The organism is Streptomyces sp. bgisy027, assembly GCF_057710365.1.
On the sequence record NZ_JBYIVZ010000031.1, the window covers coordinates 56545 to 113400 of the forward strand.

50 protein-coding genes (2 of these 50 cut by a window edge) are annotated in these 56856 nt (G+C 71.8%); 26 read left to right on the plus strand and 24 right to left on the minus strand.

Features of this window, described 5'->3' with window-relative positions; all coding sequences use genetic code 11:
* Positions 1 to 959, plus strand: the 3' portion of a protein-coding gene (locus tag AC3ETA_RS28890; RefSeq protein WP_432195826.1) for an exo-beta-N-acetylmuramidase NamZ family protein. The gene continues 271 nt to the left of window position 1, outside the view; only the last 959 of its 1230 coding nucleotides appear in the window; its start codon lies off the left edge, out of view; it ends in the stop codon at positions 957 to 959.
* Between the two features lie 100 nt (positions 960 to 1059).
* Complete coding sequence (locus AC3ETA_RS28895; protein WP_432195827.1) at positions 1060 to 2388, plus strand: serine-threonine protein kinase; 1329 nt, start codon at positions 1060 to 1062, stop codon at positions 2386 to 2388.
* Between the two features lie 22 nt (positions 2389 to 2410).
* Here AC3ETA_RS28895 and AC3ETA_RS28900 read toward each other — a convergent pair whose 3' ends face one another.
* Positions 2411 to 5206 (minus strand): penicillin acylase family protein, encoded by a 2796-nt coding sequence (locus AC3ETA_RS28900; RefSeq protein ID WP_432195828.1) that lies wholly within the window; start codon positions 5204 to 5206, stop codon positions 2411 to 2413.
* 231 nt (positions 5207 to 5437) lie between these two features.
* Between AC3ETA_RS28900 and AC3ETA_RS28905 the strand changes: the two genes are divergently transcribed.
* The 3 genes from AC3ETA_RS28905 (at position 5438) to AC3ETA_RS28915 (ending at position 8028) form a co-directional block, all read left to right on the plus strand.
* A complete protein-coding gene (locus AC3ETA_RS28905) occupies positions 5438 to 6043 on the plus strand; it encodes a hypothetical protein (protein WP_030951696.1) in 606 nt (201 codons plus the stop codon).
* A gap of 83 nt (positions 6044 to 6126) precedes the next feature.
* Entirely contained in the window at positions 6127 to 6846 is a 720-nt protein-coding gene (locus AC3ETA_RS28910; RefSeq protein ID WP_432195829.1) for a 3-keto-5-aminohexanoate cleavage protein, read from the plus strand.
* 114 nt (positions 6847 to 6960) lie between these two features.
* Positions 6961 to 8028: an RNA ligase (ATP) gene (locus AC3ETA_RS28915; RefSeq protein WP_432195830.1), complete on the plus strand. Its 1068-nt coding sequence runs from the start codon at positions 6961 to 6963 to the stop codon at positions 8026 to 8028.
* 111 nt (positions 8029 to 8139) lie between these two features.
* Here AC3ETA_RS28915 and soxR read toward each other — a convergent pair whose 3' ends face one another.
* Entirely contained in the window at positions 8140 to 8613 is a 474-nt protein-coding gene (gene soxR / locus AC3ETA_RS28920) for a redox-sensitive transcriptional activator SoxR (RefSeq protein ID WP_432195831.1), read from the minus strand.
* Between the two features lie 150 nt (positions 8614 to 8763).
* Between soxR and AC3ETA_RS28925 the strand changes: the two genes are divergently transcribed.
* Positions 8764 to 9225 (plus strand): MaoC family dehydratase, encoded by a 462-nt coding sequence (locus tag AC3ETA_RS28925; RefSeq protein ID WP_432195832.1) that lies wholly within the window; start codon positions 8764 to 8766, stop codon positions 9223 to 9225.
* Between the two features lie 34 nt (positions 9226 to 9259).
* Here AC3ETA_RS28925 and AC3ETA_RS28930 read toward each other — a convergent pair whose 3' ends face one another.
* From AC3ETA_RS28930 to AC3ETA_RS28940, 3 genes are all read right to left on the minus strand, one after another.
* Complete coding sequence (locus AC3ETA_RS28930; protein WP_432195833.1) at positions 9260 to 9883, minus strand: TetR/AcrR family transcriptional regulator; 624 nt, start codon at positions 9881 to 9883, stop codon at positions 9260 to 9262.
* Positions 9884 to 9974: 91 nt separating this feature from the next.
* The gene (locus AC3ETA_RS28935; RefSeq protein WP_030955107.1) at positions 9975 to 10220 is read right to left on the minus strand and encodes a YiaA/YiaB family inner membrane protein; all 246 of its coding nucleotides are present in this window, start codon (positions 10218 to 10220) and stop codon (positions 9975 to 9977) included.
* Positions 10221 to 10289: 69 nt separating this feature from the next.
* Complete coding sequence (locus AC3ETA_RS28940; RefSeq protein WP_432195834.1) at positions 10290 to 11441, minus strand: acyl-CoA dehydrogenase family protein; 1152 nt, start codon at positions 11439 to 11441, stop codon at positions 10290 to 10292.
* A gap of 87 nt (positions 11442 to 11528) precedes the next feature.
* On the opposite strand from AC3ETA_RS28940, the gene AC3ETA_RS28945 reads away from it, so the two are divergent.
* From AC3ETA_RS28945 to AC3ETA_RS28955, 3 genes are all read left to right on the plus strand, one after another.
* Positions 11529 to 12170, plus strand: coding sequence for a TetR/AcrR family transcriptional regulator (locus tag AC3ETA_RS28945; RefSeq protein ID WP_432195835.1), 642 nt, complete (start codon positions 11529 to 11531; stop codon positions 12168 to 12170).
* Between the two features lie 216 nt (positions 12171 to 12386).
* The gene (locus AC3ETA_RS28950) at positions 12387 to 13097 is read left to right on the plus strand and encodes an ArsR/SmtB family transcription factor (RefSeq protein WP_432195836.1); all 711 of its coding nucleotides are present in this window, start codon (positions 12387 to 12389) and stop codon (positions 13095 to 13097) included.
* 282 nt (positions 13098 to 13379) lie between these two features.
* Entirely contained in the window at positions 13380 to 14318 is a 939-nt protein-coding gene (locus tag AC3ETA_RS28955) for a DMT family transporter (protein ID WP_432195881.1), read from the plus strand.
* Here the strand turns inward: AC3ETA_RS28955 and AC3ETA_RS28960 are convergent.
* The 12 genes from AC3ETA_RS28960 to AC3ETA_RS29015 form a co-directional block, all read right to left on the minus strand.
* The gene (locus tag AC3ETA_RS28960; protein WP_432195837.1) at positions 14310 to 15632 is read right to left on the minus strand and encodes an MFS transporter; all 1323 of its coding nucleotides are present in this window, start codon (positions 15630 to 15632) and stop codon (positions 14310 to 14312) included. The genes AC3ETA_RS28955 and AC3ETA_RS28960 overlap by 9 nt on opposite strands.
* Positions 15633 to 15758: 126 nt before the next feature.
* Positions 15759 to 16838, minus strand: coding sequence for a Zn-dependent alcohol dehydrogenase (locus AC3ETA_RS28965; protein ID WP_432195838.1), 1080 nt, complete (start codon positions 16836 to 16838; stop codon positions 15759 to 15761).
* A gap of 11 nt (positions 16839 to 16849) precedes the next feature.
* On the minus strand, positions 16850 to 18238 hold the full coding sequence (locus AC3ETA_RS28970; protein ID WP_432195839.1) for an aldehyde dehydrogenase family protein: 1389 nt from the start codon (positions 18236 to 18238) through the stop codon (positions 16850 to 16852).
* A 117-nt stretch (positions 18239 to 18355) separates the two neighbouring features.
* Positions 18356 to 18808 (minus strand): DUF3574 domain-containing protein, encoded by a 453-nt coding sequence (locus AC3ETA_RS28975; protein ID WP_432195840.1) that lies wholly within the window; start codon positions 18806 to 18808, stop codon positions 18356 to 18358.
* A gap of 30 nt (positions 18809 to 18838) precedes the next feature.
* On the minus strand, positions 18839 to 20176 hold the full coding sequence (locus AC3ETA_RS28980; protein WP_432195841.1) for an ABC transporter ATP-binding protein: 1338 nt from the start codon (positions 20174 to 20176) through the stop codon (positions 18839 to 18841).
* Between the two features lie 240 nt (positions 20177 to 20416).
* Complete coding sequence (locus AC3ETA_RS28985) at positions 20417 to 21286, minus strand: class F sortase (RefSeq protein ID WP_432195842.1); 870 nt, start codon at positions 21284 to 21286, stop codon at positions 20417 to 20419.
* Positions 21276 to 21875, minus strand: a complete 600-nt coding sequence (locus AC3ETA_RS28990; RefSeq protein WP_432195843.1) for a hypothetical protein — start codon at positions 21873 to 21875, stop codon at positions 21276 to 21278. The genes AC3ETA_RS28985 and AC3ETA_RS28990 overlap by 11 nt, the downstream gene beginning before the upstream one ends.
* A gap of 97 nt (positions 21876 to 21972) precedes the next feature.
* The gene (locus tag AC3ETA_RS28995; RefSeq protein WP_432195844.1) at positions 21973 to 23211 is read right to left on the minus strand and encodes an MFS transporter; all 1239 of its coding nucleotides are present in this window, start codon (positions 23209 to 23211) and stop codon (positions 21973 to 21975) included.
* Positions 23212 to 23265: 54 nt separating this feature from the next.
* Complete coding sequence (locus AC3ETA_RS29000) at positions 23266 to 24675, minus strand: CitMHS family transporter (protein WP_432195845.1); 1410 nt, start codon at positions 24673 to 24675, stop codon at positions 23266 to 23268.
* A 132-nt stretch (positions 24676 to 24807) separates the two neighbouring features.
* Positions 24808 to 27060, minus strand: a complete 2253-nt coding sequence (locus tag AC3ETA_RS29005) for a molybdopterin oxidoreductase family protein (protein WP_432195846.1) — start codon at positions 27058 to 27060, stop codon at positions 24808 to 24810.
* A gap of 150 nt (positions 27061 to 27210) precedes the next feature.
* Positions 27211 to 27825 (minus strand): TetR/AcrR family transcriptional regulator, encoded by a 615-nt coding sequence (locus tag AC3ETA_RS29010; RefSeq protein WP_432195847.1) that lies wholly within the window; start codon positions 27823 to 27825, stop codon positions 27211 to 27213.
* Entirely contained in the window at positions 27822 to 28502 is a 681-nt protein-coding gene (locus AC3ETA_RS29015) for a hypothetical protein (protein WP_432195848.1), read from the minus strand. Before AC3ETA_RS29015 ends, AC3ETA_RS29010 begins: the two co-directional genes overlap by 4 nt.
* 161 nt (positions 28503 to 28663) lie before the next feature.
* Here AC3ETA_RS29015 and hmgA point away from each other — a divergent pair, with 161 nt between their 5' ends.
* The 3 genes from hmgA to AC3ETA_RS29030 are packed head-to-tail and all read left to right on the plus strand — an operon-like array spanning position 28664 to position 31962.
* On the plus strand, positions 28664 to 30016 hold the full coding sequence (hmgA, locus tag AC3ETA_RS29020) for a homogentisate 1,2-dioxygenase (RefSeq protein ID WP_432195849.1): 1353 nt from the start codon (positions 28664 to 28666) through the stop codon (positions 30014 to 30016).
* A gap of 27 nt (positions 30017 to 30043) precedes the next feature.
* Complete coding sequence (locus tag AC3ETA_RS29025) at positions 30044 to 30793, plus strand: GntR family transcriptional regulator (protein ID WP_432195850.1); 750 nt, start codon at positions 30044 to 30046, stop codon at positions 30791 to 30793.
* 26 nt (positions 30794 to 30819) lie between these two features.
* Complete coding sequence (locus tag AC3ETA_RS29030; protein WP_432195851.1) at positions 30820 to 31962, plus strand: type ISP restriction/modification enzyme; 1143 nt, start codon at positions 30820 to 30822, stop codon at positions 31960 to 31962.
* Positions 31963 to 32021: 59 nt separating this feature from the next.
* Here the strand turns inward: AC3ETA_RS29030 and AC3ETA_RS29035 are convergent, their stop codons facing one another.
* Positions 32022 to 32738: a TetR/AcrR family transcriptional regulator C-terminal domain-containing protein gene (locus tag AC3ETA_RS29035; protein ID WP_432195852.1), complete on the minus strand. Its 717-nt coding sequence runs from the start codon at positions 32736 to 32738 to the stop codon at positions 32022 to 32024.
* Between the two features lie 63 nt (positions 32739 to 32801).
* Here AC3ETA_RS29035 and AC3ETA_RS29040 point away from each other — a divergent pair, with 63 nt between their 5' ends.
* A complete protein-coding gene (locus AC3ETA_RS29040; protein ID WP_432195853.1) occupies positions 32802 to 33740 on the plus strand; it encodes an ATP-binding cassette domain-containing protein in 939 nt (312 codons plus the stop codon).
* Complete coding sequence (locus AC3ETA_RS29045; protein WP_432195854.1) at positions 33737 to 34519, plus strand: ABC transporter permease; 783 nt, start codon at positions 33737 to 33739, stop codon at positions 34517 to 34519. The genes AC3ETA_RS29040 and AC3ETA_RS29045 overlap by 4 nt, the downstream gene beginning before the upstream one ends.
* A 250-nt stretch (positions 34520 to 34769) precedes the next feature.
* On the opposite strand, the gene AC3ETA_RS29050 is transcribed toward AC3ETA_RS29045, so the two are convergent.
* The 3 genes from AC3ETA_RS29050 to AC3ETA_RS29060 all read right to left on the minus strand — a co-directional run bounded on the left by AC3ETA_RS29050 (position 34770) and on the right by AC3ETA_RS29060 (position 36523).
* A complete protein-coding gene (locus AC3ETA_RS29050) occupies positions 34770 to 35039 on the minus strand; it encodes a hypothetical protein (protein WP_030956439.1) in 270 nt (89 codons plus the stop codon).
* Between the two features lie 126 nt (positions 35040 to 35165).
* Positions 35166 to 35984: an anti-sigma factor gene (locus AC3ETA_RS29055; RefSeq protein WP_432195855.1), complete on the minus strand. Its 819-nt coding sequence runs from the start codon at positions 35982 to 35984 to the stop codon at positions 35166 to 35168.
* Positions 35981 to 36523 carry a sigma-70 family RNA polymerase sigma factor gene (locus AC3ETA_RS29060; RefSeq protein ID WP_093745449.1) on the minus strand — a complete coding sequence of 181 codons (543 nt, stop codon included), beginning with the start codon at positions 36521 to 36523 and terminating at the stop codon, positions 35981 to 35983. The genes AC3ETA_RS29055 and AC3ETA_RS29060 overlap by 4 nt, the downstream gene beginning before the upstream one ends.
* A gap of 210 nt (positions 36524 to 36733) precedes the next feature.
* On the opposite strand from AC3ETA_RS29060, the gene AC3ETA_RS29065 reads away from it, so the two are divergent.
* The 4 genes from AC3ETA_RS29065 (at position 36734) to AC3ETA_RS29080 (ending at position 43423) form a co-directional block, all read left to right on the plus strand.
* The gene (locus AC3ETA_RS29065; protein ID WP_432195856.1) at positions 36734 to 38269 is read left to right on the plus strand and encodes a DUF4331 domain-containing protein; all 1536 of its coding nucleotides are present in this window, start codon (positions 36734 to 36736) and stop codon (positions 38267 to 38269) included.
* A 199-nt stretch (positions 38270 to 38468) separates the two neighbouring features.
* Positions 38469 to 40040 (plus strand): tetratricopeptide repeat protein, encoded by a 1572-nt coding sequence (locus AC3ETA_RS29070; RefSeq protein WP_432195857.1) that lies wholly within the window; start codon positions 38469 to 38471, stop codon positions 40038 to 40040.
* Positions 40037 to 41743: a nickel transporter gene (locus AC3ETA_RS29075; protein ID WP_432195858.1), complete on the plus strand. Its 1707-nt coding sequence runs from the start codon at positions 40037 to 40039 to the stop codon at positions 41741 to 41743. The genes AC3ETA_RS29070 and AC3ETA_RS29075 overlap by 4 nt, the downstream gene beginning before the upstream one ends.
* Before the next feature lie 63 nt (positions 41744 to 41806).
* Positions 41807 to 43423: a serine/threonine-protein kinase gene (locus AC3ETA_RS29080; RefSeq protein ID WP_432195859.1), complete on the plus strand. Its 1617-nt coding sequence runs from the start codon at positions 41807 to 41809 to the stop codon at positions 43421 to 43423.
* A 22-nt stretch (positions 43424 to 43445) separates the two neighbouring features.
* Here AC3ETA_RS29080 and AC3ETA_RS29085 read toward each other — a convergent pair whose 3' ends face one another.
* Positions 43446 to 44255, minus strand: a complete 810-nt coding sequence (locus tag AC3ETA_RS29085) for an SGNH/GDSL hydrolase family protein (RefSeq protein ID WP_432195860.1) — start codon at positions 44253 to 44255, stop codon at positions 43446 to 43448.
* Positions 44256 to 44618: 363 nt separating this feature from the next.
* Between AC3ETA_RS29085 and AC3ETA_RS29090 the strand changes: the two genes are divergently transcribed.
* The 6 genes from AC3ETA_RS29090 to AC3ETA_RS29115 all read left to right on the plus strand — a co-directional run bounded on the left by AC3ETA_RS29090 (position 44619) and on the right by AC3ETA_RS29115 (position 53002).
* Complete coding sequence (locus AC3ETA_RS29090) at positions 44619 to 45056, plus strand: hypothetical protein (RefSeq protein ID WP_432195861.1); 438 nt, start codon at positions 44619 to 44621, stop codon at positions 45054 to 45056.
* Between the two features lies 1 nt (position 45057).
* A complete protein-coding gene (locus AC3ETA_RS29095; protein WP_432195862.1) occupies positions 45058 to 46155 on the plus strand; it encodes a GNAT family N-acetyltransferase in 1098 nt (365 codons plus the stop codon).
* Between the two features lie 371 nt (positions 46156 to 46526).
* Positions 46527 to 47372: a glycosyltransferase family 2 protein gene (locus AC3ETA_RS29100; RefSeq protein ID WP_432195863.1), complete on the plus strand. Its 846-nt coding sequence runs from the start codon at positions 46527 to 46529 to the stop codon at positions 47370 to 47372.
* Positions 47369 to 48388: a glycosyltransferase family 2 protein gene (locus AC3ETA_RS29105; protein WP_432195864.1), complete on the plus strand. Its 1020-nt coding sequence runs from the start codon at positions 47369 to 47371 to the stop codon at positions 48386 to 48388. Before AC3ETA_RS29100 ends, AC3ETA_RS29105 begins: the two co-directional genes overlap by 4 nt.
* Entirely contained in the window at positions 48385 to 49185 is an 801-nt protein-coding gene (locus AC3ETA_RS29110; protein ID WP_432195865.1) for a polysaccharide deacetylase family protein, read from the plus strand. Before AC3ETA_RS29105 ends, AC3ETA_RS29110 begins: the two co-directional genes overlap by 4 nt.
* Positions 49178 to 53002 (plus strand): lipopolysaccharide biosynthesis protein, encoded by a 3825-nt coding sequence (locus AC3ETA_RS29115; protein ID WP_432195866.1) that lies wholly within the window; start codon positions 49178 to 49180, stop codon positions 53000 to 53002. The genes AC3ETA_RS29110 and AC3ETA_RS29115 overlap by 8 nt, the downstream gene beginning before the upstream one ends.
* 22 nt (positions 53003 to 53024) lie before the next feature.
* Here AC3ETA_RS29115 and AC3ETA_RS29120 read toward each other — a convergent pair whose 3' ends face one another.
* Entirely contained in the window at positions 53025 to 54437 is a 1413-nt protein-coding gene (locus AC3ETA_RS29120) for a GH39 family glycosyl hydrolase (protein ID WP_432195867.1), read from the minus strand.
* A gap of 306 nt (positions 54438 to 54743) precedes the next feature.
* Here AC3ETA_RS29120 and AC3ETA_RS29125 point away from each other — a divergent pair, with 306 nt between their 5' ends.
* On the plus strand, positions 54744 to 55838 hold the full coding sequence (locus tag AC3ETA_RS29125; protein WP_176577706.1) for a DUF5925 domain-containing protein: 1095 nt from the start codon (positions 54744 to 54746) through the stop codon (positions 55836 to 55838).
* Between the two features lie 15 nt (positions 55839 to 55853).
* Entirely contained in the window at positions 55854 to 56627 is a 774-nt protein-coding gene (locus tag AC3ETA_RS29130) for a DUF72 domain-containing protein (protein ID WP_432195868.1), read from the plus strand.
* Between the two features lie 8 nt (positions 56628 to 56635).
* Here AC3ETA_RS29130 and AC3ETA_RS29135 read toward each other — a convergent pair whose 3' ends face one another.
* Positions 56636 to 56856, minus strand: the 3' portion of a protein-coding gene (locus AC3ETA_RS29135; protein ID WP_432195869.1) for a GntR family transcriptional regulator. The gene runs 148 nt beyond the window's last position; the window shows 221 of its 369 coding nt (coding positions 149-369); its start codon lies beyond the right edge, outside the window; its stop codon occupies positions 56636 to 56638.

Here is a 56856-nt window from a genome sequence, read left to right on the forward strand (position 1 = left end):
GCACCGCCCAGGCCGGCGGCTCGGAGGGCCGCTACGACGACCCGGCGACCGGCCTGCCCGTCTACGACACGTACCTCAAGAGCGGTCAGCCGCTCGCCGACATCTTCACCGCCTCCGGCGTCGACACGGTCGTCTTCGACATCCAGGACGCCGGCGCCCGCTTCTACACCTACATCTGGACCCTCTTCGACTGCATGGAGGCGGCCGCGCTCGCCGGCAAGCGCTTCGCCGTGCTGGACCGGCCGAACCCCGTGACCGGCCGCGCCGCGCAGGGCCCGGTCCTGCACATGGAGTTCTCCACCTTCGTCGGCCGCAGGCCCGTCTCGCAGGCGCACGGCATGACGGTCGCCGAGCTGGCGCGACTGTTCAACGGGGAGTTCCTGACCACCCCGGTCCCCCTGGAGACCGTACGGATGTCGGGCTGGAAGCGGTCCTCGTTCTACGACGCCTGGGGTCTGCCCTGGGTGCCGCCGAGCCCGAACATGCCCACACCGGACACGGCGCTCGTGTACGCGGGCACCTGTCTCTTCGAGGGCACGAACCTCTCCGAGGGCCGCGGCACCACCCGCCCCTTCGAACTGCTCGGCGCGGAGGGCATCGACCGGCGCTGGGCCGAGGCGGCGGAGGCACTCGGGCTGCCCGGTGTGCACTTCAGGGAGGCGTACTTCGCGCCGACGTTCTCGAAGTTCCAGGGCAGGACCGTCGGCGGCGTGCAGATCCACATCCACGACCGCGCCGCCTACGACCCCGTCCGCACCGGAATCGCCCTGCTGGTGACCGCCAAGAAGGTGTGGAGCGGGTTCGCCTGGCGCCCGGACAACTGGATCGACAAGCTCACCGGCAACACCCGGGTGCGCACGCTGATCGACGCGGGAGCGAGCGCCGACGAGGTGGTCGCGGACTGGCAGCAGGAGCTGTCGGCGTTCCGCAGGACCCGTCGGGAGTACCTGCTGTACTGATGAGCGACCCACGGATGGGATGCCGACGTATGGCCATTCCCGCCCGCCGGCAGGACGATGCGCCCGTATCGCACTGTCACGGGGGGCGAGGGGGCCTGTCATGGCGAAACCGGCAGTGGGCGTGAGTCCTTACTGGGAGCTGACCTTCGACGCGGACGGGGACCCGGACGCGGGGCGGCGGGACCGGCTGCTGGCCGGGGTGGCGCAGCACGACGTCCGCGACCTGATCGTCTTCGCGCACGGCTGGAACAGCGACCGCTCCGGCGCGACCCGCCTCTACGACGGCTTCTTCGCGCCGATCCCGGGACTCGTGCCCGAGGCGAGGGTCGGGTACGTCGGGGTGGTCTGGCCGTCGATGCGCTTCTCGGACGAGCCGATCCCGGACTTCCCGCGGGCCGTGGCCGCCGAGATGCCGCGCCGGCCTGCGCTCGACAAGGACACCCGGCACGCGCTGCTGGAGACGTTCCCGGGGCGGGCGACCGTGATCGACCAGATCGCGCGGCTGCTGGACCAGCAGCCGCGCGAGGAGGCCGAGTTGGCGGAGTTCGGGCGGCTCGTGCGGCTGCTGGTGGACGTCGTGCCGCCGGGGCCGCAGGCGCTGTTCGCGGCGGACACGCTGTGCGAGGGGGTGCCGCAGGACTCGCCGGACCTCTTCGCGGACTCCACGGCGGCCGTGTGCGAGGACTTCGCGCGGGCGCTGGCGCATCTGGAGGCCCCGGACGCGGCGCCGGACGGCGTGGCGTCCTTCTCGTTGCCGAACCCGTGGGAGGGCGCGCACGAGCTGCTGCGGCAGGCGACGTACTACGCGATGAAGCGGCGCGCGGGGACTGTCGGTGAGCGCGGGCTCGGCCGGGTCGTCGGGCAGCTCGCCGCCCGCTCGCCCGGGTTGCGGGTGCATCTCGTCGGGCACAGCTTCGGCGCGCGGCTGGTGTCGTTCGCGCTGCGCGGGCTGCCGAAGGGCGTGCGGTCGGTGAAGTCGGTGACGCTGCTCCAAGGCGCCTTCTCGCACTACGCGTTCGCGTCCCGGCTGCCGCACGACGCCCGGGCCGGCGGGGTCCTTGAGGGTCAGCACAACCGGATCGACGGGCCGCTGGTGTGCTGCCACTCACGGCACGACTCGGCGCTGTCCACGATGTACCCGCTGGCCTCCCGGATGGCCGGGGACGCGCGCGGGATCGCAGCGCCGGACGTCGGCCGGATGCTGGGGGCCAAGTGGGGTGCGATGGGGCACGACGGGGTCCAGGCGGTGCCGGGGACGAGGTCGTACGACCTGGCCGGCGCGCTGCGGGCGAAGCTGCCGGCGTCGGGATGCGTGAACGTCGACGCGGCGGCGGTGGTCCGGCGGGGCGGGCCGCCCGCCGGCGCGCACAGCGACATCGTGCACCGCGAGCTGGCGCAGCTGGTGCTGGCGGCGGGGCGCATCCGCTGACCCCGCCGCCGGCCGCCCACGGTCACCTGTGTGACGTGAACTCCACGACCTGCTGATACGTGGGCCGGTTCTGCCAGCTGATCCTGCCGTGCTTGATGCCGCCCAGGGTGCGCTGGACGATCGAGTCGGCGCACCACTGGTCGCCCGCCGAGCACTGGTCGTCGCCCGGGTAGACCTGGGCGGCGGTGCGGCCCGCGGCCGTTCTCAGGGTGCTGATCAGCAGGTCCCGGCAGGCGGTGAGGCTGCCGCCGCCGCAGTACTTCCGGTCGAGCGGGCCCTGTACGGGCTCACCGAGGACGGCCCGGATGTCCTTGTCGACGTAGCTCCACCAGCCGTACTGGAAGGAGCTGCCGGCGTGCGAGCCGGTCGGGCCGTGCCCGGCCGACGGGGACTCGTCGACGGGCAGGTTGGCGGTCATCGCCGTGTACAGCTCGCTGCCGAGGCCCGGTTCGAACTCGGCCTTCACCAGCAGCGGCCACCAGGCGTCCAGGATGCGGATCGCGTCGGCGTCGGCGTACTTCTTCGAACCGGCGGCCGTCTCGGTGCGCCTGCCGCCGGCCGACAGCCACGTCTGGAGCCTGCTCACGGCCGCGGCTGCCGTGGTGTCGGTCACCGGCGAGCTGTTGACGACCTTGAGCAGATCGGGCAGGACGTCCTCGGCGCGCAGGTCCGCGAGGGCCGCGTCGGCCATCGCCCCGACCAGGGAGGCGCGGGTCACGCCGCCCGCGGCGACCAGTTTCTTCACCCGGTTCTCCAGCAGGTTGCCGCGGTGCACCGAGCCGTCGCCCCAGGGCGCGGTCGTGTAGTCCTCGGCCTGCTTGTTGTTCCAGGAGATGTAGTAGTCCTGGTCGATGGAGTTGGGGTGCTCGGACGGCGGGGTGTAGGTCGCCGTGTTCGTCGCCGGGTTCCAGCCGCGCCACTCGTACGCCGGCTGCGCCCACACCGGGAACTCCGCGTCGACGCCGCTCGCGCGGACCGGGTTGTCGCCGCTGTTGTAGTAGGCGGTGTGCTCGGAGTCGGCGTAGAACCAGTTGAAGGTGTAGTTGATGTGCTGCGCGGCCTTCTGGAAGTCCTCGGGGCCCTTGACGTAGTCGGGGTCGTTCAGCATCTGGAAGCCGATGATGGAGTCGGCCTCGTGCATGTAGGAGGAGCGCAGGGTGGTGTAGGCGACCTTCTTGCCGCCGACGGTCGCGCGGTGGGTGACGGGACCGTACTTCGTGCGCCAGACGCGCATCGTGTACGAGCCCGCCGGGGTGCTGTCGGCGGTCGTGGGCTTCCAGGCGTTCTTCTGCTCGATCTTCTCCATCGCCGTGCAGGTGCCTCGGTACAGGTAGTGGTGGTCGTCCTGGCACAGCTCGACGGCGTAGGTGTCGATGATGTCCTGGCCGGAGGTGGTGGCGCTCCACGAGTAGTCCTGGCCGCGGCCGAGCTCGACGTACATGCTCAGGCCGGCGAAGGAGGCACCGCGGGCGCTGATGCCGGGCCCCTGTATCTCCTGGAGGAGCAGCAGCTGGGGTGCGAAGTAGCCGGTCTGCGGTCCGAAGACGGCGACCGGGTGGCCGCTCGCGGTGTGCTCGCCGCCGACCACGAGGGCGTTGGACATGCCCCGCTTCGCCGAGGTCATCGCCGTCCGGGCGGCCGCGGTCGTGGCGCCGGACGCGGCCGTGCCGGACGCGCTGCCCGTACGGTCGTACACGAGCTGTTCCTCGTTCACCGAACCGGCGTCGGGCAGGGCCTCGCCCTGCGGGTCGGCGGGCTTGGTGGCGTACGGGAAGCTCTTGTCGTGGACGGTGACGACGGCCTCGGGGTCGTTGCGCTCGCGGAACGACTCCCACAGCCTGGTGCCCTCGGCCACGCCGTACTTCTCCTGGGCGGCCAGCAGGGAGAGCGCGTTGTTGACCTCGCCGCCGCCTCCGGAACCGAACAGGGCGCCGATCACCGAGCCGAGCGCCACCAGGTCGGTCACCTTGAAGTGCTCGATCGTGCCGGCGTTGGTGACGGAGTCCTTGTGGCCGGTCAGGACGTACTCGCCGGGGAAGTAGCGGCCGCTGTCGGAGGCGTCGATGTAGGCGTTGATGCCGTCGAGGTAGGCCTTGGCGTCGGCGAGGGCCAGCTGTCCGCGTTCGCCGTTGGAGGCGACGGCGTTGTCGATCTGCGCCTGGAGATCGGCCTCGGTGTAGGGCGCGTTGCGCCAGAACTGCTGCTCAAGGCCCTGGTTGGAGGGCGCGCCGCCCGCGAAGGACGTGAGTCGGCCGCGTCCGACGTGGCGGAATACGTCCATCAGCCACAGCCGGTCCTGGGCCGCGGCATAGCCCGCACCGAACTCCGTGCCGTATCTGGTGGTACCGGTGATGTGCGGCACACCCGTCTTCTTGTCGCGGACGATCGTCACATCACCGCGCCCTGCGGGTCTGACGGTGGAGGCGATTTGATCGGACGGGACACCGAACGAGGCGTCGTTGAAGAAGTTGTTGATCGTCGCGTCGGTGAGGCCGGAGTAGCCCTTGGCCAGGTCGGCATAGGGGCCGAGCTGGTCCTCCGCGTGCTCGGGCTGGGTGCCGAAAGCCTGGTTGAGCAGGATCTGGGCGAGGGTGGCGTTGCCGTTCTGGCCCGGCGGCAGGATGTCGGAGCACCGGTTCCCGCAGTGGTCGTTCGCGGCCGTGGCCTCGGCTGCGGCCGGGGTCGCGGAGGCCGCCGGGGAAAGAGGAGACAAAAGACCGGCAATCAGCGCGCATACGGATGCCGCCTTCAGGAACCCGGGAGATCCGCCGGGAGTTCTCAGTCTGACTGGCGCGGTGCGTGGGGTACGCCGTGGCATGGCAGCTCCTACCGACGAGGGTGGGCCGAGAGTGTTACCGGCGGTATCCCCGGGATTGAAGATGAACATGCGTCACTTTTTGAGTCACCAGGGCTCGCTTTGGAGGCCGTCGGAAATCGGATGGAGCCGAATCGCTTGTCGATACGTCTATTCGTCAACGCCGCGCGAAGTCCGTGCGGCGACGCCGAAGTGACCGAAGTACAGGTGCAGATGTGACGGAGGTGCAGGGCGATGGCCGGTTTCCGGAGTCTGGCGAGACAGGTGCGGGATCCGCGGTGCGATCTCGCGTTGCGGCGCTACTCGCTGCGTAAGTGCCTGGAGCGGTTCGCTCCTTACGGGCACAGGGCGACCTGGGACCACTTGTGCTCCCGGGCGGGATTCGGTCCCGAGGACCGCTCGCCCGACCCGGCGCGGCTCGTGGCCGCGTTGGAGGAGCTGGAGGAGGCGCGTTCGGTCTGGCTGGCCTACGAGGTCGAGTTCGCCGAGCGGCGCAAGAAGGAAAAGCACGACGGACTGCGCAGGCCGGGCAGCGTGGACGACTGGCACCGGCTGACCTGGGGCGGTTTCGGAGTCGCCTGGTGCGACGACCCCCGGGTGCACCCACAGGAACCCCTGGCCGAGGTGCTGCGCCGGCTGATCTCCGCGCTGGAGCGCGAACCGGGCTCGGAGTGCCCGGCGTGCAGCGGGGGGCGACTGATCTGGAAGTACGACCTGGCCCATGAACCCTCGTCGGGCCCGGTCTGCACGGACTGCGGGATCGTGGTGCCGCGTCCGGTTCTCACGCCCGAGGCGCTGGCGGCGGCCAGGCGCGGACGGCGGCTGCTCATGTCCGCCTAGTACGACGGGGGTGCGCCGGGGATGCCGCACCCCCCTTTGCCGGGGCAGTGACGACTGTCAGTGGTGACTGGCACCCTCGACACATGATCCAGGTGTGTCTCAACGGGCCGCGCGGAGCGGGTGACGGCGCGATGGTGCCGCTCTCGCCCGAGGCGCTGGCCGAATCCGCGGCCGAGGCCGTCGCGGCCGGGGCCACGGACATCCACGTCCACCCCAAGACCCCCTGCGGACAGGACAGTCTGTCGCCGCGTGTGCTCGCGCCGACGCTGGAGGCGATACGGGCCCGCGTGCCGGTGCCGGTCGGGGTGACGACGGGCGCATGGGCGGAGCCGGATCCCGTGGCGCGGCTGGAGCGTGTTCGCAGCTGGACGGTGCTGCCGGACCACGCCTCGGTCAACTGGCACGAGGCGGGTGCCGAGGAGCTCGCGGCGGCGCTGATCGAGCGGGGCGTGGGCGTGGAGGCGGGCATCTGGTCCGGCACCGACGGTGCGGCCCGGTTCGCCGCCTCGCCGCTGGGGCCACGGGTGTTGCGGGTGCTGGCGGAGGTGACGGACACGTCGGCGGGGACGGCCGAGGCGAGCGGGCGGGCGCTGCTTGCCGACCTGGGCCCGGCGTTCGGCCGCCCGGTGCTCCTGCACGGGGAGGACGGGGGCGCGTGGCCGGTGCTGCGGCTCGCGGGACGGCTGGGGCTCGCGACGCGCATCGGCCTGGAGGACACGCTGACCCTGCCGGACGGCGAACGGGCCCTGTCCAACGCCCGGTTGGTGGCCGAGGGGCTGGTCCAGTACGGCCGGCTGCCCTGAGCGCCGGGTCCGGGTCCGCGACGATAGCAGGGGCTAATCCGGTCGCTCCATCCTTTTCCCGTACGGACAGTTGGGGGCGATGAAACGAGAACCGAGGACCTGAAGGAGCCCCTGATGTCGACGCTGCGCGTCACCGCCGAAGTGCTGACCGTCCATGACCATCCCAACGCCGACGCGCTGGAGCTGGCCCAGGTGGGTCTGTACCGGGCCGTCGTCGCCAAGGGCGCGTACCGCTCCGGTGAGGCCGCCGTGTACATCCCCGAGCAGGCGGTGCTGCCGGCCGGCCTGATCGAGGAGCTGGGGCTGACCGGGCGGCTGGCGGGCAGCGCGTCGGACCGGGTCAGGGCGGTGCGGCTGCGCGGTGAGCTGTCGCAGGGGATCGTGTGCCGGCCCATGGCGCTGGGCGACGTGGACCTGGCGCGGGCGGCCGCGGAGGGTACCGACTTCGCCGAGCTGCTGGGGATCACCAAGTGGGTCCCGCCGATCCCTCCGACGATGTCGGGCGACGTGGAGTCGGCGCCGGATCTGCTGCCGTGGGTCGACATCGAGAACATCCAGCGGTATCCGGACATCTTCACGCCCGGCGAGCCGGTGGTCCTGACCGAAAAGCTGCACGGCTCGGCATGCCTGCTGACGTATGTCGCCGACGAGGAGCGGGTGTACGTCTCCTCCAAGGGCTTCGGGTCGAAGTCGCTGGCGCTGCGCGAGGAGTCGCGGAACCTGTACTGGCGGGCGATCCGGGGGCACGGCGTCGCCGAGGCGGCGGCCCGGCTGGCCGAACGGCTCGGGGCCCGGCGGGTCGGCATCTTCGGTGAGGTCTTCGGGGCCGGCGTGCAGGACCTGACGTACGGCGCCGACGGCCGGCGCGAGACGCTCGGGTACGCCGCGTTCGACGTGTCCGCGGAGATCGACGGGGGTGTGCGGTGGCTGGACACGGCAAAGCTCCTGGACGGGGAACTGCCCCTGGTGCCGCGGCTGTTCGAGGGGCCCTTCGACATCGGGCGGGTGCTGGAGGTCGCCGGCGGGCGGGAGACCGTGTCCGGGCGTGAGCTGCATCTGCGGGAGGGCGTGGTCATACGTCCGGCCGTCGAGCGGTACAGCGCGGTGACCGGTGGGCGGGCGATCGCGAAGGCGGTCAGCCCGGCCTATCTGACGCGCAGGGGCGGCACGGAGTACGAGTGAACAAAGGCGGCGCCGCAACGCCCTCAGGGGCGCGGGGAACTGCGCGACCGGCCACACATGACCCGCGCCCGCCATCCGATCCGAGGCTCCGGGTCCATGGCGGCCGATCCGTCACCCCCGGCGCCCCCTCTCTCGCTCCACCATCAGTCGCGACCCCGCCATCCTCTCGCCGAAGGCGTCGTCCGGGTTGGACAGGACACAGCTGTCCAGCGAGAGGCACCCGCAGCCGATGCAGTCGGTCAAGTGGTCGCGCAGGCGGTTGAGTTGCCTGATGCGCTCGTCCAGCTCGGAGCGCCACGCCTGGGACAGCCGCGCCCAGTCCTCATGGGTGGGGGTGCGTTCCTCGGGGAGTTCGGCGAGGGCGTCCCGGATCGTGGCCAGCGGGATGCCGACGCGCTGCGCGGCCCGCACGAAGGCGACCCGGCGCAGGGTGTCCCGGGTGTAGCGGCGCTGATTGCCGGAGGTGCGCCGGCTGCTGATGAGGCCCTTGGACTCGTAGAAGTGCAGGGCGGAGACGGCTGCGCCGCTCCGGGCGGACAGCTGGCCGACCGTGAGCTCGTGAATCTTCTCGGGGATCTGGGGCACCCCTCAAACCTACCTACCCCGCGTCACCGTCCCGGTCCGTTGACAGAGGCCCCGCCACCTAGCATGCTAAGCAGTCGCTTAGACGTGGGTGCAGTCATTGCCCACTGGGCACATCACACACTGGGCATACGTGACGCGGGAGGCCGGGACATGGCAGAGCCGAGGATCTTCACCTCCGTCGACGATCTGAGGTCGGCGGTGGGCGAGCAGCTGGGGTACACGGACTGGCTGGAGGTCGACCAGAAGCGGATCGACCTGTTCGCCGAGGCCACCGGTGACCACCAGTGGATCCACGTCGACCCGGAGAAGGCCGCGACCGGCCCCTTCGGAACGACCATCGCCCACGGGTACCTCACGCTGTCACTGCTCCCGCTCTTCGGCCCCCAGCTCATCAAGGTCGAGGGCGTGAAGATGGGCGTGAACTACGGGACGAACAAGGTGCGTTTCCCCGCGCCGGTGCCCGTGGGCTCGCGGCTGCGCGCCACCGCGGCGATCACCGGCGTCGACGACGTGACGGGCGGCGTCCAGGTCAGCGTCGCGTTCACCGTGGAGCGCGAGGGCGGGGACAAGCCCGTGTGCGTCGCCGAGTCCGTCTCGCGCTACTACCTGTAGCCGGCGTACCGGGCACCGCGGCGCCCGGCCGGGCCTACTTCGCCCCCACCATCCGCAGCACGAGGTCGGCGTACAGCGCGCCGACCTCGTCGGGCTTCCAGGGACCGTGGACGTTGAACCAGCGGGCCACGTCGATGCACAGCGACAGCACGGCGAGGGTCGTGCCCTTGACGTCCAGGACGTCGAAGTCACCGACCGCCACCCCGTCCTCGATGATCGCGCGCACCTCGGCGTCGCACCGCCGCCGCAGCGCGAGGATCTCGGCGCGGGCGTCCGGGCCGAGCGAGTCCAGTTCGTACTGCACGACCCGTGCGGTGGTACGCCCCCCGGCGTGCCAGCGGACGAAGGAGCTCACGGCGTCGGAGAGCCGCTCGGCGGGGGTGCCCTCACGCCGGGCCGCGGTCTGCAGGATGTCCAGGGCCTTCTCGTGGCCGATCCTGCTGATGCGGTGGAGCAGTTCTTCCTTGGTCTTGTAGTGGATGTAGAGCGCGGCCGGGCTCATACCGGCGCGGCCCGCGATGTCACGGGTCGTCGTGGCGTGATAGCCGCGCTCGGCGAAGGCCTCCACGGCGGCGATCAGCAGCCGCCGGGCCGCGTCGGGCGTGACCTCGGCCCACGCCGACGTCTCGCCGTCGGCCGTCTCCTCCGCCGTACTCATCGCTCACTCGCCCCTCTCGCTGACAGAGGGACCACCATACCGCCCTGGGTGAGCGGGCGCTTAGCGCGGCCGGTCCGGGCTTTCGGAGTTCTCAGAGCTTCTCGAAGGGGTGGTACGCGGGCCGGTCGGCCTCCTGGCGGTCCCGGATCACCTTGGCGAGCGTGAAGGCGGAGGTGACCAGGTACAGGACGGCGATCGCGAGGAAGGCGCGCACCCAGGCGTCGGCGTTGAGTTTGAAGATGCCGATGGCGGTGGCCGCCATGGCGACCGCGAAGGAGGCGACCGCCTGGCCGTAGAAGGCGGCGGTGTTCTGCTGCTTGCCCGATGCGTCACTCATGGGGACAAGGATCGGCGGATGTGGCCGTAACCACATCCGCCGAAGTACCTAGGCGGCGGGCGCGGATACTCAGAACGCCGAGACTCCCGTCAACGCCCGTCCGATGAGCAGCTTCTGGATCTGACTGGTGCCTTCGTAGAGGGTCATCACACGGGCGTCCCGCAGCAGCTTGCCCGCCGGGTACTCGTCGATGTAGCCGTAGCCGCCGAAGACCTGGAGGGCGTTGTTGGCGGCGCGCACGGCCGCCTCGGAGGCGAAGAGCTTGGCTTTGGAGGACTCCACGGCGAAGGGCTGCCCGCGGTCGATCAGGTCGGCGACCCGCCAGGTCAGCAGCCGCGCCGCGTCCACGTCGACGGCGATGTCGCTGATCAGCTCCTGGACCAGCTGGTGGTGGGCGATCGACTTGCCGAACTGCTCGCGCTCACCGGCGTATCGGACGGCCGCGTCCAGGGCGGCCTGGGCTATGCCGACGCAGCCCGCGGCGACCGACATCCGCCCCTTGGCCAGGGCCGCCATCGCGACCGAGAAGCCCTTGCCCTCCTCCCCCACCATGGCCGACGCGGGCACCCGTACGCCCTCCAGCACGAGCTCCGCGGTGGCCTGGCCGCGCAGGCCGAGCTTGCCGTGGATGGTGCGGCGGGTCAGGCCGGGTGTGTCGGTGGGGACCAGGAAGGCGGAGACGCCCTTGTGGCCCGGCGCGTCGGTGGACCGGGCGAAGAGCAGCACGACGTCGGCCCAGGTGCCGTTCGTGATGAACATCTTGGTGCCGTCGAGGACGTAGTCCCCGCCGTCGCGCACCGCCCGCGTGGACAGGCTTCCGGCGTCGGAGCCGGTGCCCGGCTCGGTGAGGCCGAAGCAGCCGACCAGTTCGCCCGTCGTGAGCCCCGGCAGCCAGCGGCGCTTCTGCTCCTCGCTGCCCCGGGCCGCGATCGTCTTGGCGACCAGGCCGAGGGAGACGGAGACGATCCCGCGCACCGAGGAGTCGCCGCGTCCCAGCTCCTCCGTGACCAGGCAGTACGCGAGATGGTCGCCGCCCGAGCCGCCGTACTCCTCGTCGATCGTCAGGCCGAGGAAGCCGACCTCGCCGAGCTTCTTGACGAGGGCACGGTCCACTTCCTCCGCGCGGTCCCACTCGACGACGTTCGGCGCGATCTCGCGGTCCACGAAGTCCCGGGCGAGGCGGCGGACGGCGGTCTGCTCCTCACTGAGCTCCAGGTTCATGCAGAGTCACCCCACAGACGTACACAGAAAGCCGTAACTTTAAATTAGCACTGCTAGTTTTCGTTGGGCAGCCCTACTATGTGCGCCATGGCCCGACCGCGCAAGCCCCTCCTCAGCTACGACCGGATCGTCGAGACGGCTCGCGAACTCGTGGACGCGGAGGGCCTGTCGGCCGTCTCCACGCGCCGCCTCGCCGCCGAACTCGGGGTGAGCGGGCCGTCGCTGTACAACCACTTCCGCACGAAGGACGAGATCCTGGAGGCGGTCGCCGACTCGGTGAGCGCACAGGTCGACCTGTCGATGTTCGAGGACGGCCCCGACTGGCGGACCGCGCTGCACGACTGGGCCGTCTCCTACCGTGCGGCCCTGCGCGACCACCCCAACATCGTGCCCGTGCTGGCCCGCGGGCCCGGCCGCCGCCCGGCGGCGCTGCGGCTCGCCGACGCCGTGTACGGCGGGATGGTGGCGGCGGGGTGGCCGGCGGCACAGGCCACGTCCATCGGCGCGCTGATGCGGTACTTCATCATGGGCTCGGCGCTGGGCTCGTTCGCCGGGGGTTTCGTGGACGACGCGAGCGCGTACGACCCCGCCGACTACCCGCACTTGGGGCAGGCCCACCTCCTCGCCGAGCAGCAGGAGAAGATCGACGAGCGGGCCTTCGAGACGGGGCTGACGGCGCTGCTGGACGGGCTGGCCCGACAGTACGAGCAGGTCGGCCGGGACGTCTGAGCCCTGCCGGGCGGCAGAGGACGCCTGGGCGCCCCGCCCGGCGGCACCAGACACCCGAGCACCCCGCCCGGCGGCACCAGACACCCGAGCACCCCGCCCGGCGGCACCAGACACCCGAGCACCCCGCCGGGCAGGCCGGTCGATCACTTCCCTGCGGCGGGCCGCCCGGCCCACGCTTCGGCCGCCGCCGAAGTGTCCGTGCCGCATCCTGGACGCATGGCCACCAAGGACCCCCAGGCGACGCAGTTCGCCCGCCTCGCCGGGCTCTTCGCCGACGAGACCCGGGCCGCCTGTCTGCTGGCGCTGCTCGACGGGCGGGCCTGGACCGCCGGTGAGCTGGCGCGGCACGCCGGCGTCGCGGCGTCGACGCTGAGCGAGCATCTGGGCAAGCTGGTCGCCGACGGGCTGCTCAGTGAGGAGCGGCAGGGGCGGCACCGGTACGTCCGGCTGGCCGACGCGCGGGTCGCACAGCTGGTGGAAGACCTGGCCGCGCAGGTGAGCCCCGGGGCGGTCCGCCGGCCCCGGAACCTGCGGGAGTCCAGCGCCGGCTCGGCGATGGCCCGCGGCCGGACCTGCTACGACCATCTCGCAGGGCGGCTCGCTATCGCGATCACCGACGCGTTGACCTCCCGGGGGCTGCTGCGGCAGGACACGGGGTTCGCGCTGACCGATGCGGGGCTCGGCTGGTTCGACGCCACGGGCATCTCTCTCGACCGAAGCGGCCGGCGTCCGCTGGCCCGGGCCTGCCTCGACTGGACCGAACGGCGGCCCCATCTCGCGGGTGTCTCGGGGGCGGCCCTGTGCCGGCATGCACTGGAGGCGGGGTGGTGCGTGCGGATCGGGTCTGAGCGGGCCGTGAAGGTGACTCCGTCGGGGGCGCGGGTGTTGGGGGAGCTCTTGGGGATCGAGGCGGGGGCGTTGGCGTGAGGCGGCGGCTCAGGGGGCGGCGCCTTGGGTTGTGTGCCGGGTGCGGGTGAGTGGGGGTTTGTCGCGCAGTTCCCCGCGCCCCAGGTCGGCAGTGATCGGCCGTGCCCTCGCAGGGACCGGCATGCCGTTCGGCGTGCAGGGTGCGGGTGGGTGGGGGCTGGTCGCGCAGTTCCCCGTGCCCCTGGTGGGTGCCGTCGGCGGTGCCCTCGCAGAGCCCGCATTCATGCCTCGTCCGAAATCCGCCAGTCTTCGCCGGCCTTCGTTTCTAGCCTCTGGAGCATGATGAACACCTCCTTCGCCCGCCGTCCCGACCTGCTCGCCGCCGGTGCGGCTGGGGTCACCGTCGTGATGTGGGCCTCTGCCTTCGTTTCCATTCGGAGTGCCGGGGCCGCGTACTCGCCCGGTGCGCTCGCGCTGGGGAGGCTGCTCGTCGGGGCCGTGGTGCTGGGGCTCATCTGCCTTGTTCGCCGGGAGGGGCTGCCGCCCCGGGCGGCCTGGCCCGGGATCGCGATATCGGGGCTGCTGTGGTTCGGCTTCTACAGCGTCGTCCTGAACTGGGGCGAGCAGCAGGTGGACGCCGGCACGGCGGCCCTCGTGGTGAACACCGGGCCGATCCTCATCGCGCTGCTGGGCGCCCGCCTGCTCGGAGATCCGATGCCGCCGCGGCTGCTCGCGGGCATGGCGGTGTCGTTCGCCGGCGCGGTGACCGTGGGGCTTTCGATGTCGGGCGAGGGCGGTTCCTCGGTGCTCGGGGTGGTGCTGTGCCTGCTCGCCGCGATCGGCTACGCGGGCGGCGCGGTGGCCCAGAAGCCGGCACTCGGCCGCGCGAGCGCGCTCCAGGTGACGACGTACGGGTGTCTGGTCGGCGCGGCGCTCTGCCTGCCGTTCGCCGGTCAGCTCGTCGGCGACGCGGCCCACGCCTCGCTGTCCGCGACGCTCAACCTGGTCTACCTGGGCGTCTTCTCGCTGGCACTCGCGTTCACCACGTGGGCGTACGCCCTGGCCCGGACGACCGCCAGCCGTATGGGCGCGACCACGTACGCGGTGCCCGCGCTGGTCGTGCTGATGTCGTGGCTGGCGCTCGGCGAGGTGCCGGGCCCGCTCACACTGGCGGGCGGAGTGCTGTGTCTGGCGGGCGTGGCGGTGTCGCGCTCCAGGACCCGGTCCGCCCGGGTCGTGGCGAGCGCGCCGCGACCCGAGCAGACCCGCGAGTCAGCGTGAACGCGCCTTGTCCGCGAGCACCTTGATGGACAGCAGGGCGATCACGGCGAGGCCGATGATGTAGGCGGACACCGACATCGAGGTGCCCGTGGCCTCCAGCAGCAGCACCATGACGAACGGGGCGAGCCCACCGCCGAGCACGGCCGCGATCTGGTAGCCGAGGGAGGCGCCGGTGTAGCGCATCTCGGGCGTGAACAGCTCGGCGAACAGGGCCGCCTGGGGGCCGTACATGATGCTGAGGAAGCAGCTCGCGACGAAGCTGCCGACCGCCAGCCACAGCAGCGAACCGGTGTCGATCAGCAGGAACAGGGGGACGGCCCACAGGGCTATGCCGACCGCCCCGAGCGCGTAGATGCGGATGCGGCCGAGCTTGTCGGAGAGCGCGGCGGCTGCCGGGATCAGCACCAGCTGGGTGAGACTGACGCAGAGCGAGACCGTGAGCACCGCGCTCTTGTCCATGTCGAGTTCCCGGGTCGTGTAGTCGAGGACGCCGGTGATCAGGATGTAGAAGGTCGCGGTGTTGACGGCGAAGGAGCCGCCGGCCAGCAGAACCGTGCCGAGGTGGCTCTTGAGGATCGTGCGCAGCGGGGAACTCTGCTCCGTCTTCTCCTTCTCGGCCAGCGCCCGCTCGGCCTCCCGGAATTCGGGGGTCTCCTCGACGCGGGTGTGGATGTACCAGGCGAGGGCGAGGACGAACAGGCCGATCAGGAACGGCACCCGCCAGCCCCACGCGGCGAACTGCGCGTCGGTGGTGAACGCTCCGGCCAGCAGGAAGACGGTGTTGGCGCTGACCACGCCGATGGGGACGCCGAGTTGGACGACGCTGCCGTAGACGCCGCGCTTGCCCTCGGGGGCGTACTCGGTGGCCATCAGCATCGCGCCGCCCCACTGGGCGCCGACCGCGACGCCCTGGGCGATGCGCAGGAGGACGAGCAGGATCGGGGCGGCGACGCCGATCGTCTCGTAGGTGGGGAGGAGGCCGATGCCGGTGGTGGCGATGCCCATGAGGGTGAGCGCGAGAACCAGCATGGGCTTGCGGCCGCGCCTGTCGCCGAGCTGGCCCGCGACGATGCCGCCGATGGGGCGGGCGAGGAAGCCGACGGCGAAGGTGGCGAAGGCGGCGAGCACCCCGGCGGTGGGGCTGCCGGCCGGGAAGTACAGATCGCCGAGGACGAGGGCGGCGGCGATGCCGAAGACGAAGTAGTCGTACCACTCGACGGCCGAGGCGAGGGCCGCCGCTGTGGCCACGCGGCGCCGGTTGACCGTGGGGAGGGCGGTCGTGGTGGGCGGGTGAGCGGAGGGGGCCATGTCCATGCGTGCACACTCCGGTGGGTGCGGTGGGGACGTTGGCGGCGAACATACTGACCGGACGGTATGGGGTCAACGGCTGTGCGGGAAGGTTGCCCGGGGCACCCGAGGGCCCCGGGCAACATCAGAGACTCAGAACACCACCAGGGCCCGGCCGCCCTTGCCCGCGAGCATGTTCTCGAAGGCCGCCGGAATCCCCTCCAGCGCGATCCGTTCCGTCACCAGCGCGCCCAGGTCCAGGCGCCCCGCGCGCACGTGCCCGGCCAGCACCGGCAGATCCCGGGCCGGGTCGGAGTTGCCGTAGACGCAGCCGGAGAGGGTGCGGCCCCAGTGGAAGATCTCCAGCGCGTTGAAGGTGACCTGCTGGTCCTTGCCGCCGATGCCGACGACCGTGGTGCGGCCGCCGCGGCGGGTGGAGTCCCAGGCGGTGCGGATGGTGGCCGCGCGGCCCACGCACTCGACGGCCACGTCCACGCCCTGCTTGCCGGTCAGGCCACGGATCTCGCGGGCGGTGTTCTCGGAGGCGATCACATAGTCGGTGGCTCCCGCCGCACGCGCCAGTTCCTCCTTCTCCGCGGAGACGTCGACGGCGACGATCTTCGCGGCGCCCGCGATCCGGGCGGCCTGGAGGGCGGCCAGGCCGACCCCGCCGACACCGAACACGGCGACCGTCTCGCCCTCCCGCACCCGCGCCGAGTGGTGCACGGCGCCGTAGCCGGTGAGGACCGCGCAGCCCAGCAGGGCGGCGTCGGTGAGCGGTACGCCGTCCGGGAGCGGCAGGAGGCAGTCGGCGGAGACGACCGTCTCCTCGGCGAACGCGGCGACGTTCAGGCCGGGGTGCAGTTCGGCACCCGAGGCGGTGCGGGCGTAGACGTCGGCGGCGCCGTTGAGCGCGTTGGCGCACAGCCAGACCTCGCCGAGCCCGCAGGCGTGGCAACTGCCGCACGAGGGCGCCCAGTTGAGCACGACGCCGTCGCCCGGCGCGAGATGGGCGACCCCCTCCCCCACGGCCACCACCGTGCCGGCGCCCTCGTGGCCGAGGACCGCGGGGACGGGGACGCGCATGGTGCCGTTCGACAGGGACAGGTCGGAGTGGCAGACGCCGGCGGCGGCCAGGCGGACGCGGACCCGGCCGGGGCCGGGCTCGGGGAGTTCGATGTCGGTGACCTCCAGCGGGGCCCCGACGGCGGGCAGGACGGCGGCGCGAACCATGTGCGGGCTCCTCAGAACTGCAGGGACTTGGTCTGGAGGTACTCGGCCAGGCCGTGTGCGCCCAGCTCGCGGCCCACGCCCGACTGCTTGTAGCCGCCGAAGGGGGCGCGGACGTTGAAGCGGCCGCCGTTGATGTCGACCTGCCCGGTGTCCATCCGGCGCGCGAAGGCCACCGCCTCCGCCTCCTCGCCGGCCCAGACGGCGCCCGCGAGACCGTAGACGGTGCCGTTGGCGATGCGCAGGGCGTCCTCCTCGTCGTCGTAGCGCAGGATCGACAGGACCGGGCCGAAGATCTCCTCCTGGGCGATCGTCATCTCGGGCGTCACGTCGGCGAAGACGGTCGGACTGACGTACCAGCCCTGCTCGCGCGGCGCCTCGGTGCCGCCCGCGACCAGCCGCGCCCCCTCGGCGACGCCCTTCTCGATGTAGCCGAGGACCCGCGCCTGCTGCTTGGCGCTGACCACCGGGCCGATCCGCTCGCCGTACTTCGCGGCGGCGGTCGCGGCCAGCTCCACGGCCTCGTCGTACTGGTCGCGGTGGACCAGCATCCGCGTCCAGGCGCTGCACGTCTGCCCGGAGTTGGACATCACGTTGGCGACACCGACGTTGACCGCCTTGGCCAGGTCGGCGCTCGGCAGGATGACGTTGGCGGACTTGCCGCCCAGCTCCAGGGCCACCTTCTTGATGGCGGCGCCGGCCACCGCGGCGATCTGCCGGCCGACGGCCGTGGAGCCGGTGAAGGAGACCAGGTCGACGTCCGGGTGCTCGGCGAGCGCCTGGCCGGCGACCGGGCCGAGGCCGGTGACCAGGTTGAAGACGCCGGCGGGGAGGCCGGCCTCGTGGACCGCCTCGGCGAAGAGCTGGGCGACCAGCGGGGTGTCCTCGGCGGGCTTCAGCACCACCGTGCAGCCCGCGGCCAGCGCCGGGGCGACCTTGGCGACGACCTGGTGGAGCGGGTAGTTCCAGGGCGTGATCGCGCCGACCACACCGAGGGGCTCCAGGTACACGGTCGAGTTGCCGACCCGCTCCTCGAAGGCGTACGTCGCGGCCAGTTCGGCGTACGAGCCCGCGACCCCGATCGGCGTGCCGGTCTGGACGGCCTCGGAGAACTTCAGGGGCGAGCCGAGTTCGGCGGTGACGGTCTCGGCGATCTCGTCCTTGCGGGCCGCCAGCACGTCCCGCAGGGCGGCCAGCCGTGCGGCCCGTTCCGCGGGCGGGGTCGCGGCCCAGCCCGGGAAGGCGGCGCGGGCGGCCCGTACGGCGGTGTCGACGTCGGCGGCGGTGCCCGCCGGGACCTGCCCGATGACCTGCTCGTCGGCCGGGTTCACCACCTCGATCACGCCTCCGCCCGCGGCGGGGCGCCACGCGCCGTCGATGTACATGCCGTCGTGTGCCTTCATCACGCTTCCTCCCGGGCGGGGCGCCTCGTCGTCCGGCTGTGGTCGCCGGGCTTCATAAACTAGCGGCGATAGTTTTTGCGCGCCAGACACCCGAGCGATCGGCCGGACCCCATGACATCAGAAGTCGACCCGTGCGACGTCGTCCACCCTCCCCACGGCCTCCTGCCCGAACGCCTTCTCGTAGGCGCTCCGGATCTCCTCGATCCTGCGGTCGCTGCCCTGCGCCCGCGCCTCGGGGTAGAGCAGGATCAGCTCGTACGAGGTCTCCTTCTCGATCGTCCCGCTCGCGTCCCGCCACTGTCCGCGCCCGCTCTGCACGGTCAGCCCGTACGGAAACCCGGGCGTGACCTCCTCGTCGACGAACTCCATGAACTGCCGGTCGGTGACGGCCGGACCGCCGTCGGGGCGTGCGGTGCCGAAGAACAACCGGGTCTCGATGTACGGCTCTCCGCGCGCCGGCACCGCGGCGGCGGTGTCGCCGAGGGTGGCGTAGGCGGTCGGGGCGCCGACGGCCAGCAGCAGACCGGCGACCGCCAAGGAAGCCCGAGTTCGGGTGAGTTGCACGTTCATGCACCCATGACTACCTATGTCCGAGGTACGTCATTCCTCCAGATCCGGCAGTCGCGCCGGGGCCGGGCAGATGCGGTCGCCGTGCTGGTCGAAGACGAACAGATGGGCGAGGTCGACGAGGAGCGGGACGTGCATGCCGTGCCGGAGGTCGAAGTCCGGGGTGGTGCGGACGATGAGGTCGCCGGGCAGGCGGCCCTCGGGCGGTGCGGGGTCGTGGGCGTCGTCGGCCGGGTGCTCCAGCGCCACCACCGGCCCGGCGCGCAGGGCGCCCGCGCGGTTGCGCAGCCGCTCCAGCATCGAGCCGGAGTCACGGCGGCGGCGCCGGACCGGCGGGGCCGGCCGCGGGGCCTCCAGGTCGGGGACGACGGCCGGCCGGGAGCCGGTGTTGAAGTGGACGAGGACCTCGTGGCCCTGGAACTCCACGTGCTCGACCAGGCCGGTGATGTGTACCTCGCCGGGGCGGGCGCCGGCGGGCTTCGCGATGCGGACGGCCTCCGAACGCAGGCCCACGATCACCTCGCGCCCCTGCTGCACCCTCAGCAACTGGTGATCCAGACACAGGGGTTCGGGCAGCCGGAGGTACTGCTTGCCCAGGCTGATGGTCATCGCGCCGTCCAGCGGGGCGCGCACGACGCCGCGCAGCAGGTTGATGCGCGGGGTGCCGATGAAGGCCGCGACGAAGACGTTGCGCGGCAGCGAGTACACCGAGCGGGGCGTGCCGACCTGCTGGAGGACGCCGCCGCGCAGGACGGCGACCCGGTCGCCGAGCGACATCGCCTCGGCCTGGTCGTGGGTGACGTAGACCGTGGTGACGCCCAGTTTGCGGGTGAGGCCGGAGATCTCGGCGCGCAGATGGTTGCGGAGCTTGGCGTCGAGATTGGACAACGGCTCGTCCATCAGGAACGCGGAGGGGTGGCGGGCGATGGCCCGGCCCATGGCGACACGCTGGCGTTCGCCGCCGGAGAGCTGGGCGGGGAAGCGGTCGAGGAGGTCCTCGATGCCCAGCATGCGGGCGGTGGCGTCCACCCGGGTGCGGGGGTCCTCGCCGGGCGCCTCGATGCGCAGCGGGAAGCCGATGTTGTCGCGGCTGGTCATGCTCGGGTAGAGGGCGAAGTTCTGGAAGACCATGGCGATGCGCCGGTCGGCCGGCAGCAGGTCGTTGGCCCACTCGCCGTCCAGCAGCAGTTCACCCTCGTCGATCTCCTCAAGACCGGCGATCATCCTGAGCACGGTGGACTTGCCGCAGCCGGAGGGCCCGAGCAGCACGAGGAACTCACCGGGCTCGATGTCCAGCGTGAGCCGGTCCACGACACGGGTGCCCCTCGTGTAGGACTTGCTCACGTCGTGCAGGGAGATGGCGCGTGTCATGACGGATGCCCCCGGGGGCTCATTCAGGCATCGGGGCCCGTCCGGCATGCCGGATGATGGGTGCGCACGGTCCGGCACGCACTCCGCCGGACGGGCCCCGGTGCTCCGCGGTCGACCACCTCGTGCGGGTCGCACGGGGCGTGTGAGTCACGGAAGTTAACGGAATGTGTGCGGCCGGGGGAAGGGAACGGGCCGAATCGGGCGCCGCTGTCCGTCAGGCGGGCAAACGGACGGCCGGGTTCAGCGCCGGCCGCCGCTCTTGGGCTCACGGGTCGCCGTCAGATGGGCGTACACGACGACGTTGCCGGTGTAGCCGGTCCTGCGGTTGTAGTTGCCGCCGCAGGTGATCAGCCGCAGCTCCGGCCGGGCCCGGGGGCCGTACACCTCACGGTTGGGGAACTTGTCCTTCTGGTACGTCTTGATGGCGTCGACGGAGTAGACGGCGGTCCGTCCGTCGGCGCGCCGGACCTCGATGCGCTTGCCGCGCTTCAGTTCGCCGAGGCCGCCGAAGACGGCGGGTCCGGTGTCGGTGTCGAGGTGGCCCACGGCGATGGCGGTGCCCGTCTCCCCCGGGGAGGGTCCGTCCGTGTACCAGCCGACCAGGTTCGGTTCGTCCTCCGGGGGCGCGGGCAGGCGCCGCTCGCTGTCGAGGCGCAGGTCCATCAGCGGGGAGTCGACGCTGATGTAGGGGATGACGAGGCGGGTGGCGCGAGAGCGGGGCAGGGGGCTCGGGCCGGAGCGTTTTCCGGCGCGGGCGGGCCGGGGTGACGGGGCGGGGGCGCTCGCCCCTGCCGTGCCGGCGGCCGCGGTGCCGGGCGAGGGCGTGGACGGGGCCGGCGATGCGGAGGGTTCGGGAGCCGCCTCGCCGCTGCCGCGGGGCGGATCGCCCGCACGGGGGCGGGAGTCGGCGCCCGCCCCGCCGGCACCGCTTCCGGTGCCGGCGGCTCGGACCTCGGAGGCCTCGGCGGAGCCCGGAGCCGTCGTACCGGCTCCGGGCCGCTCGTGGTCGCACCGGACGCAGACCACCACCAGCGAGACGGTCAGTACGGCCGTCCTCGTCAGACGGTAGGCGCGCCGGCGATACCAGGGCCTGCGTCTTCTACGCGCCATGCGTACGGCGACGGAGCCGGAACCACATCACCCCGCCCACCGCGGCCAGGCCGACGATGCCGGCACCGGCGACCGTGGTGAAGGCCTCGCCGCGCGCGATGCCACCGCCACCGGCCGGCGGACCGCCCTGCGGGCCGGGTGAGGGCGTCGACATCGAGGACCGGCAGTCGACCGTGAAGCTCTTCTCCCGCTCGGGGGCCGTGGAGCCCGGGTACGTCCAGTAGAGCCGGTACTGCCCGTCGGGCAGCGTCAGGTCCGCGGAGTGCCCGGCGCCGTTCGTGAGAGTGATGCTTCCGGTGAGCCCGGCGGCTCCGCCGGCCGGGGGTTCGGCCGCGATGCGGTAGGTGGCGGTCGTCACCTGCTCGAAGTTGAGGGCGTCGAGGTAGAACCGGCAGACCCGCGGCTCGTCGATCGCGTCTCCGTACGGCGTGCGCGCGACCCCGTCCCACGGCGCCGTGTGGATCTTGATGGTGGCATTCTCCTGTGCGCCCGCCGTCGGCACCCCCGTCAGCGGCGTGAGCGCGGCAGTGAGCGCCGTGACGGCGGCGATACGCAGTCCGGCGCGGCGTGGAAGAGACGTGGTGGGCATGCGAGTCCTCCGAGTCAGACGATTTTCGTACAAATCGCTCTTCTGACTCTCTTTCACATGTGCACGCCGAATCGTGGAAGCAGCGCCTTACGGCCCATCAGATACCACTCTTTCGACGCAAGATCGCCCTCGACAGGCTCGCCTTACCGGCGCCCTCGGACTCCCCCGTCGGCCGCGCGGGCGCCCGCAGCGCGGTGCCGGCCGACACCAGCAGCAGCGCGCCCAGCATCACGAACGGCGCCGCCACCCCCGCGAGCCCGGCGACCAGCCCCGCCGAGGCCGGTGCGGCGACCTGGCCGAGGCGGTTGCCGGTCAGCCGCAGCGCGAGGGCGGTGGAGCGGGCGCCCTCGGGGGCCGCCTGGACGACCGTCGTCATGGACAGCGGCTGGCCGACGCCGAGGCAGAAGCCGAGCACCGCCAGCATCACGGCGAGCGCCCACACCGGCACCGGCAGCGCGATGCCCGCGCACAGCAGGGCCGCCAGCAGACAGGTCACGGTCAGCAGCAGGGTGCGGCCGAGCAGCCGCAGCAGGGGCGTCAGGACCAGACGGCACGCGATGGTGGCCGCCGCCCGCAGGCTGAGCAGGACGCCGATCAGGGCCGGCGCGATGCCCCGTTGCTCGCCGACCACCGGCAGATAGGCGGTGAGGATGTCGGTCGCGGACAGCACGGCCAGGCTGATGAAGATGCCGGCGGGCACGCCGCGGGCGCGCAGGATGCGCTGCACGGGCACCCGCTCGCCCTGTTCCCTGCGGGAGTTGGCCGTCGCGGGGCTCTCTATGCGCCACAGCGAGGCGAACGCGACCGCGCCGCCGGCGCCGGCCGCCAGCAGGGCGAGCGCGCTGGTCCCCGCCATGTCCCGGCCGCCGATCAGCGCGCCCGCGGCGATCGGACCGACCAGCTGGCCGAGGGAGGCTCCGATCGTGAAGTGCCCGAAGTTGCGGTCCTGTTCGTGCGGGGCGGACTGCCGGGCGACGAGGGACTGGGCGCCGATCACGAAGCAGAGGTGGCCGAGGCCCATCACCCCGCTCCAGACCGCCATCGCCCACAGCGAGTCCGCGAGGCCGCTGAGGGCGCAGCCGCCGGATATCAGCACCACGCCGACCGGCAGCAGCGGGGCACAGCGGCCGTGGTCGGTACGGCGGCCCAGCGGGACGGCCGCGAACAGCGGGAGCAGTGCGTACACGCCCGCGATCACACCGATCGCCCGCTCGTCGGCGCCCAGCGCGAGGGCCCGGTAGGAGACGGCGGGCCGCGCCATCGACACCGCCCCCTGCGCGAAGCTGAAGGCGATGACGAGGCGGAGCAGCCAGCCGCGGTTCCCACCGGGCCCCATGAACGTGTCCTCCGTGAACGGTGTGCGTGGATCAGCAGCGGGCGACGCTGCGGATCAGATGATTCCGAACAGCATGCCCGCCGCGAGGACGACCAGACAGGTGAGGGCCGCCCACTTCACCACGAACCTGGTGTGGTCGCCGAACTCCACCTTCGCCATGCCGACGAGGACGTACACGGCGGGGACGAGCGGGCTCGACATGTGCAGCGGCTGGCCGACCAGGGAGGCACGGGCCATCTCCAGCGGGGTGACACCGTGGGCCGCACCGGCCTCGGCGAGCACCGGCAGGACGCCGAAGTAGAAGCCGTCGTTGGACATGAAGTAGGTGAGCGGAAGGCTCAGCACACCGGTGACCAGGGCCATGTGCGGGCCCATGCCCTCGGGGATGACGTCCACCATCCACTTGGCCATGTGGTCGACCATGCCGGTGCCCTGGAGGACGCCGGTGAAGACGGCGGCGGCGAAGACCATGCCGGAGACGTTCAGGACGTTGTCGGCGTGCGCGGCGAGGCGGGCCTTCTGGTCCGGGATGTGCGGGAAGTTCACGGTGAGCGCGAGCGCGGCGCCGAGCAGGAACAGCACCGGGATCGGCAGCCACTCCATGATCATGGCGGTCAGCAGCGCGAGCGTCAGCAGCGCGTTGAACCAGTAGAGCTTGGGGCGCAGGGTGGGCCGGTCGGGGTTCAGGGCCTGGAAACGCTCGTCGTCCTCGGCGTCCTCCGCGTCGGTGCCGGAGCCCGAACCGCCGGTGGCCACCGGGGACTTGGCCGCGGCGGAGCCGGAGCCGCCGGAGCCCACGAGAACCGTCTCGGTCTCCTTCTCCTCGACCAGGACCTCGTTCAGCGTGAGCACGCCGAGACGCTTGCGTTCGCGCAGACCCAGGAAGTACGAGAGGACGAAGACGGCGAGCAGGCCCACGGCGAGGGCCGGGATCATGGGGACGAAGATGTCGCTGGCGTCGAGCTTGAGCGCGGTGGCGGCACGGGCGGTCGGGCCGCCCCACGGCAGGGTGTTCATCACGCCGTTGGCCATCGCCGCGACACCGGTCATCACGACCAGGCTCATCTTCAGGCGCTTGTACAGCGGGTACATCGCCGAGACGGTGATCATGAAGGTGGTCGAGCCGTCGCCGTCGAGCGAGACGATCGCGGCGAGGATCGCCGTGCCCACGACGATCCGCATCGGGTCGGCCTTGCAGAACCTCAGAATGCCCCGAACGATCGGGTCGAAGAGGCCGACATCGATCATCACACCGAAGTAGACGATCGCGAACATGAGCATCGCCGCGGTGGGGGCGAGGCTGGTGACGCCTTCGATGACGTAGTCACCGAGCTTGGCGCCCTTTCCGACGAACACACAGAACAATGCCGGAATAAGCACGAGCGCCGCGATCGGCGACATCTTCTTCATCATGATCAGGACCAGGAAGGTCGCGATCATGGCGAAGCCGAGGATGGTCAGCATGTGGATACCTAACGTTCGCCCTTGAACATCCCACGAGGGCCGGGGGTGCGACGACGTTAGGTCCCGCTCTGCAGCGTTAACAAGACGTTGACATGCGAGCAATAAGCGCAAAACTCCAGGTCAGAGCTTTGCTCAGGTCAGAGCCGTGATCTTTTCGGACACCGGGGACACCTCGATGGGCACTCCGTTGAGCACCGCGTTGCCCGACAGCGGGTCGAGCAGGCTGCCGTCGAGGAGCTGGTTGACGTTGACTCCGGGGTCGGTGGCGGCGTGACCGAGCCGGGTGCCGGGACGGTCGTGACCCCAGCCGTGCGGCAGGCTCACCACACCGGGGCGCACCGCGTCGGTGACCTCGGCGGGCGCGGTCACCTCTCCCCCGGCGCCCTTGAGGCGTACGGCCGCCCCGTCCCGCACGCCGAGCCGTTCGGCGTCCTGCGGGTGGATGTGCAGGGTGCAGCGGTTGGAGCCGCCGGTGAGGGCGGGCACGTTGTGCATCCAGCTGTTGTTGGAGCGCAGATGCCGGCGGCCGACGAGGACGAGCCCGTCGGGGCGGTGCAGCAGGGCCTCCCGCAGCCGGGGCAGATCGCCGGCGATGGGCGCGGGCAGCAGCTCCACCTTGCCGCTGACGGTCTTCAGCGGCTGCGGCAGACGGGACTTCAGCGGCCCGAGGTCGATGCCGTGCGGGTGCGCGAGCAGCTTCTCCAGGGTCAGCCCGTCGGGGCGTACGCCGAAGCCGTCGCCGTAGGGGCCGAGGCGCAGCATCATGTCGAGCCGCCGCTCGGGGCCGCTCTCGCCGGTGAGCCGGGCGGCGAGTTCCTGCGGGTCGCGGCCGTGGACGGGAGAGTGGGACTCCTTGACGGCCTTGCCGAGCGTCTGGCCGATGACCAGGTCGTCGACCGCGGACGGGTCGGCGCCGTGCATGCCGGTGGCGGCCAGGACCAAGCGCGCCAGGATCTCGGACTCGGCCATGCGGCCCGGCTCCAGCGGGACGGCCGCGCGGGTGTAGCGGACCTGGTTGCGCACGGCGAGGGTGTTGAAGGCGAAGTCGTGGTGCGGGCTCTGCGACGGCGGGGGCGGCGGCAGCACGACATGGGCGTGCCGCGAGGTCTCGTTGAGGTACGGGTCGACGCTGACCATGAAGTCGAGCGAGCCGAGGGCCTTGTCGAGCCGGTCGCCGTCGGGGGCCGACAGGACCGGGTTGGACGCGACGGCGACCAGGGCCCGGATCGGCTCGCCCTCGGCGGTGGCGGTGTCGATCTCCTCGGCGAGCGCGGACAGCGGCAACTCGCCCTTGGCCTCGGGGTGCCGGCTCACCCGGGAGTGCCAGCGCCCGAGCGCGAAGCCGTGGCCGGGTCCCGCGGGGCGGGGCGTCCTGTCGGTGGCGGCCTGCGGGAAGAGGGCACCGCCGGGGCGGTCGAGGTTGCCGGTGAGGATGTTGAGGACGTCCACGAGCCAGCTGGCGAGGGTGCCGTGCGGGACGGTGCAGCTGCCGATGCGGCCGTAGACGGCGGCGGTCGGGGCGGCGGCGAGCTCGCGGGCGAGGGCACGGATCGTGCCGGCGTCCACGTCACAGGTGTCGGCGACGGCCTCGGGAGTGAAGTCCCTTACTTCCGCGCGGAGTTCCTCGACTCCCCGGACGTGCGGCGCCAGCTCCCCGAGGGCGACCAGGTCCTCCTCGAAGAGCACGTACGCCATCGCCGCGAGCAGCAGCGCGTCGGTGCCGGGCCGGATCGCGACGTGCCGGTCGGCGAGCCTGGCGGTGCGGGTGCGGCGCGGGTCGATGACGGTGAGGGTGCCGCCGCGGGCCTTGAGCACCTTGAGCTTGCCCGGGAAGTCGGGGGCGGTGCACAGACTGCCGTTGGACTCCAGGGGGTTGGCGCCGATCAGCAGCAGATGGTCGGTGTGGTCGAGATCCGGCACGGGGATCGCCAGGGCGTCGCCGTAGAGCAGCCCGCTGGAGACGTGCTTGGGCATCTGGTCGACCGTGGAGGCGGTGAAGACGCTGCGGGTGCGCAGGCCGGCCAGCAGGATCGGCGGGTAGAGCGCGCCGGCCACGGTGTGCACGTTGGGGTTGCCGAGCACGACGCCCACGGAGTTGGGCCCGTACCGCTCGACGACCGGACGCAGACCGGCGGCGACCGCGTCGAAGGCCTCCTCCCAGGTGGCCTCGCGCAGCTCGCCGTCCTTGCGCACGAGCGGGGCGCGCAGCCGGTCGGGGTCGCCGTCGACGGCGCCGAAGGAGGCGCCCTTGGGGCAGATGAACCCCCGGCTGAACACGTCGTCACGGTCGCCGCGGGCACCGGTGACGGCGGTCCCCTCGATCGTGAGCGTGAGGCCGCAGGTGGCCTCGCACAGGGGGCAGATACGCAGTGCGGTGCGGGACACGGGTCCTCCCGGATGGCGGCGGCGGTGGCGCGAAGACTCGGAGCCGAGCATACCGACCGGTATGCATGGAGGGGAGTCCTCTCCGGGGGTGAGGTCGGAAATTCGCGAGCGGACGGTCCCGCGCCGCGCAGGACCGGCCGCGGCGGGCGGTCAGTCCAGCACGCGCGCCAGGTACGCCCGCAGCAGTTCCCGGACCTCCTCCAGGATCCGGTCGTCACCCTCCGGAGCCATCCGGAAGGCCAGGTGGACCAGCGTGTCGGCCGTTTCGACGGAGACCAGGAAGGTGCGGCGCAGATCCTCGTCCGGTTCGCGGTCGAGGTAGCGGGAGAGCAGCCGGGTGAGGCGGTCGGCGACGCGGTGGTTGGGTTCGCGGCGGGTGCCGACGGGGATCTGGTTGCCGAAGTCGACCAGCGAGAAGCCGGGCGCGGTGCGCTTCATGGCGATGTACTCGTCGAGCACGGCGTCCATCGCCACCCGCCAGCCCCCGTCGGCGGTCCCCTCCAGGCGCTCGGTGACCCGGGCGATGTAGCGCTCGAGGTTGCGCTGGGCGAGGGCGTCGGCCATCTGGCGTTTGTTGCCGAAGAACCGGTAGACGGAGCCGATGGGGACACCGGCCCGCTGGGCGACGGCCCGGGTGCTCAGGTCGTCGTAGCCGACCTCGTCGAGGAGGTCGGCGCAGGCGTCGAGGATCCGGGTGAGCCGTTCTGCGCTGCGCCGCTGCACGGGCGCCCGGCGAAGCGTTGCTGGATGTGGCACGGTCCTCATGATGCCTTTCCGACTCGGTCCGGTGAACCCTGCCCCCCGGTACGGAAGCGGGTACCCGTCGCACTCAGTGCCGCTCTCGGCACAGGGGTGGACGCCGTCGGTGCGTATGCCGACGGCTCAGTCGCCCCCGTCGCCGTCCGCGCCTCCGATTCCTGCGCCTCCGATTCCTGCGCCTCCGATTCCGAGGCCGTGACGTCGGCCGTGCTCTCCACCGGGTCGCCCTCCACGGCCCACGCCGTGCCGTCGTCGGCATACAGCCGGACGGTGACCTGGTGCGTGCCGCGCGGGACGAGGTCCGCCGGGAGGCGGTAGCCGGGGGTGCGGAGCCTGGTGACGAGACGGCCGTCCACGAAGAGGTACGCGAGCCCGCGCCCGGCCACCGCCCGCGCCTCGGCACCGGCGGGCGAGAAGCGGAAGGCGCGCACCGTGAGCCTGACGTCCCAGCCACCCCTGCCGTCACCGTCGGGGTCCGGCTGGACCTCGATGGCGACCTCGGGCGCCTCGTCCTTGCCGACCTCCCGGAGGTGCCGCCCGTCGTCGTCCGTGTCGTCGAGGACCTTGCCCACCGGGGAGGGCGACACGCCGTCCCCGGCGTCGCCGGACCCGCACCCGGCGGATGCGGTCAGCAGCAGGACACAGACCGCCGACGCGGCGAGCTGTCTCCGGGTCCATGACATGTCCGGAGACTAGAACACCGGTCCGACACCCCGAATCCCCCTTGAGTCGGGTCGGCATCCGTTTCCGGTCGTACCCGCAGAGGAGGACCGGCCGATCTCTTGCGCCCGGGAAATCGCAATCCTACGGTGAAGCATAGGAATCAGATCTCAAGGGAGCGATCATGAGCGATGGGGGCACCTCCCGCGCGGGCGTGTTCGGGCGTGAGGCAGCGCGGAAGACCGCGGAAGGGCTGGCCTACCTCTCCGGTTTCGGCAACGAGCACAGCTCGGAGGCGGTGCCCGGCGCCCTCCCCGAGGGCCGGAACTCACCCCAGCGCGCCCCGCTGGGCCTGTATGCGGAGCAGCTGAGCGGTTCGGCGTTCACCGAGCCGAGGGCGCACAACCGCCGCTCGTGGCTGTACCGCATCCGTCCGTCGGCCGCCCACCCGGCGTTCACGCGCACGGACAACGGCGCGATCCGTACGGCGCCCTTCACGGAGTCGGTGCCGGACCCGAACCGCCTGCGCTGGAACCCGCTGCCCGAGCCCACGCCCGGCACCGACTTCCTGGCCGGCCTGTGGACCCTGGGCGGCAACGGCGACGCGGCCCAGCGCACCGGCATGGCCGTGCACCTGTATCACGCCAACTCCTCCATGGACCGTGTCTTCAGCGACGCCGACGGTGAGCTGCTGATCGTCCCGGAGCGCGGCGGACTGCTGCTGCGCACGGAGTTCGGGCTGCTGCATGTGGAGCCGGGACATGTGGCGCTGATTCCACGTGGGGTGCGCTTCCGTGTGGAGCTGCTGGATGAGTCAGCCCGCGGCTATGTGTGCGAGAACTATGGGGCGCCCTTCCACCTCCCCGACCTCGGCCCGATCGGTGCCAACGGCCTCGCCAACGCCCGCGACTTCAAGGCGCCGGTGGCCGCTTACGAGGAGGTCGAGGGCCCGGTGGAGGTGGTCAACAAGTTCTGCGGCAACCTCTGGACGGCCATGTACGACCACACACCCCTCGATGTGGTCGCCTGGCACGGCAACCATGTGCCGTACGTCTATGACCTGCGCCGTTTCAATGTGATCGGCACCATCTCCTACGACCACCCCGACCCGTCGATCTTCACGGTGCTGACGTCCCCGTCGGACACCCCGGGTCTCGCCGGTGTCGACTTCGTGGTGTTCGCGCCGCGCTGGCTGGTCGGTGAGGACACCTTCCGGCCGCCGTACTTCCACCGGAACGTGATGAGCGAGTACATGGGCCTCGTCGAGGGCGCCTACGACGCGAAGGCGGAGGGCTTCGTGCCCGGTGGCGGTTCGCTGCACAACATGATGTCGGCGCACGGCCCGGACCGGGAGACGTTCGACAGGGCCAGCGCGGCCGAGCTGAAGCCGCAGAAGATCGACGACGGTCTTGCGTTCATGTTCGAGACCCGCTGGCCGGTGACGCTGACCCCGCAGGCGGCGGGGGCCGACCACCTGCAACAGCGCTATGACGACGTCTGGCTCGGCATGGAGCGTCGCTTCCGCCCCTTGCAGTAGAGATCCCCTACCGGTACGGATGGCCCAGTGACCTCCTTCGCCCCGGACTCGATCGTCCTGAACCGCAAGCTGCCGCTCTGGTACCAGGTGTCGCAGTCGCTGCGCGCCTCGATACTGGGCCGCCGACCGCAGGACCCGCTGCGGCTGCCCACCGAGGAGCAGTTGGCGGAGCACTACGGCGTGAGCGTGCTGACCATGCGGCAGGCGCTGAAGGAGCTGGAGGACGAGGGCCTGATCACGCGCCATCGCAGGCGCGGCACGTTCATCGAGCCGGACGCCCGCCGGGGCGCCCCCGTGCGGCTGCTCGGCTCGGTGGACGCGATCGTGGCCCAGCAGTCCGGCATGGCGACCGAACTGCTGGACCACGGCCGGGCGCGGGTGCCGGCCGAACTCGCCGAGTACTTCCCGGACGTCGACGAGGTGGCGACGTACCACCGCCTGCGCAGCGACGAGAAGACGGGCGAGCCGACCAACCACGCCCGCAACTACGTCCGGCCCGAACTCGCGGCGCGCATCGACCTGGACGACCTCGTCCGCTGGCCGATGACGAAGGTGCTGCGGGACGTCGTCGGGGCGGACATCAGCCGCATCACGGACACCGTGGAGGCGCGCCTGGCGGATCCGGAGACGGCGAAGCTGCTCCAAGTGCCCCTGCTGAGCCCGATCCTGCACTACACGGGCGTGACGTACGACGCGGCCGGGTGCGTGCTGGACGCGGTGGTCATCCACTACCGGGGCGACCGCTTCTCCTTCACGGTGACCCTGGACGCCACCTGACCACCGTGTCGGATCCAGGCCGTACGATGCCCAGCGTGACGCACGACGACGCTCCGCCGCTGGCGGACCTCATGCCGTGGTCCGTCGCACCGCCGCGGCTCGGCCGGGGGTGGCCGGCGGGCCCCGACCCGGCGACCCTGAAGGCCCGCTGGGACGCCTTCGTCAAGGCCGAGGGCCCGGACCGGGAGGCTCTGCTGGAGCCGACCCGCTCCCGCACCCTGCACTCCGCGGTCGGCCAGTTGCCCGGCGGTTCCGCCGGCACGGAGAAGCTGGTCCGCGCCACGGGGCCCTGCCCGGAGCCGGTGCGCGTCCTGCACGCCCCCTTCGACGAGCAGTGGCTGATCCCCGACCACCGGCTGATCGACGCGGCCCGCCCGGAGCTGTGGCGGGTGCTGGACGAGCACCAGGTCTTCGTCCTGGAGACACCGGAGTCCGGCCTGCTGGCGACCTCCGCGCTCCCGCTGGTCCGCCCGGGACGCATCCGCCCGCTGTACCGCCGCCCGGGCGGCACGGAACCCAATCTGGCGCCGGGCCTCGCGGAGCACCTCCAGGACCGGCTGAGCGGGCCGCTCGCGCCGCTGGACCTCCTCGCCTGGACGGTGGCGGCCGTACGCCCCGACCTCACCGTCCCTCTCACCGCCGACCCGGAACTCTGGGCACGCGGCGTGGAGTCGGGCCACCGCGCCCTGTGGCTGATGCGGCGCAACGGCGACCGCCCGAAGCTGCCCGGCGGCCGCCGCCCGTACGTCCGTGCGCCGCTCCCCTCCCGTCCGCTGACGCTGGACTACGACCGCGACGAGGAGACCCTGCTGCTGGGCGAGGGCCGCATCTCACCGGTCCCGCCGCAGGCCTGGGACTACGAGGTGGCCGGCGTGAAGGTGCTGGAGCAGTGGTTCACCGCCCGCGTCACGGAGCCCGAACCGGGCACCCTGGCGGCGATCCGCCCGCCGACCTGGCCACAGGCGTGGACTTCGGAACTGCTGGAACTGATCACGGTCCTGGCCCTGTCGGCGGAACTCCGGCCGCTCGACCAGGAGTTGACGGCACCGATCACCAGGGCCGACCTCCGCGAGGCGGGCGTCCTGCCGGTCCCGGACGCGACCCGCAGGCCGGCATCGGTGCTGGACGGTCACGAGGAGGGCCCGGAGGGCCAACTCGCGCTGATCTGAGCGCCCGCGCTCCTCTGGGGCGCGGCACTGTACCTGGCGCGGGCCGGGGTCAACTGTTCCTAGCGCGGGTCGGGGTCAAAAGCATCCAGCACCCGTTCCAGCGCCCGCCGGAACACCCCCTCCAGATCGATCGGCCCGCTGTCCGCCGTGAAGGCGGCGGCGAGGTGCGGATACCGGCCGGTGGCGACCTGGCTCCCGAGGTAGGCGATGCGCACCGCGTTCTCCTCCTCCTCGGACCACGGCATGGACCGGGTGCGCTCGGCGGTGGCGATCTCGTTCGCGGTGTACGTCGTCACGACCCCGTTGAGCAGCGCGACCAGCTCCATCTTCACGCTGTACGGAAGGTCGAGCGGTTCGAGGCAGGCCAGACAGTGCTCCAGATAGCGCAGGGTGTTGGGGCTGAAGCCGTACACCCCTGACATCAGCCGCGGCACCCAGGTGTGGCGGTGCATGATGCCGCGGGTCTCCTGCGCGTTGCGGATCATGTCGGCACGCCAGTCACCCGAGGGCTCCCGGATCTCGTGCTCGGCACCCACCGCGTCGATCATCAGCTCGTGCAGGTCCTCCTTGCGGGGGACGTAGTTGTACAGCGACATCGTCCCGCAGCCCAGCTCGGCCGCGACGTGCCGCATGGACACGGCATCCAGCCCGCGGGCGTCCGCGATGCGCACCGCCGCGGCCGCGATGTCCGCACGCGTGAACGCGGGCCTGGGACCGCGCCCGGTCCGCTCGGGACGCGCCCAGATCACTCCGGGCTCGGCCGCCTTGCCTGCCATCGATCATCACCTCGGCCACCATCCTAGTTACGTACACCGTACGTAGTGCGCTATGGTCGACCCATGACTTCTACGTACGCTGTACTTAGTGAAGGTCTGGAGAAGCGATTCGGCGAGGTCCACGCCCTGCGCGGACTCGATCTGGCCGTCGTGCAGGGCACCGTCTGCGGCCTCCTCGGCCCGAACGGCGCGGGCAAGACGACAGCCGTACGGCTGCTGACCACGCTCCTGCGGCCGGACGCCGGCTCGGCCCGGGTCGCGGGGCACGACCTGCTCAGGGACCCGGCGGCGGTCCGCCGCAGCATCGGCGTCACCGGCCAGTACGCCTCGGTCGACGGCGACCTCACCGGCCGCGAGAACCTCCGCCTGTTCGCCCGGCTGCACCGGGTGCGCGGGCCGGCGGAGCGCGCCGCCGAGCTGCTGGACCGCTTCGGCCTGACCGAGGCGGCCGACCGGCAGGCGTCCACGTACTCGGGCGGGATGCGCCGCCGCCTCGACCTCGCGGCGAGCCTCGTGCGCCGCCCCGACGTGCTCTTCCTCGACGAGCCCACGACCGGCCTCGACCCGGCGAGCCGCAACCGGATCCGGGACGCCGTGAGGGAGCTGACCGCCGACGGCACGACGGTGCTGCTGACCACGCAGTACCTGGAGGAGGCCGACCAACTGGCCGACGACATCGCCCTGGTGGACCGGGGACGGGTCGCACACCGCGGCTCGCCCGCCCAGTTCAAGGCGACCATCGGCGCACAGGTGGAGGTCGTCGTCGCCGACGCCGACGTCCTGGTCAAGGCGGCGGCCGTACTCGATCAACTCACCGGCGCGGAACCGTCGTTCGACCACGACCGGCGCTCCGTGGGCGCGGTCACCCGGGACGCCACGCTCACCCTGCCCCGGCTGGTGCGCGAACTCGACGCGGCGGGGGTGCCGTTGCTGGACGCGAGCATCCAGCCGCCGACGCTCGACGACGTCTTCCTGCGACTCACCGAGGAGAGTGCCGCATGAGCACCCTGGCGTACGACGGCGGCGCGATGCTGGGCCGGCAGCTGCGGCGGATCCGCAACAACCCCGGCCTGCTGATCCTGACGCAGACGATGCCGATCACCATGCTGCTGTTCTTCGGGTACGTCCTCGGCAGCGCGCTGGCGATGCCGGGCGCGGAGTACCGGTCCTTCCTGGTGCCGGGCCTGCTGGTGGCGACCGCGGCGAACGGGATCATGACCGGGATGTTCCAGGCCGCCCAGGACACCCATCGCGGGGTGATGGACCGGCTGCGGACACTGCCGATGAGCCGGGCCGCCGTACCGCTCGGGCAGGCGGTGGCCGATCTGGTCGTGACGGCCGCCGGGACGGTGCCGCTGCTGCTGGTCGGGCTCGCGGTGGGCTGGCGGATCGAGGGTTCCGTGCCGGAGGCGGCGGGCGCCGTGGGGCTGTTGCTGCTGTTCCGGTTCGCGACGACGTGGATCGGGATCTTCCTGGGGCTGCTCACCCGGAGCGAGGAGGCCGCCGGCCAGTTGGGCGGGGCGACGTTCATCCTGCCGCTGCTGTCCAACGCCTACATTCCGACGGACGGTCTGCCGGGCTGGCTGCGCACCCTTGCCGAGTGGAATCCGATCAGCGCGGTCACCATGGCGCTGCGGGACCTGTTCGGCAACGCGTCGGTGCCGCAGGACGCCGCCTGGCCGGTCGCACACCCTGTCGCCGGGTCACTGATGTGGTGCGCGGTACTGCTCGCGGTGTTCGCGCCGCTCGCCGTGCGGCGGTACGGGCGCGGCGAGGGCTGACGCCCCGGGTGGGGAGGACCGGGGTTCGAAAGAGCCGTCTCGTCAACGTCCGTGCGCGACTGGGGCGTTGCGCACAGGACGCGGGCCGGTGAACGAGGCGGGGTGGACTTGGGGGACGTGCCCGCGCTCGGGTAGCACTCCGGGGCACCGCTGCTTGCCGTGGGGATGACGGCGGCGACAGCGCGGTGTCGGAACGGAGCCTGCCACCGGGCGCGGGCCTCGTGAGTCGCGCGAGGAACGCCGGTGTGACTCAGCGCCCGCCGAAGAGCGAACGCCGGAGCCGGCGCAGCGGGGCGAACAGCGAGACCCGACGGACCCGCGCACCACGGTCGCTGCGCTCGTGCGTCTTGTCACGCGTCGTCAGCTCAAGCATGAGCGAAGTCGCCTCGGCCGCCTCCCGCTGGGGCACGGCGGGACCCGCCAGCACCGAGAGATGGCGGTCGAGACGCGAGCTGGTCGCGCTGCTCCCGCAGGTGATCGCAGGGACCCTGGCCCTGCTGCGCACTGTTATCTGATCCATGTCACTCCCCACCCGTACGAGTCCACCCGGCCCGGGCAGGTTAACCCTATCGTCCCGGTGAGGCACTCGTGTATCGCGGTCACAGGATTCACCTTCCCCGTAAGGGTGTTGACGACTCGTTCCCGATTACTCTCCGAATCCGACCGATTTCAGGGCGAGTTGGACAACAGGCTGGCTGGTGGGTTGCGGTGATCCCCCGCCGGGCTCGACGGTCACAGCCAGTGACGTCGCTGACTTGTCGAGACCGGACGCGACCAAGGGCGTGTCGCCGTCGAAAAGCCCCAGGGAGCGTGGTTGCACATCGGGGCGCATGAGCCAGAGCTGGTGCACCCGGCCGCTCGGCAGTTCGCCGTATCCGCTCAGAGTGACGACGGCGCGCCCCTCCGATGCGGAGGCCAGCACTCCGATCGTCCTGCCCTCGGCGTCCTCGCCGGCGGCGGCCCGGGCGTCGGGAGCGCCCAGAACGTTAGCGATCTCACTCGCCCGCGCCTGCTGGGCCTGAAGCTGATCCTGCGTCCGGTTCGCCTGGACGGCGAAGAGGGCAGCGACGACGAGGGCCGCTGCGGCGGTGGCCGTCGCGAACGGCACGAACAAAGGGCGCGTCCTGGGCGCACGGGAGCGCGGCGGCGGCTGGGTGCCCCACACGTGCGGCGGCAGTTGCGGCGCCCGCGCGTGTGCCGACTCCCGCCCGACGGGCTCCTGCGGAGTGGCGCGTACGGCGGCCAGGACCCGGTCGCGCATCGCGGCCGGCGGCGCGGCGGCCGTCGACCAGGCGAGGCGGACGGCATCCTCGGACAGCGCGCGCACCTCGGCGGCACAGCTGTCACAGGTCCTCAGGTGCTTCTCGAAGCGGAGCCGCTCGCCGGGCTCCAGCGCGTCCAGGGCGTAGGGCGCGGCGAGGGAGTGCAGGTCCTCGCGGCGCAGCAGGCGGTCGACGAAGCTCACGCGACTCCTCCCAGGCACTTGCGCAGCTGGGTGAGTCCGTCGCGCATCCGGGTCTTGACCGTGCCCAGCGGCAGTGACAGCCGCTCGGCCACTTCACGGTATGTGTAGCCGTCGTAGTAGGCGAGGGTGACCGACTGACGCTGGAGGGCGGTCAGGCGCTCCAGGCAGCGGCGCACCCACTCGCGTTCGAGGCCGGCCTCGACCTCCTCGGCCACGTGGTCGAACGCGGGGTGGTTCGCGCGCAGGGCCTCGCGCTGCTCGCGCTCACCGGCCGCGCGGGCGCTGCGCACCCGGTCCACGGCGCGGCGGTGGGCGAGGGTGAGGACCCAGGACAGGGCGCTGCCCCGGCCCGGGTCGAACTTCGCCGCGGACCGCCACAGTTCGAGCAGCACCTCCTGCGCCACCTCCTCGGACTGGGCGGGGTCGCGCACCACACGCCGCACGAGCCCGAACACCGGGCCGGAGACCAGGCCGTACAGCTCCTCGAAGGCCTTCTGGTCACCGCCCGCCACGAGCACCAGCAGCTCGTCCGCCTCCAACTCGTCTCCCCCTCCAGCCAGACCGCATCTCGGCCGCCTTGTCCCACGAGGTATTCGCAACGAACACACCTCCGGATGGGGTTACGGATCAACGGACCGAAAAAGCGGGTCGGACGGCCAGAAAAATTTGTTTTCGAGATCGACCAATCCGGCCCGCCCCCCGCTCCGAATCCCGGTGCGTCAGGCAAGTTGGGACTGAGGACGGACGGCATGACACCTAATTCCAGGAGCGGTGCGGGACGCAAGGGCCTCGCGACCCTCGTATGTGGTGCGCTGGCCGCCGGGGGGCTCGCAGCCGCCGGCGTCGCCGCGCTGGAACCGGGGGCGGCCTCCGCCTCCAGCCACCGGGAGGCCCCGCTCATCTCGGGGACCCCGCAGTACGACAACACGGACGTGTACGCGTTCGTCAGCCCGGACAAGCCGGACACGACGACGATCGTCGCGAACTGGATCCCGTTCGAGGAACCGGCCGGCGGACCGAACTTCTTCCCCTTCGCGGAGGACGCGCAGTACGACCTCCACATCGACAACAACGGTGACGCGCAGGGCGAGCTGCTGTACCGGTTCACCTTCGACACGCACGTCAAGAACAAGAAGACGTTCCTGTACAACACGGGTCCGGTCGAGTCTCTGGACGACCCGGACCTCAACGTCACGCAGACGTACGACATCGAGCTGATCAAGCTCAGGAACCAGAAGCCGGTCTCGAAGACGAAGATCGCCAACGACGTCCCGGTGGCGCCCTCGAACGTCGGCAAGGCGTCGATGCCGGACTACGCCAAGCTGCGCGAGCAGGCCGTGCACGAGCTGCACGGCGGCACGACGACGTTCGCCGGCCAGGCCGACGACCCGTTCTTCCTGGACCTGCGCGTCTTCGACCTGCTGTACGGCGGGAACCTCTCCGAGGTCGGCAACGACACGCTCAAGGGCTACAACGTCAACTCCATAGCCCTCCAGGTCCCGACCCACATGATCACCGAGTCGGCGGACCAGCCGATCGTCGGCATCTGGTCGACGACGCAGCGGCAGAACGCCAAGGGCTACTACGAGCAGGTCTCGCGCCTGGGCAACCCGCTGGTGAACGAGGTCGTCAACCCGATCAAGGACAAGGACAAGTTCAACGCGTCCGCGCCCTGGGACGACGCCCAGTTCCTGAAGAACGTCACCAACCCCGAGCTGCCGAAGCTCATCGAGGGGATCTACAAGATCCCGGCGCCCAAGGAGCCGCGCAACGACCTGGTCGACGTCTTCCTCAAGGGCGTCAAGGGCCTCAACCAGCCGCCGCACGTGCGCCCGGCAGAGGAGCTGCGCCTGAACACGTCGATCAAGCCGACGGACAAGCCCAAGCGGCTCGGTGTCCTCGACGGCGACAACGCGGGCTTCCCGAACGGCCGCCGGCTCACCGACGACGTCATCGACGCCGCCCTCCAGGTCGTCGAGGGCGAACTGGTGGGCGCCAAGAACGACCTGGGCGACGCGGTCGACAAGAACGACAAGGACTTCGAGAAGGCCTTCCCGTACGTCGCCCTGCCGACCGAGGGTTCGCGCGGCCCGCTCGCCAAGGGCACCGACGGCGGCACGGACGTCCGCAGCCAGCTCGGCGACGCCCTCCAGCCGGCCGGCGCCTCCGGCGGCACCGACAACATGGCCCTGATCGCCGGCTCGGCCGGCGCCGGCGCCCTGGGCATCCTCCTCATCGGCGGGGCCCTGATGTGGTGGCGCCGGATGCGGGACCGGGCGTACTAGACGCTCCGCGGGGGGCGGGGAACGGCTGTTGGTCGGGTGCCGGCCGGCTGTGGCCGGTCGCGCAGCTCCCCGCGCCCCTGAGGGCGTTGCCGAACGCCCCACTGACTGGCGCGGCCCGCGAAGTACTCATCCCCCACGGCGCGGGCCGCGCCGTCGCACATGGCAACAACCTTTGCTGGAAAGCCGATTGAGGAGAGGCATGGCCCCGCGTACGAACGACAGCGCTCCCGGGAACGAGGAGAACGGGCGCGACCTCTCGACGCCGGCCCAGGCACCCCAGCCCGTCCGGCGTTTGAGGACGAGGCCCGTTCAGGGCCGAAGCGGGGACTCGGGGGCGGCAGCCCCCGACGGGGTCGAAGCGGCGGAGCCCCTGGAGGACACGAAGGGCAAGGGCGGCGGGAGCGAGGATCGTGTCGCCGCGTTGCGCCGTTTCGCCGCCGCCGGACGGCGTCACCGGGCACTGCATCTCGCCGGATGCACGGCGCTGCTGGCCGTGGCGCTCACCGCCGGTTCCATCGCCCTCGGCGCGGCACGGGACAACACGGGTCAGCGCGTCGCCCCGGCCTCCGCCGCTGTCTCCCCCGGTCTGCTCACCACCGGCGCCCTGGACACCGGCATCGCCTCCCTCCAGGCCCACCTCCGCGACCAGCCCAGGGACTTCGGCAGCTGGTCCACCCTCGGTCTCGCCTACGTCGAGCAGGCCCGCACCAAGGGCGACCCCTCCCGCTACCCCCAGGCGGAACAGGCGTTCAAGCGCTCACTCGCCCTGTCCCCCGACAACGACCAGGCCCTCGCAGGCCGAGCAGCCCTCGCCGCCGCGCGGCACGACTTCGAGGACGCCCTGAAGTACGCCGACCAGGCACTGAAGGTGAACCCCTACAGCGAACGCGCCCTGTGCACCCGCGTCGACGCCCTCGTCGAACTCGGCCGCTACGCCGACGCGGCCGAGGCCGCCGACACCGCCGACGACCGCCGCCCGGGCATCCCGGTCTTCACCCGCTACGCCTACGTACACGAGCTGCGCGGTGACGTCCGCACGGCCGAGCGCGTACTGCGACAGGCGCTCTCCTCCGCCGTCTCCCCCGGCGACCTCGCGTACGTCGCGACCCAGCTCGGCCAACTCGCCTGGAACCAGGGGGACTACGACACCGCGCTCACGCACTACGCCCGAGCGCTCGCCGCCGACGAGAACTACCTCCCCGCCCTGGAGGGCCGCGCCCGTGCCCAGGCCGCCGGCGGCGACAGGGAAGCCGCGCTCAAGGGCCTTGAGGACGTCGTCTCCCGCTACCCCCTCCCCGGCCCGCTGGTGGAACTCGGCGAGCTGTACGAGTCGGCCGGCGACAAGGTGAAGGCGGACGACCAGTACGCCCTCGTCGACGCCTGGACGGCCCTCGCCCGCGCCAACGGCGTCAACGCCGACCTCGACACCGCCCTCGCGGCGGCCGACCACGGCGACAGGAAGTCCGCCCTGCGCGCCGCCCGCGCCGAGTGGGACCGCCGGCGGACCGTGCACACCGCGGACGCCCTCGCCTGGGCGCTGCACGTCAACGGCAAGGACGAGGAGGCACTCCCGTACGCCCGAAAGGCCACGGCCACGGGCTACCGCAACGCCGCGTTCCTCTACCACCGGGGCGTCATCGAGCACGCCACGGGCAACGCCGAGGACGCCCGCGAGCACCTGGCGGCCGCGCTGAAACTGAACCCCGGCTTCTCCCCGCTGGGCGCCCGTCAGGCCCGTACGGCGCTGAAGGACCTGGAGGTGGCCGAGTGACTCCCCGTCGTCTGTTCGCCTCCGGCGCCGCCGTCCTGACGGCGGCCTGCGCGCTCGCGCTGTTCGCCTCCCCTCCCGCGAGCGCGCACCCCCTCGGCAACTTCACCGTCAACCGCTACGACGGCCTGGTCCTCGCCCCCGGCGAACTGCGCGTCCACCACGTCGAGGACCTCGCCGAGATCCCGGCGACACAGGCGAAGCCCGACATCGAGAAGGCGGGCATGACGGCGTGGGCCCGGCAGCGCTGCGAGAGCGCCGCACGGGGCAGCGAGGTCACGGTCGCCGGCCGTACGGTCGAACTGACGCTGAAGAGCAGCCACGCGCGTGTGCGCCCCGGCCAGGCGGGCCTCGACACGCTCCGGGTGGAGTGCCGGCTCTCGGCGTCCGTCTCCGAGGGCGCGACCGTCGCCCTCGGTTTCCGCAGCGCGGGCGCGGAGTCCGGTCCGGGCTGGCGGGAGATCACGGCGCGCGGCGACCGTATGACGCTCACCGCGTCGGACGTGCCGAAGACCTCGGTCTCCGGCGAACTGACCAGGTATCCGGAGGAGTTGCTCTCCTCCCCGGCCGACACCGCGAGCGCCTCGCTACGCGTGCGCCCCGGCGGCCCCGCCCTTGCCGAGTCCGAGCAGGACGCCCCCGCCGCCTCGGTCCTGCCGCGCGGCGCCGACCGCTGGACGCGCGCCCTGGACGACCTGGTCTCCCGGCACGAACTCACCTTCGGCTTCGCCGCGCTCGCCCTGGTCATCGCGGTCTTCCTGGGCGCGATGCACGCGCTCGCGCCCGGCCACGGCAAGACCATCATGGCCGCCGTCGCGACGGCGCGCGGCGGCCGGGCTCGCCTGAAGGACGTCATGCCCCTGGCCGCCTCGGTGACGGTCACCCACACCCTGGGCGTGGTCGCCCTGGGCCTGCTGATCACCGCCGGTTCGGCCGCCGCGCCCTCGGTCATCACCTGGCTTGGCCTGGCGAGCGGCGCCCTGGTACTCGCAGCGGGCGCGACCCTCGTACGCCGCGCCTGGCACATCCGCAAGCACGGGCACGGGCACGGGCACGGGCACGGGCACTCACACGACCACGACCACGACCACGAGCATCCGCACGACCACGGCGACCACGGCGACCACGGCGACCACCCCCACGAGCACACCCACGACCACGACCGCGAACCGGTCCTGGTGGCCGCCCACACTCACACCCCCACCGAGACCCCCACAGCGACCCGGCCCCTCGCCCACACACACGTCCCCGCACACGCGGATCCCCACTCCCATCCCCACCCCCACCCCCACAACCCCACCCACAAGCACGGCCTGCTCACCCACACCCACGGCGGGTTCTCCCACACCCACTCCACCGCCCCCACCCTCCGCGGCACGATCCTCCTCGGCTTCGCCGGTGGGCTGGTCCCCAGTCCATCAGCGGTCGTCGTACTCGTCGGCGCGGCGGCGCTCGGCAAGGCGTGGTTCGGACTGCTGCTCGTCGTGGCGTACGGCGTCGGGCTCGCCCTGACCCTGACGGCGGCCGGGTTCGCCGTCGTCAAGCTGGGAACCGGTGTCACCCGGGTACTGGACAGGCGCCCTCGCTGGACCGCGCACCCGGTCACGACCTTCCTGCGCAGGACGGCCCCGCTGGCGTCCGCGCTCCTGGTCGTGCTGCTCGGGGCCGGATTGGTGTTCAAGGGGGCGGCATCCGTACTCGGCTGAGCTACTTTTGGGAAGAAATCGCACGGAGTGGAGATTTCGCACGGATGCGAATGGGGGACGCCCGTGTCCGAAGAACACGGCAGTGAACGGGTGATCGCGGGCCGCTACCGCCTCCTGTCCCCGCTCGGCGAGGGCGGCATGGGCACCGTGTGGCGGGCCCGCGACGAGGTGCTGCACCGCGAGGTGGCCGTCAAGGAGGTGCGGGCGCCGGCCGGGCTGGCCACGTCGGAGGTCGAGCGGATGTACGCCCGGCTGGAGCGCGAGGCGTGGGCGGCGGCGCGGGTCGCCAACCGCAACGTCGTCACGGTGTACGACGTGGCCGCGCAGGACGGCCGGCCCTGGATCGTGATGGAACTGGTCCGCGGCATCTCGCTGGCCGAGTTGCTGGACGCCGAGGGCCCGTTGAGTCCGCAGCGTGCCGCGCACATCGGCGCCGAGGTGCTGTCCGCGCTGCGGGCCGCGCACGACGCCGGGGTGCTGCACCGGGACGTGAAACCGGCCAACGTGCTGATGTCGAACGACGGCCGGGTCGTGCTGACCGACTTCGGTATCGCGATGGTCGAGGGCAGCTCGGCGCTGACCATGACCGGCGAGGTCATCGGCTCCCCCGAGTTCCTCGCCCCGGAGCGCGCGCTGGGCCGCACACCGGGCCCGGAGTCGGACCTGTGGTCCCTCGGTGTGCTGCTGTACGCGGCGGTGGAGGGCAACTCCCCGTTCCGTCAGAACACCCCGCTGAGCACCCTGCGCGCGATCGTCGACGACGAGCTGCCCCCGCCGCACCGGGCCGGTCCGCTGGCCCCCGTCATCGAGGGGCTGCTGCGCAAGGACCCGGCCGAACGGCTGTCTGCCGGGCAGGCGGAGCAGGATCTGCGGATCGTCGCAGCGGGAGGCACGGTGAGCGCGGGCACCGTGCGGGCGACCCCGTACACCCCGACCGTCGCGGCGTTCCCGGCTCCGTCGCGGACCGCCCCGACGGCCCCGGTCCCCGCGCCTGACCCGACCCGGCCCGTGCCTCCCGGTCCGGCGACGGCCCCCGTCCGGCCGGACCGCAACCGGCGTGCCGCGCTCACCCTGATCGCGGGCATCGCCGTCCTCGCGCTGGCCGTGGCGGGGCTGACCTACGCCCTCCTCAACCGTGGGGGCGGCGGCGGGAACGAGGGGAACGACGGCACCACGAGCCAGGCGGGCGGCGGGACCTCGCAGAAGGAGACCGAGGACGAGGGCGGCTCCGGTGGGGACGACAGTCCCTCGCCGAGTCCGAGCGAGAGCCGTACCAGCGCGCCGGCGCCGCAGACGGTGCAGGTGGCGCTGACGGGCTCGAACCTGGAGTACTCCGGGGCGTGTCCGCCGCCGAGCGGTCAGGCGCCCGCCTTCACGGCTTCGTTCACGGTGGGGCGGCTGCCGGCCGAGGTCACCTATCGCTGGGTGTCCGAGGACGGAAAGGTGATGGACCAGGGCTGGAAGACCCTGTCGTTCCCGGAGGGCGGCGGGCGGACGAAGCAGGACCGGGCGTTCGTCACGACGTACGACGACAACGGGACCTTCGAGGGCCGGATCAGCGTCGAGGTCCGCGACCCGGTGAAGACGAAGTCCGACTCGGTGCCGTTCTCGGTGACATGTGAGACGGAGACCCCGACGGGCGGGGTCTCACAGACGCCGAGCACATCGCCGGAGTCGTAGACGCGGCTGCTCGGCGGGGGTCTCAGGCCGCGCTGTTCAGGACCGGGAGATAGCCACCCGACTGGCCCGCGGCCGTCGGGTGGTACGACTCGGGGATGTTGAGCCAGTTGATGGCGTGCATCCATGAGCTGCCGGAGCAGAGTTCGTGTCCCGTGAAGGTGGTCCGTACGTCACCGAAGGCGAACCCGTGGTTCAGGGCACGCTTCTCGGTGGCCGCGTCGATGTAGTCGGCGGCCCCGTTGAGCGCCTTGCGCTTGGTCTCGGACAGGCCGAGACACCCGGAGACGCCCAGCTTGTAGAAGCGCGGGTAGCCGAGCACGACCACATGGGCGGACGGGGCCTTGGCCCGGATGGCCGAGTACACGGTTTCGAGCCGGCCGGGCAGCGTGGAGTCGACGAACGCCTTGGCGGTGTTGATGCGTGAGACGCAGGCGCTGTCGGACTGGAGCACACAGGTCGTCATGATGTCCGCGAAACCGGCGTCGTTGCCGCCGATCGAGATGGACACCAGTGCGGTGGCGGAGCTGAGCGGACCGAGTTGACTGGCGGTCACATCACCCGTTCGGGCGCCCGAGCAGGCAGTGAAGTCGAACGACGAGGGTGAGTTGGCGGCGGCCCACAGGTAGGGATACGCCTTCGTGCTGCGCTTGCAGTCGCCGCTGGAGCCGATGTAGCTGCCCGAGCCGAGGCCCGAGGAGTAGGAGTCGCCGAGGGCCACGTACCCGCCGATCGCGGCGGAGTCGGCGGCCTGCGCGGTGGCTGCCCCGGTGAGGGCGGTGCCGACGGCGAGGAGGAGTGAGGCGACGTATACGGAAAGTCGGGAACGTCTCATGGAACCTCCCTATAGCAGGATCTCTGCCATAACCGTCGTACCAACTACGCGTGTTGACGGGAAGTGTCCATGCCAAAACTTTTCCGCGCATCGCGGTGCCCTGCCCATGGGCGACGTTCCGATCCGGCTCGCCGCGACAACCAGCGGGGCAGCGGCTCCCCGAACCGGCTGCTGAAGCTCGTTCCGTGACTCGTCCGAACATCACCTGAACCAGCGGTCCCCCCAGGCCCCGCGCCTGCGGGGACCGTTCGCGCGCGGCGGGAACCGAACACATGTCAAGAGGTCGTTCGCATCTTGACGACCACTGCGGCACTGAGCCACATTGAAGCCCGGCATCCGGCGCTTCGGGGGGCAAAGTCGCCAATGCAGACCTTACGTATCAAGGCACGTATCAAGACAGACTCGGCTCAGGACGCCGAGCGTGCGCGACCAGGTCCGGGAAGGGACCTGACGGCGCTGCTCGCGGGCGCCGCGACGGCCGTGGCGGTGATCGGCGCGGTCCTCGCGCTGGTCGACTCCGACGCGGCGCTGCGCGGACCCTTCACTCTGTTCTTCCTGCTCGCGGCACCGGCCGGGGCCATCGCCGCCGCGCTGCGCGGGCTGGAACCGTTCGGCCGGACCGTGGCCTCGGTTGCGGGCGCGGTCGTGGTCAACATGCTGGTGACCCAGGGCATGCTCGCCGTGCACCGGTGGTCGGTACGCGGCGGAATCGTGGCCGTGACCGCGATCAGCGCCCTGATTCTCCTGCTGGTTCTGCTGCGGCGGCTGAGCGGCCGTACGACCCGAAGGCGGACTGACTGACGTGGACATCAGCGTGTACCGTCCCGGCGAGCTCAGCTCCGCCGACCGGGCGGCATGGACATCGATGCAGTCCAAGGCCCATCTCCAGGGCTCGCCCGAGCTCGCCAACCCCTTCCTGTCGCCCGAGTTCGCCCTCGCCGTCGGCCGCTGCCGGCGCGGGGTGCGCATCGCGGTCGTACGGGAGGGCGGTGAGCCGGCCGCGTTCTTCCCGTTCCAGCGGACCGCGTCCGGCGTGGGCCGGGCCATCGGCCTCGGCGTCTCGGACGCCCAGGGCGTGGTCCACCGGCCCGGGTTCACCTGGGAGGCCCGGGAACTGCTGAAGGCGTGCGGGCTCGCCGTATGGGAGTTCGACCACCTGGTGGACGGCCAGGCGGCGTTCGGGGCGGAGGCCTCCGGCACGTTCCCGTCCCCGGTCATGGACGTCGACCAGGGGTACGAGGCGTATCTGACCCGACTCCGGGAGCGGTCACCGAAGTTCACTCGGACGACGCTCGCCAAGGAACGCAGGCTCGGCCGGGACCACGACGGCGTGCGGTACGTGCACGACGAGCGGGACCCGGCGGCACTGCGCACGCTGATGGCCTGGAAGTCGGCGCAGTACCGCAGGACCGGGCGCAGCGACCGCTTCGCGCACGCGTGGATCACGCTCCTGGTGGAGCAGCTCTTCCACACCCGCTCGGAGCCGTTCGCCGGGATCCTGTCGGTGCTGTACGCCGGCGGCAGACCGATCGCCGCGCACTTCGGGCTGCGCACCGAACGGGTGCTGGCCTGCTGGTTCCCGGCGTACGACCCGGCGTTCTCGAAGTACTCGCCGGGCCTGGTCCTGCATCTGCGCATGGCCGAGGCGGCCGCCGCCGACGGGATCGCTCATCTCGATCTCGGCCGGGGCCAGAAGGAGTACAAGGACTCCCTGAAGACACGCGAGCTGACGGTGTCGGAGGGGTGGGTGAGCAGGCGTCACCCGGTCGCGTTCGGACACCGGGCACGCCGTGCCCCGGTCCGGGCGCTGCGCAACACCGTGCAGACCCGGCCGGAGCTGTTCGAACCGGCGGACCGGCTTCTGAAACGTATGGGGAAGATCCGGTCCGGAAATAGCTAACTCCGGTCAAACCGACAAAAACGTGAGGGCTCGTTCCAGCTCTTGCCATACTGGCTCAATCGTCAATACCGTCTTATATCTCACTCGCATCGGACGATCGGCCGCGGCTCCAGGGGAGGGCTCAAGGACCGCGGCGGTCCCGGCGCGGGGCGCGGTAGGGGGGTGCTCGGTGAAGGTGTCCGCACTTGAGTCCGAGTCGTGCCGCGCGACCGGCTGCCGCTTTTCGGGTGGCCGGCCAGAAATGCCAGCTCACCACACGCGTACGGGGATTCGTTCTGCCGTGCCGTGAGTGAGAGACCCCCCTTTCGAACCGGACACACAGCCGGGCCGCCCAGGGGCGGGCGGTCCACCGGACGAGAGGGACCTGACTCATGAGTTCTTTCCTGCGCCCGGCGGTCGCGGACCAGGATCCGTCACCGGTCGGCAAGTACCGGCCCATCTCCTCTCACCTGGCCATCACGCCGCCGGTGAGCGTGGTGATCCCGGCCATGAACGAGGCGGAGAACCTGCCGTACGTCTTCAAGACCCTTCCGGACTGGATCCACGAAGTGGTCCTGGTGGACGGCAACTCCACCGACGACACCGTCGAAGTGGCCCGTGAGCTGTGGCCCGAGGTGAAGGTCGTCCGGCAGCGCGGCAGGGGCAAGGGGGATGCCCTGATCACCGGGTTCGAGGCGGCCACCGGCGACATCATCGTGATGGTGGACGCCGACGGCTCGGCGGACGGCCAGGAGATCGTCAGTTACGTCTCCGCCCTGGTCTCGGGCGCCGACTTCGCCAAGGGGTCCCGCTTCGCCAACGGCGGCGGCACCGACGACATGACGCCGATCCGCAAGCTCGGCAACTGGGCCCTGTGCACGGCCGTCAACCGCAAGTTCGGCGCCCGCTACACCGATCTCTGCTATGGATACAACGCGTTCTGGCGGCACTGCCTGGACAAGATCGAACTCGACTGCACCGGCTTCGAGGTGGAGACCCTGATGAACATCCGGGTCGTCAAGGCGGGCCTGAAGGTGCAGGAGATACCCAGCCACGAGTACCTCCGCATCCACGGCACGAGCAATCTGCGGGCCGTGCGGGACGGGCTGCGGGTGCTCAAGGTCATCCTGAAGGAGCGCTCCAACCGGCGTGCCCTGCGCCGCCGCACCGCCGCGGCGCACTCCCCCAAGCTCGACTCGGTCCACTCGGGTCACTCGGTCCGGGGAGAGGCGTCTTGAGCGGTCCCGACATCTCCGTCGTGATCTGCGTGTACACCGAGGACCGCTGGGAGGACATCCTCGCGGCGGTCTCCTCGGTACGGGCGCAGGCGTGTCCGGCCCTGGAGACGCTGCTGGTCGTCGACCACAACGAGGCGCTCCTGGACCGGCTGACCAAGGAGTACAAGGAAGCGGCCGACGTGCGGGTGCTCGCCAACGCGGGCCCCCGCGGTCTGTCCGCCGGCCGCAACACCGGCATCGCCGCCTCCTGCGGCGAGGTAGTCGCGTTCCTCGACGACGACGCCGTGGCCGAGCGCGACTGGCTGCGGTACTTCGCGGCGGGGTACGCCGACCCGCGCGTGATGGCGGTCGGCGGGCGCACCGAGCCGATCTGGGCGTCGGGGAGGCGGCCGGACTGGTTCCCGGAGGAGTTCGACTGGGTCGTCGGCTGCACCTACCGGGGCCTGCCGGACGGGCGGGTCCAGGTGCGCAACGTCCTCGGCGGCAACGCCTCCTTCCGGCGCACCGCGTTCGACTTCGCGGGCGGCTTCGCCACCGGCATCGGGCGCGACGGCGACCGGCTGCCGCTGGGCTGCGAGGAGACGGAGCTGTGCATCCGGCTCACCCGGGCCAGGCCCGACACCGTGCTGCTGATCGACGACCGCGCGGTGATCCACCACCGGGTGCCCGAACCGCGCGAGCACTTCCGGTACTTCCGTACGCGCACCTACGCCGAGGGCCTGTCCAAGGCGCTCGTGGCCCGGAGTGTCGGCGCCGGCAAGGGGCTGGAGTCCGAGCGCCGGTACACCACCCGGGTCCTGCCGGCCGGGGTGGCGCGCGGGCTGCGGGACGCCGTACTGGCCCGGCCGGGCGGCGCGGGCCGGGCGGGCGCGATCGTGGCGGGGGTGCTGACGGCGGCCGGTGGGTACGTCGTGGGGAGCGTCCGGGCGCGCCGGGGCGGCGCCACGTACTCGGTGGCGGCGCCGGAAGGGAACTCCGGCGGCGGGGAACGCGGCGGCGAGGGGGGAGCGGGATGAGCGACGCGCCGGTACCGATCCTGATGTACCACGCCGTCTCGACCTCGCCGAACGACGCCACCCGCCAACTGTCGGTGGCGCCGGAGGCGTTCGCGGAGCAGATGGCGCTGATCGGCGACCTCGGCCTCACCCCCGTCCGGACGGCCGACCTGGCGGAGCGCTGGCGCTCCGGCAAACCGCTGCCCGAGCGGCCGGTGCTGATCACCTTCGACGACGGCTACGAGGGCGTGCACCGGCATGCGCTGCCCGTGCTCGCCGAGCACGGCTTCGCGGCCACGGTGTTCGTCTCCACGGGATGGCTGAAGGGCCCGCACGACACGGGCGGCGGCCTGGACACCATGCTCGACTGGGACCAGGTGCGCGAACTCGCCGCCGCGGACGTCGAGATCGGCGGCCACAGCCACACCCATCCGCAGCTCGACCAGCTCGCCGACGGCAGGCTGCGCTCCGAGCTGATCCTGTGCAAGGAGATCGTCTCGGACCTGCTCGGCACCGTCCCGGCCTCGTTCGCCTACCCGTACGGCTACTCCAGCCGCCGGGTGCGCGAGGCGGTGCGCGAGACCGGGTACGCCCAGGCGCTCGCCGTCAACAACGGGCTCGCGCGGCGCCGGCAGGGACCGTACGCGCTCACCCGCCTCACCGTGCGCCGTGCCACCGGTATCGAGGAGTTCCGGCGGATGGTCGAGGGCCGTGCGATCGCCCGCACCTTCGCCAGGGACCGCGCCCTCACCAAGGGGTACGCAGTTCTCCGCAGAGCCCGACAGGTCCGCCGGAAGGCCATCCGTTCCCGTGTCTGACACGACGACCACGACCGAGCCCGCATCGACCGACGCGAAGGCGCCCGAGCAGTCGGGGCGCCGCCTTCGCCTGCCCGGCCTGGGCAGGTCCTCCGGGGGCAGCCCGCTGTTCCGCAACGCCTACGCCCTGATGATCAATACCGGCGTCTCCGCCGTGCTGGGGCTGGGTTTCTGGCTGGCCGCCGCCCGCTACTACTCCGAGTCCGCGGTCGGCCAGGGGTCCGCCGCGATCGCCGCGATGAAGTTCCTCGCGGGGCTCACCGCGGTGGCCCTGACGGGCGCGCTGGCCCGCTTCATCCCGGTCGCGGGGCGCAGGAGCGGCCGGCTGATCTTCCGTACGTACGCGGGAAGTTGTGTGATCGTGGCGCTGGCCGCGGGCGTCTTCCTGCTGACGCTGGACCTGTGGGGGCCGTCGTACCGGTTCCTGAACGGGCCGCTGAACGGGCTCTTCTTCGTCGTGGCCGTCGTCGCCTGGAACCTGCTCACGCTCCAGGACGGAGTGCTGACCGGGCTGCGCAGCGCGCTGTGGGTGCCGGTCGGCAACACCGTGTTCTCCGCGGTGAAGCTGGGTCTGCTGATGGCGTTCGCGGTGGCGATCCCCACCGCCGGTGTCTTCGTCTCCTGGGTCGCGGCGATCGCGGTGTCGGTGCTGCCGCTGGGCTGGCTGGTGTTCCGGCGGCTGGTGCCACGCCATGCGGCGGCGACCGATGAGCAGGCCCGTCCGCCGTCGCTGAAGGAGATCGGGAGGTTCCTGGCGGGCGACTACACCGGCTCGCTGTTCTCGCTGGCCGTGGTCTACCTCATCCCCGTGATCGTGGCCGCGCAGGTCTCGTCCGAGGACAACGCCTACTTCTACATCACGGCCACCATCGGTGGCACCGTCAATCTGCTCGCCATCAACATGGGCGCCTCGCTCACGGTCGAGGGCGCGCACGACCCGGGCCGGCTGGCCGCCAACACCCGTGCGGCGCTCAGGCGTATGGCGCGGATCATGCTTCCGGTCGCCGCGATCCTGTTCTTCGGGGCGCCCTGGATCCTGGGCGTGTTCGGTCCGGGCTACGCGGACGCGGCGACCCCGCTGCTGCGCTGGTTCGCGGTCGGCGGGCTGCTGCGGGTCGTCATGGAGACGTACTTCGCGGTGCTGCGTGCCCAGAGCCGCACCGCCGGACTGGCATGGCTCCAGGGCCTGTTGTGCGCCCTGGTGCTCGGTCTGACACTGCTGCTGCTCCCGCGCATGGGCCTGACCGGCGCCGGTGTCGCCGAGATCGCGTCCCTGTCGGTGATCGTCGCGATCGCCGCGCCCAGGCTGTACCGGACCGTGCGGGCGTCCCAGGGCGCGGTGCCCGAGGACGCCGCCCCCGACGGCGACCTCGCCGACCTGGGGGCGCGCGAGGTGCCCGAGGGGGCGCGCAGGCGCGGGTCCGCCTGGTCGCTGGACAACGACACCCTCGCGCTCGGTATCCACGTCGACTTCGACCACCTGGAACGCCGGCCAGACGTACGCCCCGGACCGGGGACGCCGCCCACGGGCACACCGCGGATCCGGCCGGAGCACCGCCCGGCCTGGGCCCGCGCCTCGGAGTTCGGTCTGCCGGTTCAGGAGCCCCGGGCGTCGGCCGAGCCGGCCGAGGTGGACGCCCCGTTCGGGGACGAGTTCGACGCCGGCAAGGGCGAGGCGGCCGTACCGGAGGAGCGCGAGGAGGCTGTCGTAGGGGAGGAGGCCGCCGTACCGGAAGAGCTGTCCCTGCACGAAGAGCCGGTGCTCCCGGCCGACGCGCCCGCGCCGAGCCGGCGGGAGCGACTGCTGCCGACCCGGCTCGGGGTGATCCTCGGCTGTCTGCTGATCGCCGCGCTGCTGCTGTACTGGGTGCCCGCGCTGCGGCTCGGCGAGAGCGACCTGGACGGCATGGGCGGGCTCGGGCTGATCTCGGTGCTGCCGCCGCCGACGCTGCTCGGGGCCGCACTGCTGGCGGTGACGTTCGCGTCGCTGCTGTGGCTGGGCCGGGAGCACCGGGCGCTGCTGCTGATCACCCTGCTCACGACGGTCGTGTCGCTGCACGCCCTGCCCGCCCTGATCGAGACCGAGCCGCGGTTCGCGACGGCCTGGCAGCACCTGGGCTTCCTCGACTACATCGACCGCACCGGCTCGGCCGTACCCGACCTGGACGCGCGCTGGAGCTGGCCGGGCTTCTTCGCGGTGGCCGCGTTCGCCGCGCAGGCGTGCGGGGTCAGCGACCCGACCGAGCTCATCCGCTGGTGGCCGCTGACCATGCAGCTGCTGTACCTGGTCCCGATGTTCCTGCTGGTGCGCCACATGCGGGCGAGCTGGCGGGCCAAGTGGACCGGCATCTGGGTGTTCGTGCTCAGCGGCTGGGTGGGCCAGGACTACTTCTCGCCGCAGGGCTTCACCTATCTGCTGTACCTGGTGTTCGCGGCGATCCTGCTGGTCTGGTTCCGCGCGCCACGCGTGATCTGGACGAAGCGGCGGCCCGGCGAGCTGGAGGTCGAGCCGACGGAACGGCGGCAGCGGGCCGTGCTGCTGATGGTGGTCATCGGGCTGTTCGCGGCGAGCGTCCCGGCGCACCAGCTCACGCCGTTCGTGATGCTGGGCGTGCTGACGGCGCTCGTCCTGGTCGGCAGGTCCGAACTGCGCGGCCTGCCCATCCTGTTCGGCGTCATGGTGACGGTGTGGATCGGCTTCATGGCCGAGCCGTACTGGTCGGGCCACTTCGACGAGCTCTTCGGCGGGGTCGGCGGCGTGGGTTCGAACGTGTCGTCGTCGGTGTCCGGTCGTATCGAGGGCGGCAGTTCGACCCACAAGCTGGTGCTGTACGTCCGTGTGCTGCTGGCGGGCGGTGTGATGGCGTTCGCCTGCTGGGGCTGGTGGCGCCGGCGCTTCCACCACTACCGGGAGCGTTCACTGCTCGTCCTGACCTTCGTGCCGTTCCTGGGCTTCGGGATGCAGTCGTACGGCGGTGAGATGGCCCTGCGGGTGTTCATGTTCGCCCTGCCCGGCGCGGCGCTGCTGACCGGGCTCGCGTTCTTCCCGCGCACCGGCGTCACCGCAAAGGAACGCGACAAGGACCGGGTGAGCCTGGCCCCGCTGGCCGCGCTGATGGCGGGCCTGGTGCTGATGGGCGGCTTCCTGGTGGCCCGCTGGGGCAACGAGCCGTTCGAACGGGTGCGGCCCGGCGAGGTCGCCGCCATGGAGTACGTGTACGCCCATGACGATCCGACCCTGAGGCTGCTGTGGCTGAGCAGCGACCCGGTCAACGACGTGACACCGGCGATGCCGTGGGGCTCGCGGGACATGGAGAAGGTCTCCTACCTGCCGACGCAGGCGCCGGTCGACCCGGTGCTGGTGTCGGGCCTGGTGAAGGCGCTGAAGGACGCGGGCCCGAACTCGTATCTGATGATCAACCGGGGTCAGGTCACCTACCTCCGGCTGGACGTGGGCTATTCGGCGAGCTGGGAGACACGGCTGCTGCTGAACCTGGACAAGCGCCAGGAGCTGAAGCGGGTCTTCACCAATGCCGACGTGACGATGTACGCGTTGCGCAAGCAGCCGGCGGGTGCGGTGCCGAAGGCCGATCCCGGGCCCATCGGGCCGCAGGTGACGTGGACGCCGTGGTCGGTGGTCGGCGGGCTCGCGGCGGCGGCGCTGATCGTGCTGCTGATGGCCCGCGAGATCGTCCGGGTGGCGACGGCGCCGAGCGTGCGGCAGCTGCGCCGGCTCCAGAGCAGCTTCTGGTTCTCGCTGCCGCTCATCGCGGTGCTGCTGGCCTCGCTCGTGCAGCGGTTCCTGACGATCAAGTGAGGGCCGTACGGGGTCAAATGGCTCAGCGCTTGAGCCACTTGACCCCGTACGCCTGGAACTCGGCCTTCTTCCCGTCGATCTTCACGGTGGTCTGCCGGTCAAGGGTGTTCACGGCCAGGATCACCTTGTCCGTGGCCAGGACCCGGACGTCGGTCCCGTCCACGGACACCGGCCTGTACTCGGTCCCCGGCCCGAACTCCTTGCCGAACCGCGAGACCAGGTCGTACATGGGCAGCTTCGCGCCGCCGTCCGGGGTGTCGGTCGGCGTCCACAGACAGCCGGCGCACTCGGTGCCCTTCTCCTTCTCCGGGTTCCAGTAGAAGGCGGAGGTGGTGCCGCCCCTGGCCAGCGCGATCATGCCGGCGGCCTGGACGGCGCCGCGGCGGGCCTCGGACCAGCCCTTGCGTTCGTCGTTGCCGTCGCCGGGCTCGACGTAGTACTCGGCCCACCACAGCGGCAGATCACCGCTCTGCCCGCGCACCCACCGGCTCACGTCCGTGAACTTGTCGGTGGCCGTGAACTCGTCGGGCAGGAGTTCGTCGTCGCGGGTGTAGCTGGAGCCGTCGACGACGACGAAGTCGGCGCCCGCCTTGTGTTCGTTCCAGTACCCGAAGGCGTCGACGGTGCGCTGGTCGAGGGCGCCCCAGGCACCGGTGAGGGCCTTCGACGCCTCCGCGGCCCGCGGGTCGACGCTGTCCATCACGAGGTACGGCCCGCCGACCATGATGTCCGGGTTGACCTTCTTGAGCGCCCGGTGGACGAGGTTGTACAGCTTCGTGTAGCCCTCGTAGTCCCAGCGGGCCTCGGCGTCGTTCCAGAAGCCCTTGAACTCGTTCCAGACGATGAAGTGGCGTACGTCCGGGTAACGCTTGGCGACGGTCACGGCGAGCGCGGCGAAGTCGTCGAAGTGCCCGGGGTCGGGTGCGGTCTCCAGGGCGGCCTGGCTCCAGTCGGTGTTGTCGACGCCGGCCTCGCCGCCCTTCATCCAGTCGGGGGCGCAGCACAGGGTGACGACCGGGGTGCTGCCGGAGGCACGGACGAAGTCGATGCGGCGGTCCATCGCCTCGAAGTCGTAACGCCCCCTGACCGGCTCGGGGTTGTCGGCGCCCCAGCCCATGACGTGCTGGATCTGCGGCAGCCCGCCGGCGTCCGCGAGCCGCCCCCGGACGCGCTGCACGGCTGCGGAGGCGCCCTCGTCGGCGCTGTGCTGGGTGTGTGTGAAGCCCCAGCCCACCTGCGGATCCGTCGCGTCCGGCGTGGCCGTCGGGTTGCCGTGCGGCTTGTCGCCGTCGCGTGTGGTGCCGTCGGTGTTCACGCCGTTGCCCGGAAGCGTGTTGAGGAGGGTCACGAGCAGGGCCAGTGCCGCGGCGCCCACGCCGAGCAGCGCGGTGAGCCGCCACCGCCGTGCCCCCGAATTCCACCCATGACGTCCCATCAAGGACAACGGTAACGGGGGTGTCGGCCGCTCGGGCAGGTTTCGGCTCCACACGGTCCTGTAACAGAGCGCGGCGGCGCACGGGGATGCGATGGGGGGGTGCAGGGGGACGCGACGGGAGTGCCGGGCCGGCATGCGACCCCGGCGCCCAGGGCAGGGCGCCCGGGGCGACGCGGCCGGGGGTGCCCGGGGCGACACGGCCGGGGGTGCCCGGGGAATGCCACGCACGCACCCGACGTGCACCGTTGGCGGGATGTGGCACGGAAACCGGGTGCACGGGGCCGCCGCGTGCCGGATCATGGCCGCATGTCTGCGAACCCACACGACGCTCTGCCAATCCGGCTCAACGTCGACGACAGCGACTCGCCGTCCGACGTCGTCGACGCGCTGTTCCTCGGCCGCTTCGCGACGGGCGAGCAGCCGTACTCGCACGCGGCGAACATCGACCGCGTACGGTCCGGGGCGACGCTGCTGCCGCCGGGCGCCCGTGTGCTGCGCACCGCCCGTGACGACGACCGCAGCGCCACGCTGGCGGAGGGCGAGGGCTGGACCCTGCTGATCTCCCGCTGGAACCGCGGTGCCGACGTCACCGTGACCGCGACCAGCGAGGAACTGGCCGAGCGGGTGCTCGGCGAGGCGACGGACGGCGCGGCCGACGAGCCCGAACCGCAGCCGGAGAACGTGACCATGGGTTTCTGGTACGTCTCCCCCAGGCGTGGCCCGCACCGCACGACCCGGCAGATCTCGGCGGGCACCTGGGACGAGGTGCGGGCCAACTACACCGCGCCGGTGGCGGACGCGATGGACCGCCTGATGAAGACGACCCCGGAGGACATCGCCGGCCGGCTGCTCCTGCTGCACGGCCCGCCGGGCACCGGCAAGACGTCGGCGCTGCGGACGCTGGCCCGCTCCTGGCGGGACTGGTGCCAGGTGGACTGCGTGCTGGACCCGGAGCGGCTGTTCAGTGACGTCGGATATCTGATGGACATCGCGATCGGCGAGGAGGACTCGACGGGCAAGGGCCGCTGGCGGCTGCTCCTGCTGGAGGACTGCGACGAGCTGATCCGGGGCGAGGCCAAGCACACGGCGGGGCAGGCCCTGTCGCGGCTGCTCAACCTGACGGACGGCCTGCTGGGCCAGGGCCGCAACGTCCTGGTCGGTGTGACGACCAACGAGGACCTGGAGCGCCTGCACCCGGCCGTCGTCCGCCCGGGCCGCTGCCTGGCCCGTATCGAGGTGGGGCCGCTGACGCGCCGCGAGGCGGTGGGCTGGCTGGGCGCGGAGGAGGGCATCGGCCGCGAGGGCGCCACGCTGGCGGAGCTGTACGCGCTGAAGCGGGGCACGTCGCCGACGGCGCTGCCGGATCCGCGGGACGGGGCGGACGCGGGGCTGTACCTGTAGTGCTTTGATGGGGGTATGACCCTGTTCGTCGGCACGTCGGGGTGGCAGTACAAGGACTGGCGGGACGTCCTGTACCCGGCCGACGTACCGGTGCGCCTCTGGCTGGAGGAGTACGCCGCCCAATTCGCCACGGTAGAGATCAACAACGCCTTCTACCGGCTGCCGACGCGGGAGAACTTCGAGGCGTGGCGGGACCGGGTGCCGCAGGACTTCGTGGTCGCGGTGAAGGCGAGCCGCTATCTGACCCACATCAAGCGGCTGCGGGATCCCGAGGAGCCGGTGCACCGGCTGATGTCCCGTGCGCAGGGGTTGGGCGCCCGGCTGGGCCCGGTGCTGCTGCAACTGCCACCCACACTGCGAGCGGACGCCGGCCTGCTGGACGCGTGCCTGGCCTGCTTCCCGCCCTCGACGCGGGTCGCGGTGGAGCCACGGCACGACAGCTGGTGGACCCAAGAGGTACGCGAGGTGCTCGGGTCCCGGGGCGCGGCCCTGTGCTGGGCCGACGTCGAGTCCCGACCGGTGACACCGCTGTGGCGCACCACCGACTGGGGCTACGTCCGTTTCCATGTGGGCCGCGCACATGTGTGGCCGCACTACGGCCGACGGGCACTGGCGACGTGGGTGGAGCGCATCACCGGCATGTGGTCGGACGCCGAGGACGTGTACGCGTACTTCAACAACGACCCGACGGGGGCGGCGGTGCAGGACGCGATGGCGTTCGCACGAGCGGCGACGGCGGCGGGCCGGGAGCCGACGCGCACACCACGGCACCTCCTCTCACCGGCCTGACAACCTGCCTACTCCCCGTAGACCGCCCGCAGCGCATCACGTACGGCGCCGATCGCGTCCGCCTCCGTCAGCCCCAGCCGCCGGGCGCGATCGGCGTACGTCCGGGCAGCCGACGCGAGCTCCCGCTCCGCCGCCGAGCCGGCGGCCGCGACGAACGTGCCGTTGCGCCCCCGCGTCTCGATCACCCCGTCGCTCTCCAGCGCCCGGTACGCCTTGGCGACCGTGTTGG

Bases quoted from the DNA above. Each gene is read 5' to 3' on its own strand.
- AC3ETA_RS28915 (WP_432195830.1), top strand. From the start codon at position 6,961: ATGTCGACGCTGCGCGTCACCGCCGAAGTGCTGACCGTCCATGACCAT.
- AC3ETA_RS28930 (WP_432195833.1), bottom strand. From the start codon at position 9,883: ATGAGTACGGCGGAGGAGACGGCCGACGGCGAGACGTCGGCGTGGGCC.
- AC3ETA_RS29120 (WP_432195867.1), bottom strand. From the start codon at position 54,437: ATGGGACGTCATGGGTGGAATTCGGGGGCACGGCGGTGGCGGCTCACC.
- AC3ETA_RS28985 (WP_432195842.1), bottom strand. From the start codon at position 21,286: ATGGCGCGTAGAAGACGCAGGCCCTGGTATCGCCGGCGCGCCTACCGT.
- AC3ETA_RS28975 (WP_432195840.1), bottom strand. From the start codon at position 18,808: ATGAACGTGCAACTCACCCGAACTCGGGCTTCCTTGGCGGTCGCCGGT.
- AC3ETA_RS29085 (WP_432195860.1), bottom strand. From the start codon at position 44,255: ATGAGACGTTCCCGACTTTCCGTATACGTCGCCTCACTCCTCCTCGCC.
- AC3ETA_RS29100 (WP_432195863.1), top strand. From the start codon at position 46,527: ATGAGTTCTTTCCTGCGCCCGGCGGTCGCGGACCAGGATCCGTCACCG.
- AC3ETA_RS28960 (WP_432195837.1), bottom strand. From the start codon at position 15,632: ATGGACATGGCCCCCTCCGCTCACCCGCCCACCACGACCGCCCTCCCC.
- AC3ETA_RS28905 (WP_030951696.1), top strand. From the start codon at position 5,438: ATGGCCGGTTTCCGGAGTCTGGCGAGACAGGTGCGGGATCCGCGGTGC.
- AC3ETA_RS29015 (WP_432195848.1), bottom strand. From the start codon at position 28,502: ATGTCATGGACCCGGAGACAGCTCGCCGCGTCGGCGGTCTGTGTCCTG.
- AC3ETA_RS28965 (WP_432195838.1), bottom strand. From the start codon at position 16,838: ATGGTTCGCGCCGCCGTCCTGCCCGCCGTCGGGGCCCCGCTGGAGGTC.
- AC3ETA_RS28950 (WP_432195836.1), top strand. From the start codon at position 12,387: ATGGCCACCAAGGACCCCCAGGCGACGCAGTTCGCCCGCCTCGCCGGG.
- AC3ETA_RS28940 (WP_432195834.1), bottom strand. From the start codon at position 11,441: ATGAACCTGGAGCTCAGTGAGGAGCAGACCGCCGTCCGCCGCCTCGCC.
- AC3ETA_RS28925 (WP_432195832.1), top strand. From the start codon at position 8,764: ATGGCAGAGCCGAGGATCTTCACCTCCGTCGACGATCTGAGGTCGGCG.
- AC3ETA_RS29045 (WP_432195854.1), top strand. From the start codon at position 33,737: ATGAGCACCCTGGCGTACGACGGCGGCGCGATGCTGGGCCGGCAGCTG.
- AC3ETA_RS28910 (WP_432195829.1), top strand. From the start codon at position 6,127: ATGATCCAGGTGTGTCTCAACGGGCCGCGCGGAGCGGGTGACGGCGCG.
- AC3ETA_RS29065 (WP_432195856.1), top strand. From the start codon at position 36,734: ATGACACCTAATTCCAGGAGCGGTGCGGGACGCAAGGGCCTCGCGACC.
- AC3ETA_RS29110 (WP_432195865.1), top strand. From the start codon at position 48,385: ATGAGCGACGCGCCGGTACCGATCCTGATGTACCACGCCGTCTCGACC.
- AC3ETA_RS28900 (WP_432195828.1), bottom strand. From the start codon at position 5,206: ATGCCACGGCGTACCCCACGCACCGCGCCAGTCAGACTGAGAACTCCC.
- AC3ETA_RS29030 (WP_432195851.1), top strand. From the start codon at position 30,820: ATGCCCAGCGTGACGCACGACGACGCTCCGCCGCTGGCGGACCTCATG.
- AC3ETA_RS29050 (WP_030956439.1), bottom strand. From the start codon at position 35,039: ATGGATCAGATAACAGTGCGCAGCAGGGCCAGGGTCCCTGCGATCACC.
- AC3ETA_RS29040 (WP_432195853.1), top strand. From the start codon at position 32,802: ATGACTTCTACGTACGCTGTACTTAGTGAAGGTCTGGAGAAGCGATTC.
- AC3ETA_RS29125 (WP_176577706.1), top strand. From the start codon at position 54,744: ATGTCTGCGAACCCACACGACGCTCTGCCAATCCGGCTCAACGTCGAC.
- AC3ETA_RS29010 (WP_432195847.1), bottom strand. From the start codon at position 27,825: ATGAGGACCGTGCCACATCCAGCAACGCTTCGCCGGGCGCCCGTGCAG.
- AC3ETA_RS29000 (WP_432195845.1), bottom strand. From the start codon at position 24,675: ATGCTGACCATCCTCGGCTTCGCCATGATCGCGACCTTCCTGGTCCTG.
- AC3ETA_RS29070 (WP_432195857.1), top strand. From the start codon at position 38,469: ATGGCCCCGCGTACGAACGACAGCGCTCCCGGGAACGAGGAGAACGGG.
- AC3ETA_RS28945 (WP_432195835.1), top strand. From the start codon at position 11,529: ATGGCCCGACCGCGCAAGCCCCTCCTCAGCTACGACCGGATCGTCGAG.
- AC3ETA_RS28995 (WP_432195844.1), bottom strand. From the start codon at position 23,211: ATGGGGCCCGGTGGGAACCGCGGCTGGCTGCTCCGCCTCGTCATCGCC.
- AC3ETA_RS28990 (WP_432195843.1), bottom strand. From the start codon at position 21,875: ATGCCCACCACGTCTCTTCCACGCCGCGCCGGACTGCGTATCGCCGCC.
- AC3ETA_RS28935 (WP_030955107.1), bottom strand. From the start codon at position 10,220: ATGAGTGACGCATCGGGCAAGCAGCAGAACACCGCCGCCTTCTACGGC.
- AC3ETA_RS29035 (WP_432195852.1), bottom strand. From the start codon at position 32,738: ATGGCAGGCAAGGCGGCCGAGCCCGGAGTGATCTGGGCGCGTCCCGAG.
- AC3ETA_RS28980 (WP_432195841.1), bottom strand. From the start codon at position 20,176: ATGACACGCGCCATCTCCCTGCACGACGTGAGCAAGTCCTACACGAGG.
- AC3ETA_RS28970 (WP_432195839.1), bottom strand. From the start codon at position 18,238: ATGAAGGCACACGACGGCATGTACATCGACGGCGCGTGGCGCCCCGCC.
- AC3ETA_RS28895 (WP_432195827.1), top strand. From the start codon at position 1,060: ATGGCGAAACCGGCAGTGGGCGTGAGTCCTTACTGGGAGCTGACCTTC.
- AC3ETA_RS28955 (WP_432195881.1), top strand. From the start codon at position 13,380: ATGAACACCTCCTTCGCCCGCCGTCCCGACCTGCTCGCCGCCGGTGCG.
- hmgA (WP_432195849.1), top strand. From the start codon at position 28,664: ATGAGCGATGGGGGCACCTCCCGCGCGGGCGTGTTCGGGCGTGAGGCA.
- AC3ETA_RS29090 (WP_432195861.1), top strand. From the start codon at position 44,619: ATGCAGACCTTACGTATCAAGGCACGTATCAAGACAGACTCGGCTCAG.
- AC3ETA_RS29130 (WP_432195868.1), top strand. From the start codon at position 55,854: ATGACCCTGTTCGTCGGCACGTCGGGGTGGCAGTACAAGGACTGGCGG.